Source organism: Mesorhizobium sp. ORM8.1 (genome assembly GCF_053005525.2).
In genome coordinates this window covers 3,609,331-3,665,772 of the sequence record NZ_CM132600.1, presented here as the reverse complement: position 1 = coordinate 3,665,772, position 56,442 = coordinate 3,609,331, and the positions used below count along the sequence as shown (strand labels likewise).

Here is a 56,442-nt window from a genome sequence, read left to right as displayed (position 1 = left end):
AGTCGACATCTTCCGCATTGAGCCCGGCATCGGCCAGGCAGAAGCGCATCGCCGCTTCCGGCCCCTCGACAGTTGGCGCGACGATGTCCGAGGCGTCGGCTGAGAGCCCAGCGCCGGCGATCTCGGCAAGGATGGTGGCGCCGCGCGCCACGGCGTGGTCGTAGCTTTCCAGCACCGCCATGCCGGCGCCTTCGCCCAATACCAGGCCCTGGCGATCGGCCGAAAACGGCCGGCAGGTGTCGGGCGCCAGCACCCGCAGCGCCTCCCAGCCCTTGAGCACGCCCCAAACCAGCGGCGCATCGGTGCCGCCGGCGACCATGACGTCGGCGCGGCCAAGCCTGATCTGATCGACCGCCGATGCGATGGCATGGTTGGACGAGGAGCAGGCCGAGGTGACGCCAAACACCGGGCCACGCAGTCCGAGCGCCATGCTGACCTGACCGGCTGCGGCCCCCGGCATCACCTTGGGCACGGTAAAGATGCCGGCGCGGTTGCGCCCTTCGAGCAGGATCGCGCGATAGTTCTCCTCGATCGTTTCGAAGCCGGCGACGCCGACACCGACAACGGCGCCCATCCGATAGGTATTGTCGGCGTGCGCCGTCAATCCGGACTGCCGCATGGCTTCCCGCGCCGCGATCACCGCCAGCAGGCTGTAACGGTCCATCGACACCACCTGCTTGCGGTCGATGCCGTGCTCGGGCAAGGTTTTGATTTCGCAGCCGACTTTGACCTTCAGGTCGTGCAGCGGCGAATTGCTGATCACGCCGATCGCGGAGCGGCCGGCTCGCATCGCATCCCAGATCGCGGCCGCATCGTTGCCAAGCCCGCAAATCCCGCCAATGCCGGTGATAACGACGCGCTTTTGCATACAATCAGGCTTTTTTCACGATCAGCGCGCGAACCGCCTCGACCATGTCGCCGACGTTCTTGAGGTTGCTCCAGGCGTCGACGGTATTCATTTCGATCTCGATGCCATACTTTTCCTCGAGGTCGAAGATGATCTCCGTCAGCTCCAGCGAATGGATGCCAAGCGTGCTGAGATCGGTACCGGTGGTGATTTCCTCACCGCCAGTCTCGGCGTGGGCTTTGATCTTTTCAATGATCTCGGTCGTCAGCTGGTCAGCCATTCGGTTCCTTCCCTGTCGTTTCCCGACGCCAACTGATGAGCGCCCCTCTTTGATCCCCGGATTGAACGAAAGCGTCTGCCTCTTACCACGCAAGGCACCGCGCGACGCTCCAGGGTGGTTTCCCTCTATAGAAACCGAAACGATGTCAAGCAACAAGCTATATCGACAAAGCCGCCCGGGTGCTTAACCTTGGCGCCCGTGGACAAGATCGACAATGCCCTGGTATCCCGGCCCGCCGCCGCCGCGCAACGCGTTGCCGGGCAAGGCAGGCTTTTCTGCGGCCGGAGCGGTGGCCGGACTCGGCTGCAACGTCTTTACCAGGATGGTTCGGCCAAGATCCGCATGCCTTTGGTGCAGGGCGATCCGCTCGAGGCCGTCCTGATCAACACCGCCGGCGGCCTGACCGGCGGCGACCGGCTCGGCTGGGCGATCGAGGTCGGCGAAGGCGCTTGCGTCTCCATCACCACGCAGGCCTGCGAGAAGATCTATCGCGCCGCCGCCGATCACGCCGAGGCGAAGGTGAGCCTGCGCGTCGGCGCCGGCGGCCGCATCGCCTGGCTGCCGCAGGAAACTATCGTCTTCAACCAGGCTGCCTTCGCCCGCAGGCTGGATGTCGAGCTTGCCGAGGGCGCCGAGGCGCTGATTCTCGAAGCCACGCTGTTCGGCCGGCTGGCGATGGGTGAGCGGACCATCAGCGGCAGTTTCCATGACCGCTGGCGGGTCCGCCAGGGCGGCGCACTGATTCACGCCGAGGATTTCCGCATCGGGCAGGACATCGCCGCCAGGCTGGAGCGCGCGGCAGTCACTGGCGGGGCGACGGCTGTTGCAACGCTGCTGCTCGTTGCGCCGAACGCGGAGCGCCTGCTGGAGCCTGCACGCGACATTATCGGCGATCAAGGCGGCGCCAGCTTCTGGAGCGTCGGCCGATCTGGCAAGCTTCTTGCGAGGCTTTACGCCGGGGATGGCTACCAGCTCCGCAAACGGCTGGTTCCACTCGTTGAATTGCTCAACGGGCGGGCGGGCCTGCCCAAATTGTGGTCACTGTGACCTCGAACGCCGGGAAGACTTGAATGAACCTGACGCCGCGCGAAAAAGACAAGCTGCTCATCGCCATGGCGGCGATGGTGGCGCGCAAGCGGCTGGAGCGTGGCGTCAAGCTCAACCACCCGGAGGCGATCGCCTTGATCACCGACTTCGTCGTCGAAGGCGCGCGTGACGGCCGCCCGGTCGCCGAACTGATGGAAGCCGGCGCGCATGTCATCACCCGCGCCCAGGTCATGGACGGCATCGCCGAGATGATCCACGATGTCCAGGTCGAGGCGACTTTTCCGGACGGCACCAAGCTGGTGACCGTGCATGAGCCAATCAGGTGAGGAGAGACCGGATGCTGGACCTCAGGCCCAATTGTGAATGCTGCGACAAGGATTTGCCGCCGGAAGCGACCGACGCGTTGATCTGTACCTTTGAATGCACTTTTTGCGCCGACTGCGTCGAGCATGTGCTCGGCGGCGTTTGCCCCAACTGTGGCGGTAATTTCTCGCCGCGTCCGATCCGGCCGGCGTCTAAGCTGGCAAAATACCCACCATCGACCAAGCGTGTGCTCAAGGCCGAAGGCTGCGGCCCACGCAAGGCCGCTTGAGCAAGCAATGAGAGGTAGCCAGGGATGATCTCCGCTTCGACGAAACGCACCACGCTCGCCGCTATTCTGCTGTTGGCCGCGGCGATGCCGGCTTATGCCCATGTCGGCGTCGGCACGACCTCGTCCTTCGCCGCCGGTTTCGCGCATCCGCTGTCCGGCCTCGACCATATGACGGTGATGATTGCTGTCGGCCTGTGGGCGGCGCTGAAGGGCGGCAAGGCGATCTGGGCATGGCCGCTCGCCTTCGTCGGCGTCATGCTGGTCGGCGGCGCGCTCGGCATGCTGCATGTGCCGGTGCCTTTCGTCGAGCCTGGCATCCTCGCATCGGTCGTCGCGCTTGGCCTCCTGGTGGCGCTGGCGATTGACCTGCCGGTCTCTGCGGGTGTGGCGATCATCGGTTTGTTCGCGCTGTTCCACGGCCATGCGCACGGCATGGAAGTGCCCGAGAATGCCGGTGGCTTGGACTATATGGCGGGTTTTGCCGTCGCCACGGCCCTGCTTCACGGCGTCGGCATCGCCGCCGCTCTCGGCCTGGGCCTGCGCTTCCGCGGCTTGGTGCGCGCCGCCGGCGCCGCCTGCGCGGCGGTCGGCGTCGGCCTCGCCTTCGGCGTTTTGTGAGGGCTGAGATGATTCCGGGCGAAATCATCCCCGCCAAGGGCGACATCGAGCTCAACAAGGGTCTGCCGACGGTGACGCTCAAGGTTGCCAACAGCGGCGACCGGCCGATCCAGGTCGGCAGCCACTATCCTTTTTCGAGACCAATGAGGGCTTGAGATTCGACCGCGAGAGCGCACGCGGCATGCGGCTCGACATCGCCGCCGGCACCGCCATGCGTTTCGAGCCGGGACAGGAGCGTGACGTCACGCTGGTGCCGCTCGGCGGCAAACGCGAAGTCTACGGGTTCCAGCAGAAGGTGATGGGCAAGCTATGAGGGCGACCGCCGCGCTCAGATCACTTCGGCGGCTTGGCGGCGGCGTAGATGACGATCTTGCCGGGATTGGCGAAGTCGACGGCCAGCACGTCCTCGGCCAGCACGCGCCGCGAATCGATCGCGTTGAACAGCAGCGCGTTCGCCTCGATCTCCTGGCGCAGTTCCGCGACCTCGTCCTTGTGCTGCTTCACCTTGTTCTCGATCGCCGGCGGCGGCCCGCCTTCGCTGCGCGCCGCATCGGTCAGGAAGATGATGTCGACCGTATCGAGCTTGGTGGTCTTGCGCACCGTGCCGATGTTGTCGCGCGTGCGGTCGATGGCGCGGATGACTTTACCGGCTTCCGCCTTGGACAGGGTTTCCTCCTGGCGAATGTCGGAACCCACGATCGCCGCTGCAGGATCGTTGCTGTCCAAGGGTTGCGCCGCGAACGCGGCGTTCGACGCGGCCGCGACCAGCAGCGCGGTCGCAATCGGCAACATTTTGGTCTGACGCGAAAATCCCATCGTCGCTCGCTCCTGACTGGACTTCGGGCGGGGCGAAAAAGACCAAACGACTCGTCTCAGGCAGAGGTTCCCTTGCAATTGATGCTGGCGGACCCGCATCGGGCCCGCCAGCGCGCGCAATCAGCTCGCCTTCTTGGTGATCAGCGTCAGCGCTCCGCTGGGCTGCAGGCTGGCGGCGATCACCTGCGCCGAACTCATTCCCTTGGCCTGCAGCGCGGACTTCACCTTGGGCGTCGCCTCGATCGATTTACGCAGCGTCTGCAGGCCGGCATCGCCGCGCTGCGCCACGATCTTGTTGACCTGAGTCTGCGTATCCTTGGGCAATTCGGTGATGTCGACGATGCTGACGCTCTGGATCGCTGGCACGGCTTGAGCCTTCGGCGCGGCGGGTGCGGCCGGAGAAGGGCTCGGCGCCGGCGTGGATTGCTGGGCGCTCGCGGCGCCCGCCAGCATCAGGGTGGCGGCTGCGGCGAAAATTATCGTTTTGCGCATGGATATTCCTTCCATCAGTTTGGCCATCAGTTTGGCAAATCGTCGTCTTGGAATGGCCCCGCCCGCGTGAACCGCCTGAAGGGAACGTCCAAATGGGAACGCAAAGTGTCGCCGGGCGGGTCATTGCGTGACCATTGGATGGCGATAATGTGCGCCTCACACTCAACCGATCTCACTTTAGGGAGCAATCGCTGATGGCCAGAATAACCCGCGCCGCCTATGCGCAGATGTATGGCCCGACCGTCGGCGACAAGGTGCGGCTGGCCGACACGGAGCTGTTCATCGAGGTCGAGAAGGATTTCACCGTTCACGGCGAGGAAGTGAAATTCGGCGGCGGCAAGGTCATCCGCGACGGCATGGGCCAGAGCCAGGTGGCGCGGGCGGGCGGCGCGGTCGATACCGTCATCACCAACGCGCTGGTGGTCGATGCGCTGGCCGGCATCATCAAGGCCGATATCGGCCTCAAGGACGGCCGCATCGCCGCAATCGGCAAGGCCGGCAATCCGGACACGCAAAGCGGCGTCACCATCATCATCGGCCCGGGCACTGAAATCATTGCCGGTGAAGGCAAGATCCTCACCGCCGGCGGCTTTGACGCGCATATCCATTTCATCTGCCCGCAGCAGATCGAGGAGGCGCTGATGAGCGGCGTCACCACCATGCTTGGCGGCGGCACCGGCCCGGCGCACGGCACCTTGGCCACCACCTGCACGCCCGGTCCCTGGCATATCGCGCGCATGATCCAGTCCTTCGACGCTTTTCCGATGAACATCGGCCTGTCGGGCAAGGGCAATGCCTCGCAGCCGGCGGCGCTCGAGGAAATGGTCTTGGCCGGCGCCTGCTCACTGAAGCTGCATGAGGACTGGGGCACGACGCCTGCCGCCATCGACTGCTGCCTGTCGGTCGCCGACACCTATGACGTCCAGGTGATGATCCACACCGACACGCTGAACGAATCCGGCTTTGTCGAAAACACCGTCGAGGCCATCAAGGGCCGCACCATTCATGCCTTCCACACCGAAGGCGCCGGTGGCGGCCATGCGCCCGACATCATCAAGGTCTGCGGCCTGCCCAACGTCATCCCGTCTTCGACCAACCCGACCAGGCCCTACACTGTCAACACTTTGGCCGAGCATCTCGACATGCTGATGGTCTGCCACCATCTGTCGCCGTCTATTCCCGAGGACATAGCCTTCGCCGAAAGCCGCATCCGCAAGGAAACGATCGCGGCCGAGGATATCCTGCATGATCTCGGCGCCTTCTCGATCATTTCGTCGGACAGCCAGGCCATGGGCCGCGTCGGCGAAGTGGCGATCCGCACCTGGCAGACCGCCGACAAGATGAAGCGCCAGCGCGGGTCGTTGCCGCAGGAGACCGGCGACAACGACAATTTTCGTGTCCGCCGCTACATCGCCAAATACACCATCAACCCGGCCATCGCGCACGGCCTGTCGAAGGAGATCGGCTCCATCACGGTCGGCAAGCGCGCCGATCTGGTGCTGTGGTATCCGGCGTTCTTCGGCGTGAAACCCGAAATGGTGTTGCTCGGCGGCATGATCGCGGCAGCGCCCATGGGCGATCCCAACGCTTCGATCCCGACGCCGCAGCCGATGCACTACCGGCCGATGTTCGGCGCCTACGGCAAAGCCATGACCAATTCTTCGGTGACCTTCGTCTCCAGGGCCGCCTTCGATGCCGGCCTGCAAGCGAGGCTTGGCGTCGACAAGGCGATGGTCGCGGTTGAAAACACCCGCGGCGGCATTGGCAAGCATTCGATGGTGCTCAACGACGCCACGCCGCATGTCGAGGTCGATCCCGAGACTTATGAGGTGCGTGCCGACGGCGAGCTCTTGACCTGCGAGCCGGCCACCGTGCTGCCGATGGCGCAGCGGTATTTTCTGTTCTGATCGCGGCGTCTAGACGCGCAGACCGGGGGCGTTCTTTGCGAATTTCGCAAATTGGGGCATGATGCGCCCATGAACAGGATTGATCGCCTCCGGGCGCTGACGCCTTACGAAGCGGATTTTGTCGAGTGGTGTGCCGAGCAAGGCGCGCTGCTGCGCGAGGGGCGTCTTTCCGAGCTTGATCGCGAGAATTTGGCCGAGGAGATCGAGAGCTTGGGAAGGAGGGACAAGCGCGAGATCCGTAGCCGGATGGAAGTGCTGATAACACACCTGCTGAAGTGGGAATTCCAACCCGGCCACCGGTCTCACAGCTGGCAGGCGTCGATCTCCGAGCAGCGCACCTGGATCGAGGGCATCATCGAGGATAGCCCGAGCCTTCGCCGATATCCCGCTCAAATCTTCGAAGAGGCGTATAAAGGCGCTTTGCCCGTTGCTGTCAGGGAAACAGGGTTCAGGAAGGCATATTTCCCGAGCGAGCCTCCCTTTACATCCAAGCAGGCGCTCGACGGTCGATTCTGGCCGGGCGGGCCGCTTTCGATGGACGATTTCCTGCGAGATTGAACCGCCCGCTTTTTTCCGCATTCCTTGTTTAGGTCGATGGCCACCGAAATCGCCTCTCCCCACGACATCTTCCCGCATATCCGCATCGTCATGGGCATGGTGATAGGGCTTGGCGTCGCCCGTTTGCTGTCAGGGGTGGCGCGCATCGTCCAGCATCCCGGGCAATATCGGCTCTATTCCGTGCATCTGGCCTGGGTCGCGTCCGTCCTGCTGATGTTGGTGCATTTCTGGTGGTGGGAGTTCGGCCTCTACGCCATCGAGACATGGACCTTCGGCAAATACCTGTTCATTATCTTCTACGCGATCACGCTGTTCCTGCTGTGCGCGCTGCTGTTTCCGGATCTCGATGCTGGACTACACCAGCTACGAGGACTTCTTCTATTCGCGCCGCGCCTGGTTCTTCGGCCTGCTGGCGGCAAGCTATCTGCTCGATGTCATCGATACGCTGCTCAAAGGTCCCGAGCATTTCGCCCGCTTCGGCAATGAGTATCTGTTCCGCACCCCGGTTTTCGTCGCCCTTTGCATCGCCGCGATCCTGGTGCGCGACCGTCGCTTCCACATCGCCTTCGTCGCGGCGGCGCTGATCTACCAGGTCTCGTTCATCCTGCGGCTCTTCGACACCATCGTCTGAGCGGATGCAATCGTCTAGGGTTCCGGGGAAAGAGGGTTCAACCATGTACAAGGCCATCGGATCGCGCGGATCCCGGGTCAGCCGTGTGCTGTGGATGCTCGAGGAACTCGGGCAGCCCTATGAATTCGTCGAGGTCAAATTGCGCTCGCCGGAAGCCTATGCGCTGAACCCTTCCGGCAAGGTGCCGATCCTGATCGACGGTGACCTCACCATTACCGATTCCGCGGCGATCTGCGTCTATCTGGCCGATAGGCACGCCGACAAAGGCATGGGCGCCAATCCAGGCCTCGCCGGCCGCGCCGAGATGGATTCCTGGATGCATTTCGCCCAGAGCGAGCTGGAAGCGCCGCTGTGGAACAAGCTGCGCCATCGCTTCCTGCTGCCCAAGGACGTGCGGGTCGATGTCGGGCCGGCCACAGCTTATGATTTCGCATCCGAAATGAAGGCGCTGGACAGGCGCCTTGGAGACAAACCCTTTGCGCTGGGCGATCGGTTCTCGGCGGTCGACGTGCTGCTCGGCGACATGGGCGGCTGGGCGCGCGCCGGCCGGTTTGTAATCGACTCCGAGCGCATCAACGCCTATTTCGAGCGCGTGCTGTCACGACCCGCTCGGGCCCGGGCACAGGCTAATGGCGGAGCCATGAAATGAAACTCAACATCACCACCGATTTCACCAAATTCCCACGCGCCGTCTCGGTGCTTTCCGCCGGCCAGGCGGCAACGCCCTACGACAAGGCGGTGCTCGCCCATGACGAGCGGCATCTGCGCCGCCGCGCCATCGAAACCGCCGGTGGCGACAAAGTGCTGGTCGATTTGCCCGAGCCGGTGGCCCTGAACAATGGCGACCGGCTGGTGCTGGAAGATGGCCGCCAGCTCGAAATCGTTGCGGCACCCGAAGAGGCCTATGACATCCGCGCTCGCGATGCCGTGCATTTGACGGAGCTTGCCTGGCACATCGGCAACCGTCATCTCGCCGCAAGCATCGAGCCGAACCGCATCCTCATCCTGCGCGACCATGTCATCAAGGCGATGCTCGAAGGTCTGGGCGCCACGGTGACTGAGGTGTCCGAGCCCTTCAGCCCGGTGCGCGGCGCCTATTCCGGGCGTGGCCACGATCATGCGCATGATCACCATGACCACGATCATCATGGCCACGACCATCACGATCATGACCACCACGACCACGGTCACCACCATCACCATGACTGATCAGCCCTCACATATCGCGCTGTTGCGGCTGATGGTCTGGCTGTCGCCGGCTTTTCCGGTCGGCGGCTTCTCCTACAGCCATGGCATCGAGCGCGCCGTGCATGATGGGCTGATCGGCAATCGCCGGGATCTCGCCAAGTGGCTGGAAACGCTGGTCGAGATGGGCTCAGGCTGGAACGATGCGGTGCTGTTTGCCGAAAGCTGGCGCCGCGCGCGGGACGGCGGTGATCTCACGGAGGTCGCCACTTTGGCCGAAGCGCTGGCCGGCTCGCGGGAGCGCCATATGGAGACGATGCTGCAGGGTGCTGCCTTCCTCAAGGCGGCATCCGCCTGGCCGTGCCCGACACTCGATCGATTGGTCGCCGATTGCCCCTATTGTGTCGCCGTCGGCGCTGTGGCGGGCGGCCATGGCATTGCACTTCAGGACGCGCTGTCCGCCTTCCTGCAGGCTTTCTTCTCCAACCTGGCGCAGGCGGCGATCCGGCTCGGCATCATTGGGCAGGTCGATGCCACGGCATTGTTAGCCGGTTTCGAACCGCTTGCGTTGTCGACGGCCGCTCGGGCTGCCACCTCCAGCCTTGACGATCTCGGCGGCTCGGCTTTCATGTCCGACATAATGGCGATGAAGCACGAAACCCAATATTCACGCCTGTTCCGGTCATGACCTTGCTTGCTTACGCCCTCTCTTTCGTCCTGCTCATAATCACTTCGCTGCATGTCTATTGGGGCCTTGGCGGCATCTGGCCGGGCACGGATCAGGCTTCCTGCGCGCGTGCCGTCGTCGGCTTTCGCGGCGTCGACGAGATGCCCTCGGCCGTTGCGAGTTTCGCCGTCGCCGCTTGCCTGGCGCTGGCGACGCTCTGGCCGCTGGCGCTTGCAGGCGTCTTCGCCTCGCCTTTTCCAAGGGAAGGGTTGGCCGCCACGGCGTTGATGATCGGTCTCGTCTTTCTCGGGCGCGGCATTGCCGGCTTCACGCCCTGGTGGCGCAGGCTTGCGCCCGAACAGCCTTTCGCGCGGCTCGACCAGCGCCTTTATTCGCCGCTCTGCCTGCTGATCGGGGCGGGCTTCGCAATCCTCGCCATCACGGAGTTTCCGGCATGACCCAGCCCAACGGTCCCCTTCGCATCGGCATCGGCGGCCCAGTCGGTTCCGGCAAGACGACGCTCACCGAAAAGCTCTGCAAGGCACTGCGTGACGACTTCTCGATCGCCGTCGTCACCAACGACATCTACACCAAGGAAGACGCCATGATGCTCGCGCGGCTACAAGCATTGCCCGAAGAGCGCATCGTCGGCGTCGAGACCGGCGGTTGCCCGCACACGGCCATTCGCGAGGACGCTTCGATCAATCTGCGGGCGATTGCCGAGCTGAACAAAAAATTCCCCGATCTCGACATCATCTTCATCGAATCCGGCGGCGACAATCTCGCCGCCACCTTCTCACCCGACCTTGCCGACCTGACGCTCTATGTCATCTCGGTCTGCCAGGGCGAGGAGATCCCGCGCAAGGGCGGCCCGGCCATCACCCGCTCGGATTTCCTCATCATCAACAAGAGCGACCTGGCGCCTTATGTGAATGTCAATCTCGACGTCATGGAATCGGATGCCGGCCGCATGCGCGGCAAACGGCCCTTCGGCTTCACCGATCTGTCGCGCGGCAAGGGCCTGCAGGACGTCATCGATTTCATCGTCGAGCATGGTGGGCTGCAGGCGGCGCGGCCCGCGGCGTGAGCCTCAGCGTGGCCTGACATACCAGTTTGCGGTTGCTGGCCACGCCCATGCACGGCATTCTTGGTGCAAACGGAGAGATTTCGATGAGCCTTGCCCGCCTGCAGAAAGAACCGCTGACCAACCTGCCTTATTATGAGGAGCGGGTCGACCTCGCCGCCGCCTTCCGCTGGACGGCGCGGCTCAACATGCATGAAGCGGTCGCCAACCATTTCTCGCTGTCGGTCAATGAAGACGGCACGAAATTCCTGATGAACCCGAACCAGGTGCATTTCTCGCGCATCAAGGCGAGCGATCTGCTGTTGATCGACGCCAACGATCCCGAAACGCTCACCGGTCCCAACGCGCCCGATCCGACCGCCTGGGGCCTGCATGGCGCCATCCACCGCAATGTGCCGCATGCGCGCTGCGCCATGCATGTGCATTCGATCCACGCCACCGTGCTTGCCTCGCTGGCCGACTCGACGCTGCCGCCGGTCGACCAGAACTCGGCCATGTTCTTCAACCGCCATGTCGTCGACGCGCATTATGGCGGTCTGGCCTTCGAGGAAGAGGGCGAGCGCTGTTCGCAGTTGCTCACCGACCCCAAAGTCAAGGTGATGGTGATGGGCAATCACGGCGTGATGGTCATCGGCGACACCGTCGCCGACGCCTTCAACCGCATGTTCTATTTCGAGCGCGCCGCCGAAACCTACATCAAGGCGCTGTGGACCGGACGTCCGCTGCGCACGCTTTCCGACGAGATCGCGGAAAAGACGGCGCGCGAGATGGACGACTATCCAGGCCAGGCCGACCGTCATCTGGCCGAACTCAAGGCGATCCTCGACGAAGAAGAGCCGGTGTACCGGAATTGATGCCGGAGTCTTCCTTCTCGCTTCTGTGAATGGCGTGACTGATCGGCCCGAGGCTTGAATGCCAGGTGGTTTCCTCAATCCGTCGCTGCTTCGCAGCGCCACCTTCCCCTCCGGAGGGAAAGGAAGGGAGCTTTGCTGGACGAGCATTGACGGCAAAAAGCTTGGCGCCTTTCCTCTACCCCGTCGATCGGGGAGAGTTGGCTCGGCGAAGCCGAGACGGAGTGGGGTCGACCAGCGCAGCATTAGACAAAGCATGCGCCAAGCTGAAGGGCGGATGAGGGGCAGCGCCGACGTCCGCAGAACCAGCTCAGAGTCCCAACTGCGCCCGCAACTCTTCAGCGCTGTTGATCACAATAGCGCCCGACGGCCCGGCCATCGGCGCCTCCGGCCAGAAGATCGTCTTCATGCCCGCCGCCAGGCCGGAGGTGGCGCCGGTCACGCTGTCATCGACGGCGAATGCATCCTTCGGATCGACGCCGGCAAGATAGGCGGCGCGCAGGAAGGGTTCCGGATGCGGCTTGCCTTCGATCACGTCGTTGCGGCTGATCGTGCGCATGCCGGGATAGATCAGGCCGACAGCGCTCAGATTGGCGTCGACGATCACGCGGTCGGAGTTGGACACCACCGCTTGCTCGACGCCAAGCGCGCGCAATTCGTTGAACACCTCGATCGCGCCCGGGCGCGGCTTCAGCGTCTCGGCCATCGGCAAATAATGGTCATATTTGCGCACGATCCAGTCGTCGAAGGGTAGCGAAAGGCCGAACTCGTCGCGCAGCATCTCGTAGACCGGCCATGCGGCGATGCCGAGCACGCGCTGGTGCAGGTCGGTCGGCGGTGTGACGCCGACGCTGCGCAGCGCCGCGGCCAGGGCCGCCTCGTGCAGCGGCTCGCTGTCGACCAGCGTTCCGTCCATGTCCCAGAAAACCGCTTTCGGCGTCATGCGAGGGCTCCTTTTGCCGACCCCTTAACGGGTTTCCCCATCGAGATAAACCGCCGCCGCTGCGAATGGTTGAGGGAGCGGGGCGATTGGTCCTTTAGCAGCGGGTGAAACCAGCAAGCAATTGCCCTCTCGATAAACAATTGCGCACGGCAGCATTCGCTGTAATCTATAGCGCCCGTTTCATCGACGTTCGGGCTGGGAGGCAGGACGTGAATTCGCGACAGGAAACCGGCAGCACCAGGTTGGACGACGCCGCGCGCGCCGGCTGGCTCTATTACGTTGCCGGCAACACGCAGGACCAGATTGCGGCCCAACTAGGTATCTCCAGGCAGACGGCGCAGCGGTTGGTCTCGCTGGCGATGTCGGAAGGCCTCATCAAGGTGCGCGTCGATCATCCGATCGCCAATTGCCTCGACCTTGCGGCGCGGCTCAGATCGCGCTTCGCGCTCGACCTGGTCGAGGTCGTGCCGAGCGATCCCACCTCGTCTTCGACGACGATCGGCATTGCTGAGGCGGCCGCGGCTGAGATCGAGCGCCGGCTGCGCTCGGAAGCGCCCATCGTCATGGCGATCGGCACCGGGCGTACGCTGAAAGCGGCTATCGAGCAACTGCCGCCGATGGACTGCCCGCAACACAAGGTGGTGTCCTTGACCGGCAACATCTCGCCGGACGGCTCGGCCGCCTTCTACAACGTCATCTTCACCATGGCCGATCGCGTCAAGGCGCGTTCCTTCCCGATGCCGTTGCCGGTCATAGCCTCCTCCCCGGACGAGCGCGAGATGCTGCTCAACCAGCCGATGATCCAGCCGACGCTGGCGCTGGCCGCGGAAGCAGACGTCACTTTCGTCGGCATCGGCGACCTCGGCCCCAAGGCGCCGCTTTATGAGGATGGCTTCATTTCGGAAAGCGAGTTGAAGGCGCTGCAGAAGGCCGGCGGCATCGCCGAGATCGTCGGCTGGGTCTTCGATCGCGAAGGCCGCATGATCGAAGGCATCACCAACGACCGGGTCTCCTCCGCCGCCTTGCCATCGCGCGAAAGATCGCTGGTCATTGCGCTGGCCATGGGCGAGCGCAAGCTGCCGGGCATCCTGGCGGCGGTCAACCGCCGGCTGGTCAACGGCCTCATCACCGACGAGCGGACGGCGGAAGCCTTGCTTGCAGGCGCATGACTTCGAGCCTCGGACTCAAGCCTGGCTGTCCGCCGAACGCCGACGACCGATAAAACAGCAACCGCCTATCGGCGGGGCCCGCGCGGATCGTTGCCGTCGAGAAAACCCATGTCGCGCTGGAGATATTCCGACAGGTGGCGGACGTCGACATAGGTGCGTCTGCGACCGGTAAGTCGCGAAAATTCACGCACCAGCAGGGAAAACCAGCTGGGCGTCGCGTTGGAAACGAGCTTTTCCTGTACTGTGGTCATGATCGTCAACCTTTGCCCTGCTTGAATTGGATTGATCGTCGACCCCAAATATCGGGTTGGCTGGTTCATGCTTCCAATCAAACCTCGATCATGACCCATAAGGAGGCCTTATGCCCGATCTGAGCTCTCCGCAGCTTGCGCCGCTGCCGCCGCTGCAGGCGATCCGGGTGTTTGAGGCCGTGGCCAGGCACCTCTCCTTCACCAAAGCGGCGCAGGAACTCGGCATGACGCAGGCCGCAGCGAGTTACCAGATCAAGCTGCTCGAGGAGCGCATCGGCGCGCCGTTGTTCCTGCGCCGTCCACGGCAGATCGAATTGACCGAGCCCGGACAGCGTCTGGCGCCGGCCGTCAGCGAGGCCTTCGCCATTCTGGGCCAGGCCTATGCCGCGGCGCGTGGCGGCGCCGACGGCCTGCTATGTGTCACCACCGTGCTGACCTTTGCCTCGAACTGGCTGGCGCAGCATCTGGGTTCGTTCCAGCTTGCCCACCCGGCCCTTGCCGTGCGGCTCGATACGTCGAGCCGCCTGACCGACTTCGCCCGCGAGGATGTCGATCTCGCCATCCGCTCCGGCGGCGGCAAGTGGCCGGGGCTGGAGGCGCACAAATTGCTCGACGCCGATTTCACGCCGATGCTGAGCCCGAAGCTCGCGGCAAGCATCGGCGGCGTCAAGGAACCGGCGGATCTCCTGCGTCTGCCGATCCTCGATCCCGGCGACATCTGGTGGAGGCAGTGGTTCGAGGCCGCCGGCGTGGACGCGCACGATCTTGCCAAGCGGCCGGGCTCAAGCATGGGCGCGCAGGCCTATGAGGCGAATGCCGCGATGGCCGGCCACGGCGTGGCGATCCTCACCAGGGCGCTGTTCAAGAACGAACTCGCCGATGGCCGCCTCATCCAGCCCTTCGACTTCGTCGGCGATGATGGCCATGCCTATTGGCTGGTCTATCCGACGGCGCGCCGCAATGTGCCCAAGATCCGCGCTTTTCGCGACTGGATCCTGGCCGAGATCGCCTGTTGATAGGCGGCACGCGCGCGACAGTACTCGCGCGGACTCCAGCGGTCGCCTTTCATGGACGAACCAGCGGCCGCGCCCGGACGCCGATCGTCCCTCCACAGCCCCGCATCGGATTTCCGCCGGCCAATGCCTCCATCGTTCCATCGTGCTGCACCGCAGCATCGATTCCACCTTGACATAATTCACGTCAGGTGAGTAATTGCCCATAGCCAAGGCAAATGCTCACTTTGGTTTATGGGAGGAATTCATGAAACTGCGCACGCTCACCCTGGGCTTGTTGTCGGCCAGCGCTCTCGCTTTCGCCGCACATGCCGAATCCATCACCATCGCCACCGTCAACAATGGCGACATGGTCCGCATGCAGAAGCTGACGGACGACTTCACCAAGGCCAATCCCGATATCCAGCTCAACTGGGTCACGCTCGAGGAGAACGTGCTGCGCGAGCGCGTCACCACCGACATCGCCACCAAGGGCGGCCAGTACGACGTCATGACCATCGGCACCTATGAGGTTCCGATCTGGGCCAAGCAGAGCTGGCTCCTGCCGCTCGACAAGCTCGGCGACGACTACGACGCCAAGGACATCATCCCGGCCATCGCCGGCGGCCTCTCGGTCGACGGCAAGCTCTATGCCGCGCCCTTCTACGGCGAGAGCTCCTTCGTCATGTACCGAAAGGACCTGATGGACAAGGCCGGCCTCAAGATGCCCGATGCCCCGACCTGGGACTTCATCAAGCAGGCCGCCGACAAGATGACCGACCGCGCCAATGGCGTGAACGGCGTGTGCCTGCGCGGCAAGGCCGGCTGGGGCGAGAACATGGCCTTCCTGACCGCCATGTCGAACTCCTTCGGCGCCCGCTGGTTCGACGAGAACTGGAAGCCGCAGTTCGACCAGCCCGAATGGAAGAAGACGCTGCAGTTCTATGTCGACCTGATGAAGGCCGACGGCCCGGAGGGCGCGTCCTCCAACGGCTTCAACGAGAACCTGGCGCTGTTCCAGCAGGGCAAATGCGGCATGTGGATCGACGCCACTGTCGCCGCGTCCTTCGTCTCCGATCCGAAGAACTCGACCGTCGCCGACAAGGTCGGCTATGCGCTGGCGCCCGACAACGGCCTCGGCAAGCGCGGCAACTGGCTGTGGGCCTGGTCGCTGGCTATCCCCGCCGGCACGCAGAAGGCTGATGCCGCCGAGAAGTTCGTCGCCTGGGCGACCTCGAAGCACTACGCCGAGCTCGTAGCCTCGAAGGAAGGCTGGGCCAATGCTCCTCCCGGAACGCGCTCCTCGCTCTATGCGAATGCCGACTACCAGAAGGCGGCGCCCTTCGCCAAGATGACGCTGGATTCCATCAATGCCGCCGACCCGACGCATCCGACCGTCAAGCCGGTGCCGTATGTCGGCGTCCAGTTCGTCGCCATTCCTGAATTCCAGGGCCTCGGCACCACCGTCGGCCAGCTCTTCTCCGCCGCCCTTGCCGGTCAGTCGAGCGTCGACGATGCGCTGAAGCAGGCCCAGGACGCAGCCACCGCGGCAATGACCGAAGGCGGCTACATCAAGTAAGGCTCCTCCCGGTGCCGAAAGCCGGTCGCTTATCATGACCGGCAAGGGGCCGCCCGAAACCCAGTTCGGGCGGCCACTTTTCAAAATCGGGAAAATTCTGGCACAATTCTGCAAAACCTGGCTGATTTTGGGAGGGTGACCGTCATGGCTACTCAGCAAACCCGTTCGCTTGCCCGTTTCATGATGGCCCCATCCGTGGTGTTGCTGTTTGTCTGGATGATCGTGCCGCTGGCCTTCACGCTGTGGTTCTCGTTCCTTCAGTACAATCCGCTGAACCCGATCCGCGATGGCTTCGTCGGCTTCTCCAACTATGCGCTGTTCTATTCCAATCCGGCCTTTCTGCAGTCGATCCTCAACACGCTCACCATCGTCGTCAGCGTGCTGGTCATCACCGTGGTCGGCGGCATCCTTCTGGCGATGCTCATCGATCAGCCGATGTGGGGCCAGGGCATCGTGCGCATCCTGGTGATCTCGCCCTTCTTCGTTATGCCGCCGGTCGCCGCGCTGGTCTGGAAGAACATGATCATGCACCCGCAATATGGCGTCTTCGCCGATATTGCGCGCTTCTTCGGCCTGCAACCGATCGACTGGTTCGGGCAATACCCGCTCACCGCCATCATCATCATCGTCGCCTGGCAGTGGCTGCCCTTCGCAACGCTGATCTTGCTGACCTCGCTGCAGTCGCTCGACGGCGAGCAGAAGGAGGCGGCCGAGATGGACGGCGCCGGCTTCCTCAGCCGCTTCTGGTATTTGACGCTGCCGCACATGTCGCGCGCCATCACCGTCGTCATCCTGATCCAGACCATCTTCCTGCTCTCGGTCTATGCCGAGATCCTGGTCACCACCAATGGCGGCCCGGGCTATGCCTCCACCAACCTGCCCTTCCTCGTCTACCAGAAGGCGCTGCTGGAGTTCAAAATCGGCCAGGCATCCGCTGGCGGTGTCATCGCCGTCATTCTCGCCAACATCGTTGCCTTCTTCGCCATGCGCGCCGTCGGCAAGAACCTGGACAAGTAAGGGAGGATAAGATGGCACGCGCAGTCACCACCCAGCACAAGACCATAGCCACGGCCGCGGCCTGGATCGTCGCCCTGCTGATCTTCTTTCCGATCCTTTACACGATCATCACCTCGTTCAAGTCGGAGCAGGAGGCGATCCAGGGCTTCAACCTGATTCCGTCGGGAACCTTCGAGAGCTATTCGGAGGTCCAGGCGCAGAGCGGCTATTTCAAGTTCTTCCTGAACTCGGTGCTGCTCTCCGTCGGCTCGACCATCCTGGCCTTGCTGGTCGCTATTCCCGCGGCATGGTCGATGGCCTTCTCGCCGACCAAGCGGACCAAGGACATCTTGATGTGGATGCTGTCCACCAAGATGATGCCGGCGGTCGCGGTGCTGTTCCCGATCTACCTGATCTTCCGCGACACCGGCCTGCTCGACAGCCGCATCGGCCTGATGGTCATGCTGATGCTGATCAACCTGCCGATCGTGGTCTGGATGCTCTACACCTACTTCCGCGAAATCCCGGGCGAGATCCTGGAAGCGGCACGCATGGACGGTGCGTCGCTGTGGAACGAGATCATCTATGTGCTCACACCCATGGCGGTGCCGGGCATCGCCTCGACCATGCTGTTGAACATCATCCTGGCTTGGAACGAAGCGTTCTGGACGATCCGGCTCACCACCACCAACGCCGCGCCGCTCACCGCCTTCATCAGTTCCTTCTCCAGCCCGCAAGGCCTGTTCTGGGCCAAGCTTTCGGCGGCCTCGACGCTGGCTATCGCGCCGATCCTGATCATGGGCTGGTTCAGCCAGAAGCAGCTGGTGCGCGGCCTGACCTTCGGCGCCGTGAAGTAGAAGACCGCAAACGGCGGACGAAATCCCCGGGAGGAAACCATGGGAAATATCACGCTCAAGAACGTCTCCAAGTCCTTCGGATCGACGTCGATCATCCCCGGTCTCGATCTGGTGATCGAGAATGGCGAGTTCGTCGTCTTCGTCGGCCCCTCGGGTTGCGGCAAGTCCACGCTGTTGCGCCTGATCGCCGGGCTGGAGGACACCAGCGGCGGCACCATCAACATCGATGGCCGCGACGTCACCGGCGAGGCGCCGGCCAAGCGCAAGCTCGCCATGGTGTTCCAGTCCTATGCGCTCTACCCGCATATGACGGTGGCCAAGAACATCGGCTTCCCGCTGAAGATGGCTGGCGAAGACAAGGCGACCATCGACAAGAAAGTGGCGGACGCGGCGCGGGTGCTCAACCTCACCAACTATCTCGAGCGCCGTCCCGGCCAGCTTTCCGGCGGCCAGCGTCAGCGCGTCGCCATCGGCCGTGCCATTGTGCGCCAGCCGACCGCTTTCCTGTTCGACGAGCCGCTGTCCAACCTCGATGCCGCTCTTCGCGGCACCATGCGACTCGAGATCAGCGAGCTTCACCATCAGCTGAAGACGACGATGATTTACGTCACCCACGACCAGGTCGAGGCCATGACCATGGCCGACAAGATCGTCGTTCTCAATGCCGGCAACATCGAGCAAGTCGGCTCGCCGATGGAGCTCTACAAGACGCCGAAGAACCTGTTCGTCGCCGGCTTCATCGGTTCACCCAAGATGAACCTCATCGAAGGCGCGCCGGCCGACAAATACGGCGCCAAGACCATCGGCATCCGGCCCGAGCACATCAACATCTCGACCACGTCCGGCGATTGGAAGGCGACGGTCGGTGTTGCCGAGCATCTCGGCTCCGACACCTTCCTGCACGCCCAGGCCGACGGCATCGGCACGATCAACGTCCGTGCCGACGGTGAGGTTGCCGTGAAGCACGGCGACGTCGTCTATCTGACCCCCGACAAGACCAAGCTGCATCGCTTCAGCGCCGACGGCAAGGCGCTGGCGCAGTGAGGTTGAAAGGCAAGTCGGCGCTGATCACCGGATCGGCGCGCGGCATCGAGATGAGCTGAAGACGATCAGTTGAGGGGGAAGGCGCTTCTCTCTTTCCTCCGGAGAAGACGCCGCGGGGCAGGTGAGGGACAGCATGCTGGAACACCGGCTGCCGTCCCTCATCCTCGCTCACCCAAGGAGGCAAAACAGTCGGGCTGCGGGTCGGCCAAAGGGTAAAGCAGATGACCGTGAAACTCTCTTCCTCGAACCTCGCCAGGCTTCCTTCGAAGGTCTCCGGTCCAAAGTATGACCGCGCCGCGCTCAAGGCGGGCATCGTCCATTTCGGTGTCGGCAATTTCCATCGTTCGCACCAGGCCGTCTATCTGGATGACCTGTTCGGCACCGGCGAAGGCCATGATTGGGCACTGATCGGCGCCGGTGTCTTCGAAGGCGAAAAGATCGGCCGCGCCAAGTTGCAGGAACAAGATTGGCTGACCACCGTCGTCGAGCAGGACCAGGGCCATATGAGCGCCCGCGTCACCGGCGCCATGATCGATTTCCTGACCCCCGGCGACGCCCAGGCAACCATCGAACAACTTGCCGATCCGGCGATCAGGATCGTGTCGCTGACCATCACCGAAGGCGGCTATTTCATCGACCCGGCCTCGGGCAAGTTCAACCCCGCCCACCCGGATATCGTCGCCGATGCGCAACCGGGCGCGGTGCCGAAGACCGTCTTCGGCATCATCCTTGCTGGCCTGTTGCGCCGTCGCGCCGACGGCATCGTGCCGTTCACGGTCATGTCCTGCGACAACATCCCCCACAACGGCCATGTCACGTCCGACGGCGTCATCGGCCTCGCCCGGCTGATCGACGAGGATCTCGCCAACTGGGTCAGCGACAAGGTCGCGTTCCCGAACGGCATGGTCGACCGCATCACGCCGGCCACCACCGACCGCGAGCGCAAGATCCTGGCCGACGATTTCGGCCTGGAGGACGCTTGGCCGGTGTTTTGCGAGCCGTTCAAGCAATGGGTGCTGGAGGATCACTTCACCGCCGGCCGCCCGGCGCTGGAAAAGGTCGGCGTGCAGTTCGTCGAGGATGTCTCGCCCTACGAGCTGATGAAGATCCGCATCCTCAACGGCGGCCACGCCACCATCGCCTATCCGGCCGGCTTGATGGACATCCATTTCGTCCATGAGGCGATGCAGGAGCCGCTGGTGCGCGATTTCCTCGCCAAGCTCGAGCATGACGAGATCATCCCGACGGTGCCGCCGGTGCCGAACACGGACCTCGAGGACTACTACCAGCTCATCGAGCGCCGCTTCTCCAATCCCAAGATTGGCGACACCATCCGCCGGCTTTGCCTCGACGGCTCCAACCGTCAGCCGAAATTCATCATCCCGACCATTGCCGACCGGCTGAAGGCGGGCAAGGGCGTCGCCGGCCTGGCGTTGGAATCGGCGCTCTGGTGCCGTTACTGCTTCGGCACCACCGACAGCGGCGCCGTCATCGAGCCGAACGATCCGGGCTGGGACCGTTTGCAGGCGACCGCGAAGGCCGCGAAGGATAATTCCGGCGCTTGGCTTGCCATGGAAGACATCTATGGCGATCTCGGCCGTTCAGGTGTTTTCGCGGAAGCTTTCGGCCATGCGCTGAAGGTTCTGTGGGCAAACGGTGCCCGCGAAACCTTGACGCGCTATCTCGCCGGCAAGCTCTGAAAGCACCGGAAGCAACAGCGATGACGCCGCAACTGGTCATATTCGACTGCGACGGCGTTCTGGTCGACAGCGAGGCCCTTTCGGTCTCGGCGCTGCTCGGCATGATCGAGCTCGCCGGCGGCACCGTCAGCGAGGATGCCGCCTACGAGCATTTCCTCGGCAAGAGCATGAAAAGCGTGCGCGAGATCCTCGGCCGCGATTTCGGGATCGAGATCAGCGATCAGCATCTGACCGCCATGCGCGTCGATTTGATGCGCAAATTCCGTGAGGAACTGAAACCCATCCCGGGTATCAGGGAAATGTTGCCGACGCTGGGCCTGCCCGCCTGTGTCGCGTCGTCCGGCACGCTGGAGCGCATCCGCTACGCTCTCGACGTCACCGGCCTGCTCCCTTTTTTGGAACCGAATCTGTTTAGCGCCACCATGGTTCAGCGTGGCAAGCCGGCGCCCGATCTTTTCCTGCATGCCGCCGCCGCTATGCATGCCCATCCGCACGATTGCCTGGTCATCGAGGACAGTCCCGCTGGCGTTGCCGCCGCGGTGCCGCGGGCATGCGCGTCTTTGCCTTCACCGGCGGTTCGCACGCCGGCAATCCCGGTTTGAAAGCGCGGCTTGCGTCGACCGAACCGGACTTTATATTCGCTGACATGCTGCAATTGCCCGATCTGATTGCAGGCCTGGGAGCGAGAGAAAAAGCATCTTGACGAAGAGTTTCGTTTGCGCGGTCGATGTCGGCACCGGGAGCGCTCGCGCGGGCATTCTCGACTCTGCCGGCAATTTGCTCGGCCGGGTCGATCATCCGATTGCCATGCATCAGCCCAGGCCCGATCACGCCGAGCATGATTCGCAAGATATCTGGTCGGCCGTGTGCAAGGCCGTGCGCGGCGCCCTGCAAAAATCCGGCATCGCCGCTGACGGCATCGCCGGCATCTCCTTCGACGCCACCTGTTCGCTCGTCGTGCGCGACCGGAACGGCGACCAGCTAAGCGCCTCCGTCACCGGCCAGAAGCGCTGGGACACCGTTGTCTGGCTGGACCACCGCGCCATCGCCGAGGCCGATGAATGCACGGCAAGCGGCCACGCCGTGCTCGATTATATCGGCGGCGTGATGTCGCCGGAAATGGCGACGCCGAAGCTGATGTGGCTGAAGCGGAACCTGCCGAAGACATGGAACGAAGCCGGCTATCTATTCGACCTCGCCGATTTCCTGACCTGGAAGGCATCGGGCTCGCTCGCCCGCTCGCAATGCACGTTGACGGCGAAATGGACCTATCTCGCGCATGAGGAAACGAGCTGGCGCCACGATTTCTTCGATCTCGTCGGCCTTCGCGACATCTTCGAGCACGGCAACCTGCCGCAAAAGGCAAGCGCGGTCGGCGCCGATATCGGTCAACTGACGGCGGATGCCGCGGCCGATCTCGGGCTGACGACTGCATGCAGGGTCGGCGCCGGCGTGATCGACGCCTATGCCGGCGCGCTCGGCGTTCTCGGCGGTTTTGCCGGCGACCAGCAAAACATCGGCCGGCACCTGGCATTGATCGCCGGCACGTCGAGCTGTGTCATGGCGATGTCGCCCGACCCGCAGCCCTTCGCCGGCGTCTGGGGTCCCTATTACGGCGCGGCGCTGCCGAAGCTATGGCTGTCGGAAGGCGGCCAGTCGGCCACCGGCGCCTTGCTCGACCACATCATCCGCTGGCATGGCGCCGGCGGCGAGCCGGATGCCGCCATGCACATGAAGATCGCCGGGCGCGTCGCCGAATTGCGCGCCGAGGATGGCGACGCGCTGGCGGCTCGGCTGCATGTGTTGCCGGATTTCCACGGCAACCGCTCGCCGCTCGCCGACCCGCATGCCGTCGGCGTCATCAGCGGCCTGACGCTGGACGCCTCGTTCGACAGCCTGTGCAAGCTTTATTGGCGCACTGCGGTCGGCATTGCGCTCGGCGTGCGCCATGTGCTCGATGCGCTGAACGAGAACGGCTATTTGATCGATACGCTGCATGTCACCGGCGGTCACACCAAGAACCCGCTGCTGATGGAGCTTTACGCCGACGCCACCGGCTGCACGGTGGTCGAGCCGCTGGCCGACGAAGCGGTGCTGCTCGGCACCGGCATGGTGGCGGCGACAGCTGCCGGGCTTTATCCCGATCTCAACGCGGCTTGCGTCGCCATGCAGCAAGGCGGCAAGACCCGCGCGCCCAACAAGGCCGCCGGCGCCCGCTTCGACCGTGATTATCGCGTTTTCCTCGAAATGCATCGCCAGCGGCGGATGCTCGACGCGATCAGCTAAGCTCGATCTCTTTGTTTTGACGCAATTCCGGGCGGAGGGTTACGGCGAAGTCGCGGAACGAAACTGCGTCACACTTTCCTGGAATTGCTTTATTGCTTGCGCAGTGACAGGCCGGTCGTTGCGTCGAAGAGGTGGACGCTTTCCTCATCGAAGCTGTAGCGGACAGGCGCGCGCAGCGCTGGACACTCACGGGCCGGTACCAGGGCGCTGATCTCCCTGCCACCGGAGCCAAACGTCACCAGCGCGTCATTGCCGTGGAATTCGATAAGGTCGGCGGTGCCTTGCAGTATGTTGCTGGCGCTGGCGTCGGCCGTCCTCAGGTCGGGGGCCGGATGCCGAGCACGGCGCGATCGCCATGCTGGAGATGGAAATCCGAGCCGCTTATCGAAAGCACGGTGCCGGCGCCGGTCAGCGTCCAATTGTTGTCAGCGCGGGCGACCGTCACCTCGATAAAATTCATGTTGGGCGTGCCGATGAAGCCGGCCACGAACAGATTTCCCGGCCGGCGATAGATTTCCGCCGGCGAGCCGATCTGCGCGATGACGCCATCCTTCAGGAGAACAATGCGGTCTGCCAGCGTCATCGCCTCGAGCTGGTCATGGGTGACATAAACGGTCGTCGTCTTCAGCGACTGGTGCAGCCTGGCGATCTCGATCCGCATGTGGTTGCGCAGCTTGGCGTCGAGGTTGGAGAGCGGCTCGTCGAACAGGAACACTTTCGGCGTCTTGATCATGGCTCGCGCGATCGCCACGCGCTGCTGCTGGCCGCCGGAAAGCTCCGTCGGCTTGCGGCCGAGATAGGGGTCGAGGCCAAGCGTCTGGGCGACCGCGTCGACGCGGTTCTTGATCTCGGCCGCCGGCACCTTCTGCCGCTTCAACCCGAACGCGATGTTGTCGAAGATCGTCATATGCGGATAGAGCGCATAGTTCTGGAACACCATGGCGATGCCGCGGTCGCCGGGTTCGAGATCGTTGACGACTTTGCCGCCGATCGACACCTCGCCTCCGCTGATCTCCTCCAGCCCGGCCAGCATTCGCAGCAAAGTCGACTTGCCGCAGCCGGACGGGCCGAGGAAGACGACGAACTCATGCTCCTCGATCGAGAGGTTGAGGTCGCGGATGACGGTAGTGGCGCCATAGGCCTTGTCAACATGGGAGCAGACGATCGCGGACATGGATCAGCCCTTCTCGCCAGAAAGCAGGATCTGCAGCTTGACGTCCTGCGGGTTGCCGGCGGCCGCCCGCTCGAACGCCTTGATGCTGTCGGAAAAGTCAAAAGTGCCGGTGATCAGCGGTTTGAGATCGACCTTGCCGGAAGCGATCAGTTGCAGCGCCCGGTCGAAGATGTTGGCGTAGCGGAACACGGTTTCGATGCGCGCTTCCTTGGCGATCGCCGCCGGCACGTCGAGGCTGACCGGCTCGACCGGCAACCCGACCAGCACCACCGCGCCGCCCGGCCGCACCACCTCGAACAGATCGGCAAAAGCCTTCGGGCTGCCGCTTGCCTCGAAAACGATATCGGCGCCCCAACTGTCGGTCGCGGCGGCGACAGCATCGACCAGCGTTTGCTCGCCGATATTGACCGGCACGATGCCTGGATACCGCGCGGCGATCTTGAGCTTGGGCGCGGAAAAATCCGAGATCAGCACTTTCGAACAACCGCCGGCTAAAGCGGCGAGCGCGATCATGATGCCGATCGGGCCGCAACCGACGACGACCGCGACATCGCCCGGAACGATCCGGGCGCGCGTCGCTGCCTGCATGCCGATGGCGAAGGGCTCCACCATCGCGCCCTCGGCGAAGGACACATTGTCCGGCAGTTTGTAGGTGAAGGCGGCCGGGTGCACGGCATAGGGCGCAAGCACGCCGTGCACCGGCGGCGTCGCCCAGAAGCGGACATCCGGGTCGACATTGTAGATGCCGAGCTTGGCCGCGCGCGACGCAAGGTTCGGCACGCCGGGCTCCATGCAGACGCGGTCGCCGACTTTGAACGCCTCGACATTGGCGCCGACCTCGACGACAATTCCCGCGGCTTCGTGGCCGAGCACCATCGGTGCCCGCACGACATAGCTGCCGATGGCGCCATGCGTGTAATAGTGCACGTCGCTGCCGCAAACGCCGACCGTGTGGATGGCGATTTTGACATCGTCCGGCCCGACATCCAGTGGCAGCGCGATCTCGCGCAGCGACAGTTTGCCTTTTTCTTCAAGCACCAGTGCCCGCATCGGGGTATTCCTCACATCAAGTCTTCTTTTGCCGGAAAACGGAATTCAGGAAGCCGCTCAAGACCCCGAGGAAAAGCAGCGGCGGCAGCGACAAGAGCACCACCGAGGCATTGAGGATGCCCCAGGGCACGTTCATGCCTTGCTGGGAGAGTTCGGAGGCGACGATCGGCAAGGTCTTGGCGTTGGAGCTCGACAGCATCAGCGCGATCAGAAACTCGTTCCAGACCAGCACGAAGCTGAAGGCGACGGCGCCGATCAGCGAGCGCGCCGCGACGGGAAGCGCAATCCGCCAGAACACCGCATAGGCGCCGTAACCGTCGACGAAGGCGGCTTCCTCGATCTCCTTCGGCACCGCCTGGAAGGCGGGGATTGCGAGCCACATGATCACCGAGATGGTGAGCAACGAGTAGGTGACGATCAGCGCCGGCAAAGTGTCGTAAAGGCCGATCTGCAGCCAGATCACCATCAGCGGAATGGCGACCGCCACCGGCGGCAGGAAGCGCAGCGACAGGACGAAGAACTGAATGTCGCCGGCAAAGCGGTTGGGATAGCGCGCCACCGCATAGGCCGCCGGCAGGCCGAGCGCCACGCCGATCAGGACGGCGGCGCCGCAGGCGACGATCGAATTGTAGAGGCCGGTCAGCACGCTGTCGCGGCCGATTATGTAGGTGATGTTGGCAAGCGTCGGCGAAAACACCAGGCGCGGCACGCGCGTGATGATGTCGACATTGTTCTTCAGCGCGTTCAATGCCGTCCAGACAAGCGGGAACACGGCCAGGAATCCGGCCAGCGCCAATATGGCCTTGGCGATCAGGCGGCCCGGTTTCATGCGATTGGGTCTCATGCCTGCACCCGCTTCCACAGCATGGTGAAGGTGATGACGGTGGCGACCATCATCAGCACGGCCATGGCCGAAGCGTAGGAGACCTTGCCGGATTCGATGAAGCCCTGCGAGAAGGCATACATGTCGAGCGTTTCGGTCGCCACGCCGGGGCCGCCGCGCGTCATCACATAGATCAGGTCGAAGGAGCGCAGCGATTCGATCATCTTGACGAACATCAGGCTGATCAGCGGCGCCTTGAGCATCGGCAGCGTCACATAGGCATGGATCTGCCAGCGCTTGGCGTGGTCGAGCCGCGCGGCTTCGATTGGCTGCGGCGGTAGGGTTTCGAGCAGTTTCAGCACGATGACGGCGAAGAACAGGCCCCACTGCCAGACATCGACCGAGGCGACGGCAAACAGCGCCGTCGCTGGCTTCGACAGTGGGTCGAAGATCAACCCGCCGGTAACAAGCCGGTAAGGGTAGGTGGCGATGCCGTAGAGCGGATGGTAGGCGAACTTCCACACGAAGGCGGCCGACACGCGCGGCAGCAGCACCGGGATGATGAACAGCAGGCAGTAGATGTTGCGCAGGCGTGGCGAGGCAACCTCGAACATCAGCACGCCAAGCCCGATTGCTACCGCCATGGTCGCGACAACGGTGACGATCTCCCATTTCACCGACACCCAGACGGCGTTGAGAAAGCGGCGATCGGAGAACAGATCGGCGAAGTTCGAGAACCAGACCCAGGAATAGTTTGCCGAGCTCAGCTCGCGGTTCTGCAGGGCGATGACGATGGCGTAGAGCGTCGGCACCATCGACAGCACCAGGAGAATCGCGAGCGTCGGAACGAGAAACGTCACGGGCAGGGAAGAGCGTCGGCGCATTGCCTATCCTCGGGTTATGCCTTTCAAGAGCGGGAGGGAACCCGTGACGCGCAGGTTCGGCATCCAGTCGAATGCCGCGGACCGCGCGCCACGGGCGGGAGGATTACTTCTTCTTCACCAGCTCGTTGGCATAAGCCTCAAGCTCGTTGAGGCTGCCCTTGACGTCGGTGCGCGTGCCGGAGATCAGCTCCTCGAGGATGATGCCCCAGCGGTCGCCAAGGTCCGGCCAGCGCGGATCCTGCCAGAAGTTCACCGCGGTGACCTTGCCGGTCTCCGCCAACGCCTGGCCGAGGTCGGCGCCATAGATGTCGGCGAATTCCTTGCTGGAGAGCACGCTTGTGCGATTCAGCTCGCCGAACTGATGCGCGTCGAGCCGGCGCTTCTCGTTCTCCTTCGAGGTTGCCCAGGCGATGAACAGCCCGGCGCATTTCTTCGAAGCGTCGTCGGCATTGGCTTTTGCCGCGATGGCAAGGCCATGGCCGTAGCCGCCGCCGGGCAGCGGCGAGGGCGGCGGCAGGAAGCCGATCTTGCCGACCACCTGCGAGGTCTTGGGATCGACCGCCATGCCCGACAGCGGCGTCGATTCGACCAGGATCGCGACCTGGCCGGACAGGAAAGCGCCAGTCGATTCATCCCAGCTGCCGGTCTGCGTGCCGGGCGCTGAATCCTTGAACAGCTTGAGATAGGTTTCGGTCGCCTTCACCGCCGCGTCCGAATTGAAAGCCGGCTTGTCGCCGTCGAACCATTTGCCGCCATAGGCCTTGAAGAACGGCATCCAGCGCCAGACATTGGCGCCCGAGCCGCGTGCGCCGCGCAGCGCGATGCCGTACATACCCTTGTCCGCATCGGTCAGCTTCGGCACATCGGCAAGGAGCTCGTCGAGCGTCTTCGGCGGCTGGATGCCGGCGGCCTCCAGCACATCCTTGCGGTAGACCATCAGGTCGCCGCCGCCGGTCAGCGGCGCGAACCACACCTTGCCGTCATAGGTGGCGACCTTCTGGCGGCCGGGATCGAAATCGGCGTAGTCGTAGTCAGCCGGATAATAATCGGTCAGCGGCACGATCCACCCTGAGGACGCGAACAGCGCGACATTGGCCTCGTCGACATAGTAGACGTTGTAATTGCCGACGGTGGAGGCATCGGCGCGCGACTTGGCGCGGCGATCGTTCTCGTTGAGATAGTCGATCTTGAAGCCGGCGCCGGCAAGCTTCTGGAACTCGTCCTTGAGTCCTCCAGCAGCGTCAGGCCGTCGCGCGGCTGCGCCAGCACCTTGACCGGCGCCGAACAGACCGGCGCCGCCAGCGCCATGGTTGAAACGCTGGAGACAAGCATGAAAGCTGCGCTCAAGCTCGCAGCGAGCCGAATTGGTTGCATTGATTTTCTCCTCCATGAACATTCGCGGGAAGCGGCTGTTCTCGGGCTAAGCGACCCTCACCGTCGCCCGGCGACCTGCCACCCATCGCCAAAATGAGGAGTTGCTAAAGGCCGCGCTAGAAGCCCCTTTGCGGCAAACCTGTACTTTTATGCATTGTGCGGTGCAAAATACGCGACCGGAAGAGTCTGTCCGTCACATGAATATCAGTGCCGATGGACGGACGTCGTTTCGGCCTTTGATCAGGCCCGCAGCGTCAGCCGCTGCCGCGACAGCTTGCGGTAGGATGACGGCGTCATCCTGTGCTTGCGCAGGAAGGCCCGGTTGAAGTTGGAGATGTTCATGTAGCCGACCTGGAAGCAGATGTCGGTGATCGGGATATCGGTATCGGCAAGCAGCTTGCAGGCCTGCCACAGCCTGAGCTTGGCGACATGGTCGCTGAACGAGTTGCCGGTGTTCTTCTGGAAGAAGCGCGAGAAGCTGCTTTCGCTCATGCCGGCGCGTTCGGCCACCTCCGGCAGCTTCAGGTCCTCGGCGAAATGCTGGAACAGATAGGTCAGCGTGCGCTGGATGATGTCGAGCGACGCGGCGTCGAGCATCGGCGAGAAGTCCGGCGACGACAAAAGCGCGTATTCCTCGGTCTTGGCCAGGAGGTCCACCAGTTCGAGGAACAGGCAGAACCGGCTGAGGCCGGTCACCGTGCCCATCCGCTCCATCAACGCGGCGCCGGCGATCGCGGTCTGGCCATGGAAGACCATGCCGCGCAGCGACCGCTCCAGGAACGGCTCCAGCTCGCGCAGTTCAGGCAAAAGGCCGGCAGAGCCGCGCAGCCGTTCCGGATCGAATTGCAGCACGATATCGCGGCCCTCGATCAGTTCGCCAGGCTGCACCGCCGTCACCCAGTCATGCGGCAACCCTCCGCCGACGATGGTCAGATAGCCCGGCCCGAACTCGCCGATATGGTCGCCGACCAGCACGACGCCCGAAGATTTCCGCAAGAGGTGGATCTCGTATTCCGGATGGAAATTCCAGACGTTGCGTTCCCAGGGATAGTCGTCCAGCCGCCACAGGAAACTGTCGCTGGCTTCGGTCACGATGTGCTCGAAAGCGGGCGCTGTGCGCGGGATCGCGGACGTGTTCTTCCTTCGCCTGAACGGCATTCGGTCCTCCCGGCATGGTTCGCCGGCTGTTCCATGTGCGCAACCCGTAGCAGGCTAGCCGGGACAAGTGAACGGCGCATCGGCGTCTAGCCCGGGCCGCTGGCTCAATCGCTGGCGGTGCCTCCTCCCTTGCCAACATGTCGCGTTTCGTTCACAAGGCGACGCAAACGGCGCCATTTCGCGCTGTTGTTGTGCGGCTTCCGGCTCCTTGCCGACGCGCCGTGTTCTGAAAGACGGAACAATGTCTGCGATCGAAACCGGCGTCCGTGCGCCGGAAAACCTTTGGCGTCAGGAAATAAGGGCGACGGTCGCGCTCGCCTGGCCGATGGTGCTCACCAATCTCGGCCAGACCGCGATGACGGCGACCGACGTCATGATGATGGGCCGCCTGGGAGCCGATACGCTGGCCAGCGGTGCGCTTGGCGCCAACCTCTATTTCATGCCGCTGATCTTCGGCCTTGGCCTGATGCTGGCCACCTCGCCGATGATGGCGACCGAGCTCGGCCGCCGTCGCCATTCGGTGCGCGACCTGCGCCGTACCGTGCGCCAGGGCCTGTGGCTGGCGATCCTCATCGCGATCCCGATCTGGATATTCCTCTGGCACGGCGAAAGCGTGCTTCTGGCCATGGGTCAGGAGCCGGCGCTGGCGCATCGGGCCGGCACCTATCTGCGCTGGCTGGAATGGGCGGTGCTGCCTTTCTACGGCTACATCGTGCTGCGCTCCTTCATCTCGGCGCTGGAGCGTCCGGGCTGGGCGCTGGTTATCGTTTTCGTCGCTGTCGCCTGCAACGTCTTCTTCAACTGGGTGTTCATGTTCGGCAATCTCGGTATCCGCCCGATGGGCATCGCCGGTTCCGGCCTCGCCACCACTTTGTCCAGCATGCTGATGTTCATCGGCCTGGCGGCCGTGGTGATGCTGGAGAAGAGGTTCCGCCGCTACCATCTGTTCGGCCGTTTCTGGCGCGCCGACTGGCCGCGCTTCCGTGGCCTCTTGCGGCTCGGCCTGCCGATCGCCGGTATCCTTGCCTTCGAGGTGACGATCTTCAATGCGGCAGCATTGCTGATGGGGCTGATCGACGCGGATTCGCTGGCAGCGCATGCCATCGCCATCCAGATCGCCTCGATCTCCTTCATGGTGCCGCTCGGCCTCAACCAGGCGGTCACCGTGCGTGTCGGCCTGGCGCATGGCGCCGGCAATCCGGAGGGCGTCTCGCGCGCCGGCTGGACGGCCTTTGTCATAGGTGTGTCGTTCATGGCGCTGATGGGCTTGGTGATGATCCTGTTGCCGCATCTTTTGATCAGCGCCTTCATCGATCTCGCCGATCCGGCCAATGCCAGGGTGATCACGCTGGCCGTGTCGTTCCTGGTGTTCGCGGCGCTGTTCCAGGTCTTCGACGGCGCCCAGGCGGTTGCGGCCGGCATGCTGCGCGGCCTGCACGACACCAAGGTGCCGATGATCTATGCCGCGATCGGCTATTGGGGCGTCGGCCTGCCGCTCGGCGTGCTTCTCGCCTTCCATTTCGGCCTGCATGGTGTCGGCATCTGGATCGGCCTGGCGTCGGGCCTGGCCGTGGTGGCGGCATTGCTCTTGGCGCGCTGGCTGCGGCGCGACCAAATCGCGCCGCCGCTTGTCTTTGGGCATTGAACCAGACGGCCGCCGTTAGCCCGGTGGCCGTCTTTGTGCCTGGCCAGCCGGTGACCCGAACTTTCGGTCGTGATTCAGCGTTGACGCTGGACTACGCCGCCTGAACGATCTCGACCAGTTCAACGTCGAACACCAGGTCCTTTCCGGCCAACGGATGATTGCCATCGAGCTTGACGCTGGCGTCGTCCACGCCGACGACTGTTACCGGCATGGGGCGCCCGTCGCGGGTTTTGGCCTGCAATCGAGTGCCGATGTCAACGTTGATGTTTTCCGGCACGCTGGCGCGGTCGATGGTTACGACCGCTTCGGGGCGATGGGGGCCGTAGGCGTCGTCGGCGGAAACGGTGACGGTGCTTTTCGTGCCGACCTCCATGCCCTCGACATAGGTTTCAAGGCCGGGGATCAGCTGTCCCTCACCCAGTGTGAATTGCAGCGGTTCACTGCCGGAAGAATCGAATTGAGTGCCGTCGGCCAAACGTCCAGTATAGTTGATGCGCACGGTGTCGCCATTCTTGGCCTGTGTCATAACAGCCATCCTTTCGGGAGTTTTTGGAGGACCGGTCCAGAGTTCACGGTCCTGTTCTCGATCATCCACGCACAAACCTGCGCGGCGCGAAAACCTAAAACTAGGTTCTCGACTGGAGATGTAAAGCGCTGGAGCTACCGACTGGCTTCCCCACGTGTCGCCTTCATTCGAGTGCTGCCTGCGCGATGATGCCCGCCGCCAGCCTTCAGCGGCCGGCCAAGTCGATGCCGAAATCACTCCGTGTCGTCGCCGTCGATGCCGGTCGACACAACATGCTCGGCGGCTCAGTGCGCGGAGGCGCGTTCCAGCCGGCGGGCATATTGCGTCAGCGGAAAACACAGGACGAAGAAGATCAGCGCCACCAAACCGTAGACCTTGAATGGCTCGAAGGTGGCGTTGTTGATGGCGTTGGAAGTCCTGACCAGTTCCTCGAAGCCGATGATCGAGGTCAGCGCCGTCGACTTGATGAGCTGCACCAGGAACCCGACGGTCGGCGCCCGCGTGATCGAGAAAGCCTGCGGCAGGATGATCAGCCTGAGTTCCTGCAGATAATGCAGCCCGAGGCTGGCGCCGGCGTCCCATTGTCCGCGCGGCAGCGCATCGACGCCGCTGCGCCAGATCTCGGCCAGATAGGCGCTGGCAAAGAAGGTGAGGCCGAGCACGGCGGCCGTCCACGGCTCGATGCGCAGGCCCAGCATCGGCAGGCCGAAGAACATCAGGAACAGCTGCATCAAAAGCGGCGTGCCCTGGAACAGCGCGATGTAACCCGAGGCGATGCGCCGGCTCCACTTGGCCTTGGCGATGCGGAAGAACAGCACGATCAGCCCGACCAGCGCGCCGCCGACGAAAGCCGCCAGCGACAACAGCACCGTCCAGCGCGCCGCAAGCAGGAGGTTGCGGACGATGTCCCAGAAGGTGAACTCGATCATGACACGCCTGCCCCCAACACGCGGCGTCCACCTGTGACCAGCAGCCGGCGCAGCGCCATCGACAGGCCGAGATAGACCAGCGTCACGACAAAATAGGTCTCGAAGGAACGGAAGGTGCGCGCCTGCAGCATGTCGGCCTCGTAGGTCAGCTCGCGCACCGCGATCTGCGACACGACGGCCGATTCCAGCATCATGATGACGATCTGGCTGGTCAGCGCTGGATAAATCACCTTCAGCGCCTGCGGCAGCACGATTTTGATGAACACCTGCCGGGGCCGAAGCCCGAGTGCGAGCGCGGCCTCCGTCTGGCCGCGCGGCACGGCATCGAGCCCGGCGCCGACGATCTCGATCGTGTAGGCCGCCATGTTGAGCGTCATCGCCAGCATGGCGGCCAGGATCGGGTCGAGCCGGATGCCGAGGCTGGGCAGGCCGAAGAAGATGAAGAACAACTGCACCAGGAACGGCGTGTTGCGCATCACCTCGACATAGACCGCGATGGCTCGCTTCAGGAGTACCGGGCCGTTGCGCCGGCCGGCGGCACCGAGGATGCTGAGCAGCGTGCCCAAAAGCGTGGTCACGACGATCAACAGGACCGTCGTGGCCGCTCCTCTCGCGATGTCACCCAGCGCGCCTGCAAGCCAGCCAAAGGCCACGGGAACTCAATCCTTGAGGTTGTCGGGATTGAGCGGGGTCTTCAGCCAGGCCTTGGAGCTTTCGTCCAGCTTGCCGTCGGCCAGCATCTTGGCGACCGCATCGTTCACCGCCTTCTTCAGCCGGTCCTCGTTCTTGTTGAGGCCGATATGCGAGGGCGAGGTGAGCAGCTGGAATTTCTGCTCCGGCTGCAGCGCGTCCTGCTTGGCCAGCACCTGCGCGCCGACATCGTTGCCGACCACCATCAGCTGCGTCTGGCCCGAGATGAAGGCCTGGATCACCGAATTGTAGTTATCGAAGCGCTTGATATCGGCCGATGCCGGCGCCGCCGCGGTCAGCGAGGTGTCCTCCAGCGTGCCGCGATTGACGGCGATCGACTTGTCGGCGAGGTCTTCCTTGCCTTTCACGGCCATTGCTTTCGGCCCGATAACCGCGATGTAGTAGGGCGCGTAGGCGGCGGCAAAGTCGATGACCTGCTCGCGTTCCTTGGAATAGCCGACGCTCATCAGGATATCGACGCGCTTGTCGGTGAGATACGGGATGCGGTTCTGGCCGGTAACGCTGACCAGGTTGAGCTTCACCTTGAGTGAATCGGCGATCGCCTGCGCCACGTCGACGTCATAGCCCTTGATGCTCATATCGGCGCTGGCCGAGGAGAAAGGCGGGAAGTCCGAGAAGATGCCGACGTTGATAGCGCCGGCCTTGGTGATGTCGTCGACGGCGTCGGCTTTCGCCTGCGTGGCAAGGCCGGCGGCGCCGAGTATCATGGCTGCCGCGACTGCGGATTTCAGTGCGTTGCTAAGAGTCATTGTGGTTCCCCTGCTGGAAGCTTGTTGTTGCATCCGGCCGCCGGCTCCAGCGCGCGGCGGCCGTATAGGTTTGAGCAATTCCAGGAAAAGTGTGACGCGGTTAAGTTCGGCGACTTCGCCGTAATCCTCCGTCCGGAATTGCGTGAAAACAAGTCGTCAGCCCCTCTTGATTGCGGGGCTGAACACCATCAGGCTCAGGATCTCGAACAGGACCTGGGCGCCGACATGGGCGGTGTTGGTGGTGGCGTCATATTGCGGCGCCACTTCGACGACGTCGCCGCCGACGATGTTGAGCCCTTGAGCCCGCGCAGCAGTTCGAGCACTTCGCGCGTCGTCAGCCCTCCGACTTCCGGCGTGCCGGTGCCCGGCGCGAAGGCCGGATCGATGCTGTCGACGTCGAAGGAGATGTAGGTCGGTCCGTCGCCGACAATCTTGCGCGCCTTCTCGATGATCGCCGGCATGCCGAGCCCGGTCACTTCCTCGGCATGCACCACCGTCATGCCGGATTCGTAGGTGAACTCCCACAGATATTCGGCCGCGCCGCGGATGCCGATCTGGATCGTGCGCGTCGGGTCGAGCACGCCGTCCAGCACCGCGTTGCGGAACGGTCCGCCGTGATGGAACTTGGTCATGTCGAACAGGCCGCTGGTGTCGCAATGCGCGTCGATATGGATCATGCCGACCGGCGCTTTTTTGCCGACCGCCTTCAGGATCGGATGGCTGATCGAATGGTCGCCGCCGACCGAAAGCGGCAGCACGCCGGCATCGACGATCTGGTTTGTACGGCGTTCGATGTCCTCATGGCTGATCTCCAGCCGGTAGCGGCTGCGGAACGGCACATCGCCGATGTCGGCGACGCGAAGCTCATGCGTCGGCGCGCATTCCAGCACATGATTGTAAGGGCCGATGCGCTCGATGGTGCGCAGCGCGCGGGGGCCGAAGCGCGAGCCGGGGCGATTGGTGACGCCGAGGTCCATCGGCACGCCGATCATCGCCACCTGCAGATCGCCGAAATCGGGATTCTCGGCCGCGATTTCACGATAGGGCGCGGCGAGGAAGGTTGGGATCCCGGAATAGGGCGCCAGCCTTGTGCCCGATTTGTTGAAGATCTTGTCGGCGACCTTGCGGAATTTCGGGTCGAACATCTCGCCGCCATGGCTCTCGCCATATTTGCGGCGCAACGCTTCGAGCTTGCCGCGATCGTAACCCATGTTCGGTCCTCCTCTGCTTGCTGCCCGCATGGATCGTTGCCACGCCAACCGCCTCTGGCTGGATCGTTGCCCGCTGCCCCAGCGGATTTCACGTCTCTTGAAAGCTGTTCCGGACAAAAGTGTCGGGCAGCGGCTTTGAAAAATCAATTGATATTGTTAGGGTCCTTCCTGTGAGGAAATCTCACAAAGTAGCGAGCTGTCCATGGCCAAGCGCCTACCACCCCTGAACCCGCTGCGCGCCTTTGAGGCCACGGCGCGCCATGCCTCGCTGACCAAGGCGGCAGGCGAGCTCAATGTCACGCATGGCGCCATCAGTCATCAGATCAAGGCGTTGGAACAATCGCTCGGAGTCAGGCTGTTTGAGCGAACCGGGCAGCGCGTCAAGCTCACGCCGCACGGCGCCGAGCTGCTGCCGGCGGTGTCGACGGCCTTCGACGGCATCGCCGCCGCCACCCAGCGCATGACCCGGCCGGCGAGCGCCGGCGCGTTGTCGGTGTCCTGCGTGCCGGCGCTGTTGCTGCTTTGGATGACGCCGCGGCTCGGCAGCTTCATGGCGCAATATCCCGACATCAGGCTGACGCTGATCCCGTCGAACGAGGCCCGCGACATCCGTTCGCCGCAGGTCGATGTCTGCGTGCTCTATGGCGATGGCAGCTGGAGCGATTGCTGGATGCGCAAATGGTCCGGCCTCGAGCTGTTCCCGGTCGTCAGCCCGACACTAATCAACAACCGGCCGATCCGCGGCATCCGCGACCTCGCCGACCATGTCTTCCTGCATGGCGATGACGGGCGCGAGTGGCACACCTGGCTGGCCGCCGCCGACGGGCTGGACCTCGAGCGCGGCCGCCGTCACCATCTTGGCGATGCGCGCACGGCGATCGAGGCCGCCGTGCATGGCCATGGCGTGGCGCTTGGCGATTCCGTCACCGCCAGCACGCTGCTTGCCAGGGGTTTGCTGGTGGCGCCGTTCAGCCTGTCGGTGCCGGCGGTCGACGATTTTTATGTCGTCTGCCGCAACGAAATGCGCTCGGCGCCGATCGTGCAGCTGTTCATCGACTGGCTGTTTGCCGAGAAGGAAGAGGCGGACAGCCGCGCCAACGCGCCGGTGGCCGGCCGCGTGCCGAGCCGCAGGAAACGCCCGTCGCTCAAGGTGATTGGCGCCAGGATCGCGTAATGAAGGCTGGACTGGGGCAGCCTTTTTTGTCGGGCCAGCTTGTAAAGCGGGCAGCGCATTCAAAAATTCGATGCTAAGAGCGATTGGCTAAATTCAACACCCGAAGCGTGCTCCTGTGCGACACGCTTTGAGGGCGAGCAGCGAAGGCGGCAGCAGGCATGGCAAGAACCGATATAGCGCGGCGCGTCTACAATCACACCTGGAAGCTCGACCCGATCGTCCGCAGCCTGCTCGACACCGACTTCTACAAGCTTCTGATGCTGCAGATGATCTGGGGCATGTACCCCAAGGTCGACGCCACCTTTTCGCTGATCAACCGCACGACCTCGGTGCGCCTTGCCGACCAGATCGACGAGGGCGAATTGCGCGAGCAGCTCGACCATGCCCGCACGCTGCGTTTCTCCAAGAAGGAAATGATCTGGCTGGGCGGCAACAATTTCTACGGCCGCAAGCAGATCTTCGAGCCGGAGTTCCTCGCCTGGCTGGAAGGTTTCAGGCTGCCGCCATACGAGCTTTCCAAGCGCGATGGCCAGTACGAGCTCTCCTTTCCCGGCCCTTGGATGTACACCACGCTGTGGGAGATCCCGGCGCTTGCCATCATCAATGAGCTCCGCTCGCGCGCGGCGATGCGCTCCTATGGGCCGTTCGCGCTCGACGTGCTCTATGCCCGTGCCAAGGCCAAGATGTGGGCCAAGACCGAACGGCTGAAGGCGCTGCCCGGCATCCGCATCTCCGATTTCGGCACACGCCGGCGCCACTCCTTCCTGTGGCAGCGCTGGTGCGTGGAGGCGTTGAAGGAAGGCATCGGCGAGGCCTTCACCGGCACCTCCAACGTGCTCCTGGCCATGGACAACGATCTCGAGGCCCTGGGCACCAACGCGCATGAATTGCCGATGGTGTTCGCTGCCCTTGCCAATTCCGAGGAGGAGCTGCGCGAGGCGCCCTACAAGGTGCTGCAGGACTGGCAGCGCTACTATGGCGGCAATCTCTTGATCGTGCTGCCAGACACTTTTGGCACCGCCGCGTTCCTGCGCGATGCGCCGGACTGGATCGCCGACTGGACCGGCTTCCGCCCCGACAGCGCGCCGCCGATCGAGGGCGGCGAAAAAATCATCGACTGGTGGCGCAAGAAGGGCAAGGACCCGAAGCAGAAGCTGCTGATCTTCTCCGACGGTCTCGAGGTCGAGACCATCGAGGAGACCTACAGGCATTTCCGTGGCAAAGTGCGCATGTCCTTCGGCTGGGGCACCAACCTCACCAACGATTTCGAAGGCTGCGCCCCGACCGAGACCGACAGCCTCGACGCCATATCGCTGGTCTGCAAGGTGACGGAAGCCAACGGCAGGCCGGCGGTGAAGCTGTCGGACAATCCCGCCAAGGCGACCGGGGATGCGAAAGAGATCAAGCGGTATCTGAGGATTTTCGGCGAGAAGGGACGGGTGGAGCAATTGGTGAAGGTGTGAGGCGCCACCAAGCCTGACATCGCCAAGCGGGACAGCAAAGTTGGATAGGCTGAGTTCCTTCGCCCCCCTCTCTGTCCTGCCGGACATCTCCCCCTCAAGGGGGAGATTGGCAGCTTCACTGCCGGCGCTTCCCTTGCAGCCCTGAAGATTGGCGAAGGCGGAGATGACAAGATAATCTCCCCCTTGAGGGGGAGATGTCCGGCAGGACAGAGAGGGGGGCCGTAGAGCGCCAGCTTTCCTGGTTGGCTTACATCTTTGTCGCCTTCCTCCTTCCCACCCCCGCCTTCGCCCACGCCTCCGATCGCGGCCACGTCCTTCTCCTGCCGACCGGCTACTACATCGCTGGTGGCGCACTCGCTGTAGCCATCAGCTTCCTCGTGCTGGCGCTGCTGCCGCCCGCGGCCTTCGACCGTTTCTGGCGCAAGCGCCTTCCGCTTTTCTCATTCGACGACCGCCTCCGCACCGTCATCAGCCTGATTTCTTTCGCCGGCTTTGCAATCCTCATCACCGCTGGCCTCTTCGGCAGTCGCGATCCGCTCTCCAATCCGCTGCCGCTGGCGATCTGGACGCTGCTTTGGGCCGGTTTCACCCTCCTTCAGGGCGTCCTCGGCAACCTTTGGGCATGGCTCAATCCGTGGTACGGGCCGTACCGCGTCGCGGCCCGGGTCCTCGGCCTCCGTGAAGCGCAGCCCCCGCGTCTACCCGCATGGCTCGGCTTCTGGCCGGCCTTCGCCCTGTTCTTCGCCTTCGCCTGGTTCGAGCTGGTCGACCCGGCGCCCGACGATCCAGCACGCCTGGCATACGCCGCCGGCCTCTACTGGCTGGCGAGCTTCATCGCCATGCTGGCATTCGGCTACGCGAACTGGAGCCGGCGTGGCGAATTCCTGAGCATCTTCTTCGCCATGGTCGCCCGCTTTGCGCCTTTCCAGCGCGAACAAGGCCGCCTCTCGCTGGCATGGCCGGGCGCCGGACTGCTTGCCGCCGAACCATTGCCATTGAGCGGCATGGCCTTTCTTCTATTGGCGCTGTCGTCGGTATCCTTCGACGGTCTGTCGAAGACCTTCTTCTGGCTTGGCTTGTTCGGCGTCAACCCGCTGGAGTTTCCCGGTCGCACCGCGCTCATCGGCATCGGCAGTTTCGGCCTCGTGCTGACCTTCGTCCTGCTGGCAGTGGTGTTCGCGCTGGCCGTCCTTCTTGGCCAACGTCTTGCCGGTGATATCAGTTCATTCAAGGACGCCGCCGGCCTGCTGGTATGGTCGATCGTGCCGATCGCGCTTGCTTATCACATCGCGCACTACGTCACCGCGCTGATGGTCGATGGCCAGTACGCGCTGGTCGCGCTCTCCGATCCGCTGTCGCGGGGTTGGAACCTGTTCGGCACCGCAGATATGATGGTCGAAGCAGGCGTCGTCGCCGGCGCCCGGTCGGCCTGGTGGCTGTGGAACCTGCAGGCCGGTGTCATCATAGCCGGCCATGTGCTGGCCGTGCTTGTCGCGCACGGTCTTGCCTGGCGGCTGTACGGCCAGCCTTCTCGCGCCGCGCGCAGCCAACTGCCGCTTACTCTTTTGATGATCGCCTACACGATCTTCGGCCTGTGGTTGCTTGCCACGCCGACCGCCGGATGAGACAAGGGCGCGCCTCCAATGCCGTCGGGTAAAGCTCGCTTGCCAGGCCAAGGCTTTGGTGATTTAGTTTGTACACATGCAATTTTCCCGTCCTCCTCAAGGGGATGGTTTAGCCGCCTTATCGCTGGTCAAGACTGAAAAAAACAGGGGAACGGACATGGCCGACAAGAACGGATTTTTCGATCTTTCCAAGACGACGCTTTCGCGCCGCACCGCGCTGAAGGGCATCGCCGCCGGCGCCGGCTTGGCACTCGCGCCAGGCTTCGTCCGCTACAGCCAGGCGCAAGCTCGGCGCCGATCAAGATCGGCTTCCAGTCGCACCGCACCGGCATCGGCGCCGCCTATGGCCGCTGGTACGAAAAGACGAGCGCCGCCGCCGTCAAGGCCATCAACGATGCCGGCGGCATCGGCGGCCGCCAGGTCGAGCTGGTCATCGAGGACGACGGCACTGATCCGGCGCGCGGCGCCGAGGTGGTCGCCAAATTCGCCAAGCAGCACAAGACCGACATCGTCTTCGGCACTTTGTTCTCGCATGTCGTGATCGGCTCGGCGCCGGCCGCCGGTGAAAACAAGATCCCCTATTTCGTCGTCAGCGAAGGCCACCACGTCGCCTCGACCAAGCTCAACCGCTACGTCTTCCAGCCCGGCATCACCGATGTGAAGAGCCAGATCCAGTCGATGGCGCCGTGGATCGCCGCCAACGCCGGCAAGAAGGTGACGCAGATCTTCCCCGACTTCGCTTTCGGCTACGACCATCGCGATTACCTGCCGCCGGCGCTGAAGGCGCAAGGCGCCGAGGTCATCGCGCAGATCGCCATCCCGCCGACGGAGAGCTCCTTCACCAAATACTTTCCGCAGATTCCGGCTGAGACCGAAGTGATCTATCACGTCATGGTCGGCCCGGCGGTGCTCACCTTCGTCAAGGAACTCGGCGAGTTCTACGGCTCGCAGCGGCCGCAGCTGTTCGGCTTCATCGATCCGCTCGAGGCAACCGACATCAACAGCCCTGGTCTCGAATTCCTCGACGGCAGCCATTTCTGGGAAGGCTCGCCGCGTTACGCCCAGCCTGACGATACCGCCGCGCAGAAGGCCTACCGCGCCGCCGTCGGCATCGACGACAATGGCGCCGCCGTCGGCGACCCCAAGGACGTCTCCACCGCCGCGCACATGTTCGGCTGCTGGGAAACGCTCTACGTCGTCAAGAAGGCGATGGAAGACGCCGGCTACAAGGGCCCGGAAGACCGCGCCAAGCTGGTCGAGGCGACAGAGGCGCTGAAAGAGTTCGCCGAAGGGCCGGAGCATCCGCAGGGAGCGAAAACCTTCAACGGCAAGATCCACCAGTGTTTCGGCATCCAGAACATCTCCAAGGTCGAAGGTGGCAAGCTGAAGGTCGTGCACAAGACCAAGATCGAGGACGGGCTCTACGAGGCTGAGGGGGATTACACGACGCAGGCGCTGTAGGATTAGCCAGCTAGCAAGCGTGAGCGCCAAGCCACCCCCTCTGTCCTGCCGGACATCTCCCCCTCAAGGGGGAGATTGGCAGCTTTTGCGACGGCACTTATCCACCTGCTTTGGCCATTGGCGAAAGCCTTGGTGACATCCAATCTCCCCCTTGAGGGGGAGATGCCCGGCAGGGCAGAGGGGGTGCGCTTGGCACTGGCCTGCGTGTAGCCCATGCATTTCGGTCCCCACCTCCTCCTCGCCGCCCTCGAAGGCCTCGTCACTTCCGCCGTACTCGCGCTGACGGCGCTCGGGCTGTCGCTGGTGTTCGGCGTCATGCGTGTCGTCAATGTCGCGCATGGCGAGTTTTTCATGCTGGGCGCCGTGCTGGCCTGGGCGATCTCGACCGCGATACCGGGCCATCCGACGCTCGGCTTCCTGGCGGCGCTGGTGCTGGCGCCGCTGATCGTCGGCGCGATTGCGCTGGTCGCCGAGCGCCTGGTGCTGCGCCGGCTGAACTACAATCCGGAAGCCACCATCGTCGCCACCATCGGCATGCTCTACATCATCCAGCAGCTGGCGCTGACCTTCTACGGCCCCGAGGCGCGCCCCGTCGAGCCGCCGTTCAGCTACCGCATCCTTTTGCCGTGGTTCGGCTATTCCGGCTACAAGCTCTCGATCGTTGCGGCCTCAGCCGTTCTGCTTGTCATCACCTGGCTGGTGCTGACCCGCACGAAAATCGGCTTGATCATGCGCGCCACCCAGTACGACCGCGAGACGGCGCAAGCCTTCGGCATTCCGGTCGAGCGCGTCTATGCCGGCGTCTTCGCCGTCGGCGCCATGCTGGCGGCGATCGCCGCCGTGCTGATTGTGCCGATCAGCCAGGCGCATTATCTGATGGGGCAGGATCCGCTGCTGCTGTCCTTCATCGTCGTCATCATCGGCGGCCTCGGCTCGCTGCGCGGCACCGTGGTTGCCGGCATCCTGATCGGCCTGTCCGACGGCATCGTCTCGATGTTCTTCTCGCCGACGCTGGCCAAGATCATCGCCACGCTGGTCGTCGCCATGGTGCTGGTGTTCCGGCCGCAAGGGCTGTTCGGGACCCAGCAGCGATGAAGGATGCTGCGCCGGCAAAAATCTATGCCCTGCATATCGGCGTCATCGCGCTTCTGTTCGCGCTGAACTTCGTCCTGCCGGATTATCACCAGGGTCTCTTTGCCCGCATCATGGCGCTGGCCGTCTTCGCCATGGGCTACAATCTTCTGTTCGGCTATGTCGGCCTGCTCAGCCTCGGTCACGCGATGTTCTTTTCCGCCGGCCTCTATGGTGCGGGCTTGACCGTCTACCATCTCGGCTGGGGCGTGCCGGAAGCCTTTGTCGCGGGCACCGCATGCGGCGCGCTGCTGGCTTTGGTCATTGGCCTGCTGGCGCTGCGCACCTCCGGCGTGGCGTTCATGATCGTCACCATGATGTTCGCGCAGGTTTTTTCCTGCTCATCCTCTATTTCGCCGCCTGGACCGGCGGCGATCAGGGCCTGGTCATCCAGCAGGCATCGCGGGTGATTGCGATCGGCGGCGCTTCCTTCGACCTTACCAATCCGACTGTGCGCTACATGAGCGCGCTGGCGCTGTTTTCGGTCGTGCTGCTCGTCACTTTGGCGATCGTCCGCTCCCGCTTCGGCCGCGTTCTGGTCGCTATCCGCGAGAACGAGGAACGTACCAAAATGCTCGGCTACGACACGGTCGCCAACAAGCTTGTCGCGGTCGTCGCCTCGGGCGCCATCTGCGCGGCTTCGGGGGCGGCTTATGCGTTGCTGTTCGGCTATGTCGGCTCGAGCTTCGCCGGCGTGCAATACTCGATCCTGCCCTTGCTGTGGGTGCTGCTCGGCGGCGCCGCGACAGCGCTCGGGCCGCTCGTCGGCACGCTGTTCATGTACTATGTCACAGACATCACCAGCGGCTTCACCTCCGCCTACCTGCTGATCGTCGGCATGGCTCTCATCCTTCTGGTGCTGTTTTTCCCAAAGGTATTCTTGGCAGCATCCGCCAGCGCTGGCTCGGGTGGCTGCCATGACGCCGCTTTTGACGACCAAGGGCCTGTCGCGCAATTTCGGCGGGCTGCGTGCGGTCGACAACGTCGACTTCGCGCTGATGCCGGGCGAAATCCGCGCGGTCATCGGCCCCAACGGAGCGGGGAAGACCACCTTCGTCAGCCTGATCAGCGGCCGCATCCAGCCGTCTGCCGGCATGATCGTCTTCGACGGCGCCGATATCACGGGCCTGCCGGCCTATGCCCGCGTCCGCATGGGCATCGCCTACACGTTCCAGATCACCAGCATCTATGCCAACCTGTCCGTCTACGCCAACGTCGCGCTGCCCGTGCAACTGACACTGCGGCATGGCTATTCCAAGAGCGCGATCCAGGCCGCTGTCATGGCGGCGCTCGAATGCACCGGCCTGGCCGACCGCGCCCACATGCCGGCAGGGCAGTTGTCCTACGGCCACCAGCGTTTGCTGGAGGTGGCGATGGGTCTGGCACTGAAGCCACGCCTGCTGATCCTCGACGAGCCGACGCAGGGGCTGGCCGACAGCGAGATCGACAATTTCATCACCCTGGTGCGCGAGATCGCCAAGGACGCCACGGTGCTGTTGATCGAACACAACATGCCTGTCGTCATGCAATTGGCCGACCGCATCACCGTCTTCAATGCCGGCAGGATCCTGGCCGAAGGCACGCCGGAAGAGATCCGTGAAAACGCGGCGGTGCAGGAAGCCTATCTGGGGACCGCCCCATGATTGAAACCAACATGACGGAGACGAGCAAGACGGAAGCATTGCGGATCGCCGGGCTGGACTGCTTCTATGGCGAGGTCCAGGTGCTTTACGGCCTCGATCTCGTGTTGAACAAGGGCGAGGTGCTGTGTCTCTTCGGCCGCAACGGCGCCGGCAAGACGACGACACTCAAGGCCATCATGGGGCTGGTGCCGGCGGCAGCCGGATCGATCAAACTGGGCGGCAAGGAGCTGACCGGGCTTGCCGCGCATGATGTGCCGAAGGCCGGCGTCGCCTATGTACCGCAGGGCCGGCGATTGTTCGCCGAGATGACGGTTGCCGAAAACATCGAGATCGGCCTCATGGCGCGCGGCAAGGGCAGGGCGACACGTGAAAGCGTGCTGGACCTCTTCCCATTGCTGCGTGAGCGCCTCAGGCAGCGCTCCGGCACGCTGTCCGGCGGCGAGCAGCAGATGCTGGCCATGGCGCGCGCGCTCTGCCTCGAACCACAGGTGCTGTTGCTCGACGAACCGACCGAAGGATTGATGCCGACGATGATCGCCAAGATCCGCGAGACGGTGGCGAAACTGCGCGATCTCGGCGTCTCGACCATCCTGGTCGAGCAGCGCGTCGATGCTGTGCTCTCGGTCGCCGATCGGGTTTGCTTCATCGAAAATGGCCGGAACCGCGAGACGGTCGATGTCGAGGCATTGCGCGCCGATCCGTCGGCCGTCCGGCGCTATGTCGGCGTCGGCTAAAAGAACAAAAAACCCGCGATCAGAAAAATCGGGACCAGCACGAGGCCCGACCACGCCATGTAGCCGAAGAAGCCGGGCATCTTCACCCCGCCGTGGCGGGCGATCGCATAGACCATGAAGTTCGGCGCGTTGCCGATATAGGTGTTGGCGCCCATGAAAACGGCGCCGGCCGAAATCGCGGCGAGCGTCGAGGCGGCCTCGGTCATCAGGTGTCTCGCATCGCCGCCGGCAAGCTCGAAGAACACCAGATAGGTCGGCGCGTTGTCGAGGAAGGACGACAGCGCCCCGGTCAGCCAGAAATAGGCGACGTCGTTGGGCTGGCCATTGGCCGAGGTCACCAGCGACACCAGCGGCGCCAGCGCACCGCCAGGCCCGGCGCGCAGGATGGCGACCACCGGCACGATGCAGATGAAGATGCCGGCAAAGAGTTTTGCCACTTCGGCGATCGGTCCCCAGTTGAAGCCGTTGGCGGCGCGGTACTCCTTGCGGGATACGGCGAGCGAGACGAAGGCAAGGATCAGGATGATCGCGTCGCGCACGAGGTTCTGCAATTCCAGCTCGACGCCGAAGACCGGGATGCTGATGCCGGGTTTCCAGCTTGCTGAAAGCAGGATGGCGCCGATCACGCCGGCGAGCAGCGGCAAATTGGGCAGGCCGCGGAGGCGCACTTTCGAATCCGGCGTCGGGTCCTTGATCTTCGGCGCGCCGGCTTCGCGGCGGTGCAGGACGATGTCGATCGCCAGGAAGACCGCCAGCACCAGGCCGCCGACGAACAGCGTGTCGGGCAGGATGTGCACCGTCGTCCAGAAGAAATCGACACCGCGCAGGAAGCCGACGAACAGCGGCGGATCGCCGAGCGGCGTCAGCGAGCCGCCGATGTTGGAGACCAGGAAGATGAAGAAGATCACCACATGCGCGTTGAACGGCCGGTTGTCATTGGCGCGCAGGATCGGCCGGATCAGGATCATCGAGGCGCCTGTGGTGCCGATGACCGAGGCCAGCATCGCGCCGATCAACAGCAGCCCGGCATTGACCAGCGGCGTGCCGTGGATGTTGCCGGCAAGCAGGATGCCGCCGGAAATCGTGTAGAGCGCGAAGAGCAGGATGATGAAGGAAAGATATTCCGTCAGCAGCGTATGCAGCACCGCCTCGCCGGCTATCGGACCCCCGAAGGCGACCGCCAGTGGAACCACCACCAGCGTCGCCCATCCGGCGGCGATCTTGCCATAGTGATGTTCCCAGAGATGGGGAAACAGCAGCGGCCCGGACGCAATCGACAAAAGCAGGCCGGCAAAGGGCAGCGTCCACCAGAGCGACATGGCAGCGCCCGGCAGTTCGTGATTTTCAGCAGCGAAAGCCGGATACACCGGCATGACGAAGGCAGCGGTGGCCAAGCCGGCCACCAGTTTCTTGGTCAATGTGGTGAAGCTCCCCCTTTGCCTCACAGTCAGTTCATTCCGAGGAATGATCTTCGAGCGTCACGCCGGCTTCGCGCATGCGCTCCAGCATCGCATCGACCGAGCCGTTGAGGTCGATGCCGCGGCAGGCGTCGAGCCGCACCGTGGTCTTGAAACCCTGCTTCACGGCGTCGAGCGCCGAGAAGGCGACGCAGAAATCGGTGGCAAGCCCGACCAGCGTGATCGTGTCGATGCCGCGTTCCTTGAGATAGCCGCCGAGGCCGGTCGGCGTCGCATGGTCGTTCTCGAAGAAGGCCGAATAGCTATCGATCGCGGTGCGGAACCCCTTGCGGATCACCAGTTCCGCCTTGGTCCAGGCAAGCCCCGAATGAAAATCGGAGCCAAGGCTGCCCTGGATGCAATGATCCGGCCACAGCGTCTGCGGCCCATAGGGCATTTCGATGGTTTCGAAAGGCTGCTTGCCGGGATGGCTGGAAGCGAAGCTCGAATGTCCGGCTGGATGCCAGTCCTGGGTCAGGACCACATGTTCGCTATGGCGGATCAGGTCGTTGACCAACGGCACGATCTCGTCGCCGCCGGCGACCGCAAGCGCGCCGCCGGGACAAAAATCGTTCTGCAGGTCGATGACGATGAGCGCTTCTTCAGCCATGCGGCCTCCCTCTGGTTTCGGCTCGGGCTCCAGTCAAGAAAGCCGCTCGCGCGACCGGAGGCAGAACCTTGACCAGATGGCCGGCGGCGTCAACCTCCGACGGGATAACAAATGCGTTCAGCGCGACTTGGCCAGGCGCGGGCGCGAACTCTTGCTTTGACAATTCCAGTCGGCCTGATATCATTTGCATACGAATGAATTTGACAGGTCTCGATGCCGGCGGAAGGCCCACGGCAAGGCGCTTTGGGCGGGCCAATTCGGGGAAGGCCCAGATTGGGAAGGCAAAGCGTGATCCGTTACGCGAAACCCACCACGGTCGACGAGGCGCTCGCCTTGCTTGGCGAGGACCGCTGGCGCATTCTTGCCGGCGGCACGGATTTCTATCCCGCGCAGGGCGTAAAACCTTTCCGTGACAACATCCTCGATATCAATGGTCTGGCAGCTTTGCGCGGCATCGCCGAGACGGACGAGCACTGGCGCATCGGCGCCCGCACCACCTGGACCGACATTGTCCGCCAGCCGCTGCCGGCGGCATTCGATGCGTTGAAGGCGGCCGCGCGTGAGGTTGGCTCAGTCCAGATCCAGAATGTCGCCTCGGTTGCCGGCAATCTTTGCAACGCCTCGCCGGCAGCGGATGGCGTGCCGGCGCTGCTGGTGCTCGACGCCGATGTCGAGCTGAGGTCCGCGCAGGCGACCCGCCAACTGCCGCTTGGCGAATTCATCCTCGGCAATCGCCGCACCGGGCTGCAACCGGGTGAGATGGTTACGGCGATCCGTGTGCCGAAGCGCTCCGCCACAGGGGTGTCGTCCTTCGTCAAGCTCGGCGCGCGGCGCTACCTGGTCATTTCCATAGCCATGGCAGCAGTGCGACTGGTAATCGAGGGTGGCGTGGTCGCCGATGCGGCAATCGCCGTCGGCGCCTGTTCCGCCGTCGCCCGCCGTCTTGCCGGCGTCGAGGCGGCGTTGCGTGGGCTACCTGCCACGGCCGCGCTCGCCGATGCGGTACTGTGCGCGCCGATCGAGGAACTGGCACCGATCGCCGATGTGCGCGGCAGCGCCGAATACCGGCTGGACGCTGCGCGCGAGATCGTCGCCCGCGCAGTGCGCGCCGCTATCGGCCCGAGCGAAGGCAAGGTGGCCGCATGAGTATGGCCCAATCAGGCATGGAACGCGCCGACATCGCTTTTGAGGTCAATGGCGCCGGCGTTAGCGTCTCGGTGGCGCCGGTCAGGCGGCTGTCCCAGGTTTTGCGTGACGAGTTGCGGCTCACCGGCACCAAGGTCGGTTGCGATGCCGGCGATTGCGGCGCCTGCACGGTGCTGGTCGATGGCAATCCCGTCTGCGCCTGCCTGGTCCCGGCCGCTTCCGTGTCGGGCGCTTCGGTCACCACGGTCGAGGGTCTCGCCAATGGCAGGCTTTCGGCGTTGCAAGCCTCCTTCCTGGAGCACGGCGCTGCACAATGCGGCATCTGCACGCCGGGCCTGCTGGTGGCGGCCACGGCGCTGCTGGAGCACAACCCCACCCCCAGCGAGGCCGAGACGCAGGACGCGCTGGGCGGCGTGCTCTGCCGCTGCACGGGTTATCGGAAAATCGTCGCGGCGGTGATGCAGGCCTCGAAACATATGAACGGCGTCGATCTTCGCCTGCCTGAAGTTGGCCACGCCGTCGGCGCCTCGCCGATCCGGCTCGATGGCGTGCCAAAGGTTACCGGCGACGAGAAATTCGGCGGCGATAGCTTCCCGACCGATGCGTTGTCGGTGCTGGTGGTCCGCTCGCCGCACTATCATGCCGGCTTCAGCTTCGGCGACCTCGGCGCCTGGACGAAGGCGCATCCCGGCATTGCCGGTATCTTTACCGCCGCCGATATCCCCGGCAAGAACTGCTTTGGCGTCATCGGCCCCTTTGCCGACCAGCCGGCGCTGGCCGAAGGTTTTGCCCGCCTGCGTGGCGAGGCCGTGGCGCTGGTGGCCGGCGAGCGCGAGGCGATCCTCGATCTTGATCTCACCGATTTTCCGATCGTCTGGACCGAACGGCCGCATCTGCTGCAGCCGCGCGAGGCGACAGCCGAAGGTGCTGCTCTGATCCACCAGCATCGCCCGGCGAACCTGCTCACCTCCGGCTATGTCGAACGTGGCGATCCCGATGGCGCGCTCGCCAGCGCCGCCGTCACGGCGTCGGGCGCCATCGAGACCTCCTTTGTCGAGCATGCCTATATCGAACCGGAAGCCGGCTACGCTTATATGGATGGCGACACGCTCGTCGTCGTCGCCTGCACCCAGGCGCCCTACATGGACCGCGATGACACGGCCAAGGTGCTCGGCCTTCCCGTCGAAAAAGTCCGCATCGTGCCGACCGCCACCGGCGGCGGCTTTGGCTCCAAGCTCGACGTTTCGTTGCAGCCGCTCATCGGCCTCGTGGCGATGAAGACGGGCCGGCCGGCGGCCCTTGCCTACACGCGCAACGAATCGATGATGTCGACCACCAAGCGCCATCCGGCCGAGATGAAGGCGACCATCGGCACCGATACCGACGGCCGCGTCACCGGCATGGTCTTTGAAGGTGATTTCAACACCGGCGCCTATGCGAGCTGGGGTCCGACCGTCGCCAACCGCGTGCCGGTGCATGCATCCGGCCCCTATGCCACGCCGAACTACCGGGCGACGGGCTACGCCATCCACACCAATGGCCCGATCGCTGGCGCCTTTCGTGGCTTCGGCGTGCCGCAGGCCACCATCATGCAGGAGACGCTTTATGACGAGCTCGCCGGCAAGCTCGGCATCGACCGGCTCGATTTCCGCTTGAAGAACTGCCTGCGCGATGGCTGCGAGACGGTGACCGGGCAGCGCCTGGAGTCAGGCGTCGGCATTGGCGCGTGCCTGGAGCAGCTTCAGCCGCATTGGGCGCGCGCTTGCGCCGAAACCGAAGCCTTCAACGCGACCAGCACGGCCAGCAAACGCGGCGTTGGCGTCGCTTCCTGCTGGTATGGCTGCGGCAACACCTCGCTGCCCAATCCGTCGACCATCAAGGTCGGCATCTCGACCTCAGGCGAGGTCATATTGCATCAGGGCGCGGTCGATATCGGCCAGGGCTCGAACACGGTCATCACCCAGATCTGCGCCGACGCGCTCGGCCTGCCGCTCGAACGGTTCCGGCTGAAGAGCGCCGACACCGCCATCACCCCCGACGCCGGCAAAACATCGGCATCGCGCCAGACCTTCGTGACCGGCAAGGCGGCTGAAAAAGCCGGCCGCGCCTTGCGTGAAAAGATCCTGCGCTTCGCCAACGTCTCGGGCGAAGCGACGATCGCGCTCGATGGCTCCAGCCTTTCCATCCGCGAGGGCGATGCGGCGCGGCGCATCGATCTGTCGGCGTTGAAGGCCGATGCCGACGGTCTGGTCTTCATTGCCGAGGAAACCTACGACCCGCCGACGCTGCCGCTCGACGCCAAGGGCCAGGGCAAGCCTTACGCCGTCTACGGCTATGGCGCGCAGATTGCCGAGCTCGAGGTCGATCTCAAGCTCGGCACGGTGAGGCTTATCAGGATCACCGCCGCGCATGATGTCGGCAAGGCGATCAACCCGATGCTGGTCGAGGGTCAGATCGAGGGCGGCATCGCGCAAGGCATCGGCATGGCGCTGATGGAGGAATACATCCCCGGCCGCACCGAGAACCTGCACGATTATCTCATCCCGACCATCGGCGACGTGCCGCCGATCGAGCACATACTGGTCGAGGTTCCGGACCCGGAAGGTCCGTTCGGCGCCAAGGGCCTGGGCGAGCATGTGCTGATCCCGACCGCGCCGGCGATTCTCAACGCAATCCGCCACGCCACCGGCGTGCTGGTGACTAAGGTGCCGGCAACGCCGAGCCGTATCCTGGCGGCAATCCACGACAAGGAGGCGCGCCGATGAGCGAGCTCGCCGAACGTTTCGAAACCCATGATCCCGGCGAAAAGCAGGTGGCGGAGAAGATCCGCTGTGATGCCTGCCCGGTCATGTGCTACGTCGCCGACGGCCGCACCGGCGCCTGCGATCGCTACGGCAATGTTGGCGGCCGTATCGTGCGCATGGACCCACTGACCATCCTCGACCACGCGGCCGAGACTGGCGGCGCGGTGGTGCCGTTCGTCGCGGAGGGCGAGGAATGGGACGGCGAACTGGTCAACTCCGGCCGCCGCTTCGTCACCGCCATCGGCGCCGGCACCACCTATCCGGATTATAAGCCGGCGCCCTTCATCGTCAGCCAGGAGGTCGAGGGCGTCGATCTCGTCACCGTCGTCACCGAAGGCATCTTCTCCTACTGCGGCGTCAAGGTGAAGATCGATACCGACCGTCACATCGGCGACGAGACGGCGATCGTGCGCGCCGCAGGCGAGGCGATCGGCCACGTCACCACCGGGGAATACGGCTCGCAGATGCTGTCGCTCGGCGGCGTCCATCACCTCACCGGCGGCTCGAAAGCCGAGGGACGCGCGACTTGCGATGCGCTGCTCAACCTATGCAACCGCAAGCCGGTGGAGCTCACCATCGACGGCGGCGCGACGGTCATCGTCGAGGCCGGCAAGGCGCCGGTTATCGACGGCAAGATCGAGCACCGCATGCGCGTCGGCTGCGGTTCGGCCACCATCGGCATGTTCGCCACCCAATGGCGCGGGCTGGTCGACGAGGTGGTGGTGGTCGACGACCACATCACCGGCGTCGTCTCCGAGCATCAGGCCGGCAAGGTGCTGGGCTGGGAGAACACGGGCATCAAGATCGTCGGCCGCCGCTCGACGCCGGGCCGTTATTTCAAGGTGTCGGAGCCTGGCCTCGGTTGGGGTGGCACTTCGATTTCCGACCCGCTGTCGATCCTCGGCGACTGGAACGCCAAGAAGGGCGCGCGCCCCGGCCTGTCGCTGCTGATGGTTTCGACCACCGGCGAGCAATTCGCCTATTACGAACTCGATGACGATCTGAAGCCGGTCGAAAAGCCGTTCCCGGAGCGGCTGCAGAAATCCGTCGGCCTGATCGAGGACAATTGCGAGCCGGCGTTGTGCACCGTGCTGTTCATCGGCGGCGCCGGCGGTTCGCTGCGCGCCGGCGTTACCGAGAACCCGGTCAACCTGACGCGTTCGGTGCAAGGCTTGAAGACCTATGTCACGGTCGGCGGCGCGCCAGTCTATGTCTGGCCAGGCGGCGGCATCACGCTGATGGTCGATGTCACCCGCGTGCCGGAAGGCGCTTTCGGCTATGTGCCGACCCCGGCTTTGGTCGCGCCGATCGAATTCACCATGCGCCGCGACGACTATGTCCGGCTGGGCGGCTATGAGAGCGAAATCCGCAGCGTCGAGGATATCCTTGCCAGGGGCGGTGAATACCTCAATCCGCGCAGCAACACCGGCGCGCCGGTCAACAATCCCTGGCCGCCATTGGCGCAACTGCGGCGCGCCGCGGCGAACGGTGCCGGCTGATGCAGGGCCCGCAAGCGCACTGGCTGCAGGACGGCAAGCGGCTCCATCTCAACCATGGGCCGATCGACCTGATCGTCGAAGCTTTCGGCGAGGCGGATGAGTGTCGCGCCGCCTACACCCAGGCCATCGAGCGCTTCCAGACGATCCTGATCGAACTGGTCAAGGAGCTTCCTGAATTGCGGCTGCCGGCATTTTTCCTGGCGCCGCGCACCTTTGACGGTCCGACGGCGCGCCGCATGGAAGCAGCCGTCACGCCGCTGGCGGAATGCTTCATAACACCGATGGCCGCCGTGGCAGGATCGGTAGCCGACGAAATGCTCGCCGCACTGCTTGCCGGTCGCAAGCTCGATCGCGCCTATGTCAACAATGGCGGCGACAGCGCTCTCCATATCGGCAAGGACCAGTCCATGAACCTGGCGATCGCCGGTACCGGCAACGGTATGGCCGACCGCATCACCATTCGCTCAGCAGACGGCGTGCGCGGCGTTGCCACCAGCGGCTGGCGCGGCCGCTCCTTCTCGCTTGGCATTGCCGACGCCGTCACCGTGCTGGCGCGCACCGGCGCCGAGGCCGACGCGGCGGCAACGCTCATTGCCAACGCCGTCGACCTGCCCGGTAATGCCGCCATCAAGCGCATTCCTGCGCAAGAATTGGCGCCCGACAGCGATCTCGGCACACGGCTGGTGACACAAGCCGTCGGCGCGCTTGCACTTGGCGAGGTGGCGCGGGCGCTGGACAATGGCTTCGCTGTCGCCGAAGATTTTCGCCGGCGCGGCTTGATTGCCGCCTCGGCGCTGTTTCTTGGCGGGGAAGCCCGCATCAGTGGTTCCATGGCGCTTGCCGCGCCCAACAAAAATCCAGGGAAGGAAGTTGCGCATGCCTGAGTTTCCGATCCGCAAGATCGCGGTTTTGACCGAGGAGATCTTTCACGATGGCGGGCCGCTCGCAGCGGCCCCACGCCAACGCGCCGCGGCCGTGGCGTTGGTCAAGAACCCGTACGCCGGCCGTTACGTGGAAGAGCTGCAGAGCGCCATGGACGATCTGAAGCCGCTTGGCCTGCTGCTCACCGACAAGCTCATTGCCGCACTGGGCGGCGACGTGAAGCAGATCGACGGCTACGGCAAGGGCACCATCATCGGTACGTCCGGTGAACTCGAGCACGGTGCGCTGTGGCATGTCCCGGGCGGCTACGCCATGCGCGAGCGGCTTGGCGACGCCAAGGCGATCGTGCCGTCGGCGACCAAGGTCGGCGCCTTCGGTTCAAAGCTCGACGTGCCGCTCGGCCACACCAACGCCGCCTATGTGCGCAGCCATTTCGACGCCATGGAGGTCGGCCTCAGCGACGGTCCGCGTCCCGACGAAATCCTGTTCTGCCTCGCCATGGCCTGTGGCCCGCGTGTTCACGACCGCATGGGCGGCCTGGCGGCCAAGGACATCAAGGCGTGGGATGGCTTACGATGAGCGGCGAGGACAATCTGCTCAAGCTCGTCGAGGCCGAAGAACCTGACGATCTTGATTACCGCTTGCAGAACCAGGTCGGCTTCATCCTGCGCAAGGCGCATCAGCGCCATGTCTCGATCTTCGCCGCGCACATCGCCGATCTGACACCGCCGCAATTCGCCGCCTTGGCCAAGCTCTACGACATCGGCGAAACCTCGCAGAACCAGCTCGGCACGCTGATCGCCATGGATGCGGCCACGGTCAAGGGTGTCATCGATCGTCTGAAGGCACGCGGCCTGGTCGACCTTACCAAGCACGAACACGACAAAAGGCGGCTGCTGGTCGCTTTGACGCCGGAGGGCCGCCAGGCCATCGAGCGGCTGATCCCGCTGGCCCGCGCCATCACCGAGGAAACGCTGGCGCCGCTGACCGCCAAGGAAGCCGCGACTTTTCTGCGGCTGCTGGCAAAGCTGGCGTGATTAGTTAGCCGGGTCGGACCCGAACATCTCCCTGGCCTGCTCGGCTGTATAATAGCCAAGCCGGACATCCTCGGCGACCTGCTTCGGGTCACGTTCGCGCGGATCGCCATAGCCGCCGCCGCCCGGCGTGCCGACGCGCACGCGGTCGCCGGCCTTGAGCGCAATGTCCTGTTCCTTGAAAGATGCGGCGGCACATGCGCCTCGCCGCCACGGAACACCGTCACGGTGTTCGGCGCGCCGTCCTTGCCGCCAAGCGCACCCTGCGGCCCGAAGCGGCCGTGATCCATGACGAAGGACGCGCGGGCGTCCCCTCGCAATATCTCCACCTCATAGGCGAGCCCGAAGCCGCCGCGATGCTTGCCGGCGCCACCCGAGCCTTCGCGCAGCGCGTAATGCCGATAGAGCACCGGAAACGCCTGCTCCATGATCTCGACCGGCGGCGATTTCGAAATGCCGATGGTCGAGCAGCCATTGCTCAAGCCGTCATGGCCGGCATTGCCGCCATAGCCGCCGCCCGAGATCTGGTACATGACATAATCGCGGCCGCGCGCCGGGTCGTTGCCGCCGAGCGCGAAATTGCCGCTCGAGCCGGCGGGCGACGCCGTCACCTTCTCAGGCAATGCCTGCACCATGGCGGCGAACACGGCTTCCGCGATACGCTGCGAGACTTCCGCCGCGCAGCCCGAGACGGGCCGCGGATATTTGGCGTCGAGGAACGTGCCTTCCGGCCGTTTGACGTTGAGCGGTTCGAAGGCGCCGGCGCTGATCGGCACGTCCGGAAAAATATGCCGCATGGCGAGGTAGACCGAAGACAAGGTCGTCGCCAGCACGCTGTTCATCGGCCCGGCGCAAGGTTTTGACGAGCCGGTGAAATCGAAGGTCAGCGTGTCGCCGTTCTTCTCGACCGCCAGATTGATGGTCAACGGCTCGTTCACCACGCCGTCGGAATCGACGAAGGCCTGCGAGCGGTAGGTGCCGTCCGGTATCGCCGCGATCGAGGCGCGCATCTGGTGGGCGGCGCGGCGGCGCAATTCGGCGATCGCCTCGACGACGGTTTCGTCACCGTAACGATCCAGGATTTGATTGAGCCTGTCCTGGCCGATCAGCAAGGCGGCCGCCTGCGCGCGGATGTCACCGATGCGCTGGTCGGCGACGCGGATGTTCGAGCAGATGATGGCATAGATCTCCGGATCGAGCACGCCCTTCTTGAACAGTTTGACCGGCGGCAGCCGCAGGCCTTCCTGCTCGACGGCGGTGGCCGAGGCGGAAAAGCCGCCCGGCACCGAGCCGCCGATATCTGGCCAATGTCCGGTGTTGGACAGCCAGCAGAAGATATTGCCGCCGCGGTAGACCGGCATGGCGAAGCGCACATCCATCAGATGCGTGCCGCCAAGATAGGGGTCGTTGACGATGTAGATGTCGCCTGGTTCCGGAGCGAGGCAACGGCCGTCGGCGATCATCTCGATCACCGTTCTGGTCGAATATTGCATGACGCCGACGAACACCGGCAGACCCTGGCTGCCTTGCGCGATCAGCGAGCCGTCGACGGCCGAATAGATGCCATCCGAGCGGTCATTGGCTTCCGCGATCACCGGCGAGAAGGCCGCGCGGGAGAAGGTGAGGTCCATCTCGTCGCAGACCTGCTGCAAAGCCGCCTGGAGGACTGAAAGCGTAATGGCGTCGAGCTTTTGCATCTCAGGCCTCGCCGATGTCGATGATGATGTTGCCGTCGGCATCCGAACGCGCGTGGTCGCCGGGTTCGAGCACGGTGGTGGCGTCCATCTGCTCCAGGATCGCCGGCCCTTCGATGACCGAGTCGAGCGGCAGTTTTTCACGAACATAGACCGGCGTGTCGTGCCAGCGGCCGGCATACCAGACCGGTCGGATCTCGCGCCGCGCTTCATCAAGTGTGGCCGCGCGCCCGGCCGGATCGATCAGCCGCGACAGGTCGATCTGCGGCCGCACCCCGGTGACCGAGGTGTTGAGGTTGACGAGGTTGGCGCGGATCTCCGGCAGCTCGACCTTGAAGCGCGCGAAGTAAGCTTTTTCGAACAGCTGCTGCAGCGTTTCTCGTGAAACCGATGACGACGGCAGCGGCACGTTGATGATGTGCGTCTGGCCGACAAACTGCATGTCGGCGGAGTGGGTGA

General features: G+C 64.0%; 50 protein-coding genes and 9 pseudogenes (2 of these 59 cut by a window edge). 38 read left to right on the top strand and 21 right to left on the bottom strand.

The features are described 5' to 3' along the window. Together ACVDG8_RS18310 and ACVDG8_RS18305 are read right to left on the bottom strand one after the other, a co-directional pair. A protein-coding gene (locus ACVDG8_RS18310; RefSeq protein ID WP_447255929.1) for a beta-ketoacyl-[acyl-carrier-protein] synthase family protein crosses the window boundary here: on the bottom strand, nt 1–868 show its 5' portion. Its footprint begins 341 nt before the window's first position; the window shows 868 of its 1,209 coding nt (coding positions 1–868); its start codon is at nt 866–868; the stop codon falls past the left edge of the window. 4 nt (nt 869–872) lie between these two features. Continuing rightward, on the bottom strand, nt 873–1,127 hold the full coding sequence (locus ACVDG8_RS18305) for an acyl carrier protein (RefSeq protein WP_447255928.1): 255 nt from the start codon (nt 1,125–1,127) through the stop codon (nt 873–875). Nucleotides 1,128–1,325: 198 nt separating this feature from the next. Here ACVDG8_RS18305 and ACVDG8_RS18300 point away from each other — a divergent pair, with 198 nt between their 5' ends. From ACVDG8_RS18300 to ACVDG8_RS18280, 5 genes and pseudogenes are all read left to right on the top strand, one after another. Continuing rightward, nucleotides 1,326–2,174, top strand: coding sequence for an urease accessory protein UreD (locus ACVDG8_RS18300; RefSeq protein ID WP_447257381.1), 849 nt, complete (start codon nt 1,326–1,328; stop codon nt 2,172–2,174). Between the two features lie 23 nt (nt 2,175–2,197). Continuing rightward, nucleotides 2,198–2,500: an urease subunit gamma gene (locus ACVDG8_RS18295; RefSeq protein ID WP_112097128.1), complete on the top strand. Its 303-nt coding sequence runs from the start codon at nt 2,198–2,200 to the stop codon at nt 2,498–2,500. 11 nt (nt 2,501–2,511) lie between these two features. Then, nucleotides 2,512–2,766 carry a DUF1272 domain-containing protein gene (locus ACVDG8_RS18290; protein WP_447255927.1) on the top strand — a complete coding sequence of 85 codons (255 nt, stop codon included), beginning with the start codon at nt 2,512–2,514 and terminating at the stop codon, nt 2,764–2,766. Between the two features lie 24 nt (nt 2,767–2,790). Then, complete coding sequence (locus ACVDG8_RS18285; RefSeq protein WP_447255926.1) at nt 2,791–3,384, top strand: HupE/UreJ family protein; 594 nt, start codon at nt 2,791–2,793, stop codon at nt 3,382–3,384. A gap of 8 nt (nt 3,385–3,392) precedes the next feature. Beyond that, a pseudogene (locus tag ACVDG8_RS18280) lies at nt 3,393–3,697 on the top strand (urease subunit beta). Nucleotides 3,698–3,717: 20 nt separating this feature from the next. Here the strand turns inward: ACVDG8_RS18280 and ACVDG8_RS18275 are convergent. Both ACVDG8_RS18275 and ACVDG8_RS18270 read right to left on the bottom strand, forming a co-directional pair. Next, a complete protein-coding gene (locus ACVDG8_RS18275; RefSeq protein ID WP_447257380.1) occupies nt 3,718–4,200 on the bottom strand; it encodes a hypothetical protein in 483 nt (160 codons plus the stop codon). A 120-nt stretch (nt 4,201–4,320) separates the two neighbouring features. Further along, a complete protein-coding gene (locus ACVDG8_RS18270) occupies nt 4,321–4,692 on the bottom strand; it encodes a hypothetical protein (protein WP_447257379.1) in 372 nt (123 codons plus the stop codon). Between the two features lie 194 nt (nt 4,693–4,886). Between ACVDG8_RS18270 and ureC the strand changes: the two genes are divergently transcribed. The 9 genes and pseudogenes from ureC to ACVDG8_RS18225 all read left to right on the top strand — a co-directional run bounded on the left by ureC (nt 4,887) and on the right by ACVDG8_RS18225 (nt 11,578). Continuing rightward, on the top strand, nt 4,887–6,599 hold the full coding sequence (gene ureC, locus ACVDG8_RS18265) for an urease subunit alpha (protein WP_447255925.1): 1,713 nt from the start codon (nt 4,887–4,889) through the stop codon (nt 6,597–6,599). Between the two features lie 69 nt (nt 6,600–6,668). Next, nucleotides 6,669–7,157 carry a DUF29 domain-containing protein gene (locus tag ACVDG8_RS18260; protein WP_447255924.1) on the top strand — a complete coding sequence of 163 codons (489 nt, stop codon included), beginning with the start codon at nt 6,669–6,671 and terminating at the stop codon, nt 7,155–7,157. 36 nt (nt 7,158–7,193) lie between these two features. Continuing rightward, nucleotides 7,194–7,788: pseudogene (locus ACVDG8_RS18255) on the top strand (hypothetical protein). Between the two features lie 43 nt (nt 7,789–7,831). After that, on the top strand, nt 7,832–8,437 hold the full coding sequence (locus ACVDG8_RS18250) for a glutathione S-transferase family protein (protein ID WP_447255922.1): 606 nt from the start codon (nt 7,832–7,834) through the stop codon (nt 8,435–8,437). Beyond that, on the top strand, nt 8,434–8,997 hold the full coding sequence (locus ACVDG8_RS18245; RefSeq protein ID WP_447255921.1) for an urease accessory protein UreE: 564 nt from the start codon (nt 8,434–8,436) through the stop codon (nt 8,995–8,997). Before ACVDG8_RS18250 ends, ACVDG8_RS18245 begins: the two co-directional genes overlap by 4 nt. After that, the gene (locus ACVDG8_RS18240) at nt 8,990–9,661 is read left to right on the top strand and encodes an urease accessory protein UreF (RefSeq protein WP_447257378.1); all 672 of its coding nucleotides are present in this window, start codon (nt 8,990–8,992) and stop codon (nt 9,659–9,661) included. The genes ACVDG8_RS18245 and ACVDG8_RS18240 overlap by 8 nt, the downstream gene beginning before the upstream one ends. Further along, the gene (locus ACVDG8_RS18235; RefSeq protein WP_447255920.1) at nt 9,658–10,098 is read left to right on the top strand and encodes a DUF3995 domain-containing protein; all 441 of its coding nucleotides are present in this window, start codon (nt 9,658–9,660) and stop codon (nt 10,096–10,098) included. The genes ACVDG8_RS18240 and ACVDG8_RS18235 overlap by 4 nt, the downstream gene beginning before the upstream one ends. Beyond that, a complete protein-coding gene (ureG, locus tag ACVDG8_RS18230) occupies nt 10,095–10,727 on the top strand; it encodes an urease accessory protein UreG (protein WP_447255919.1) in 633 nt (210 codons plus the stop codon). Before ACVDG8_RS18235 ends, ureG begins: the two co-directional genes overlap by 4 nt. An 83-nt stretch (nt 10,728–10,810) precedes the next feature. After that, the gene (locus tag ACVDG8_RS18225; protein WP_447255918.1) at nt 10,811–11,578 is read left to right on the top strand and encodes a class II aldolase and adducin N-terminal domain-containing protein; all 768 of its coding nucleotides are present in this window, start codon (nt 10,811–10,813) and stop codon (nt 11,576–11,578) included. Between the two features lie 307 nt (nt 11,579–11,885). Here the strand turns inward: ACVDG8_RS18225 and ACVDG8_RS18220 are convergent, their stop codons facing one another. Beyond that, a complete protein-coding gene (locus ACVDG8_RS18220) occupies nt 11,886–12,518 on the bottom strand; it encodes an HAD family hydrolase (protein ID WP_447255917.1) in 633 nt (210 codons plus the stop codon). 209 nt (nt 12,519–12,727) lie between these two features. On the opposite strand from ACVDG8_RS18220, the gene ACVDG8_RS18215 reads away from it, so the two are divergent. Beyond that, nucleotides 12,728–13,687 carry a sugar-binding transcriptional regulator gene (locus tag ACVDG8_RS18215; RefSeq protein ID WP_447255916.1) on the top strand — a complete coding sequence of 320 codons (960 nt, stop codon included), beginning with the start codon at nt 12,728–12,730 and terminating at the stop codon, nt 13,685–13,687. 65 nt (nt 13,688–13,752) lie between these two features. Here the strand turns inward: ACVDG8_RS18215 and ACVDG8_RS18210 are convergent, their stop codons facing one another. Continuing rightward, the gene (locus tag ACVDG8_RS18210) at nt 13,753–13,938 is read right to left on the bottom strand and encodes a hypothetical protein (RefSeq protein WP_447255915.1); all 186 of its coding nucleotides are present in this window, start codon (nt 13,936–13,938) and stop codon (nt 13,753–13,755) included. Nucleotides 13,939–14,048: 110 nt separating this feature from the next. Between ACVDG8_RS18210 and gcvA (ACVDG8_RS18205) the strand changes: the two genes are divergently transcribed. The 8 genes and pseudogenes from gcvA (ACVDG8_RS18205) to ACVDG8_RS18170 all read left to right on the top strand — a co-directional run bounded on the left by gcvA (ACVDG8_RS18205) (nt 14,049) and on the right by ACVDG8_RS18170 (nt 23,392). Beyond that, nucleotides 14,049–14,954, top strand: a complete 906-nt coding sequence (gene gcvA / locus ACVDG8_RS18205) for a transcriptional regulator GcvA (protein WP_447255914.1) — start codon at nt 14,049–14,051, stop codon at nt 14,952–14,954. A 244-nt stretch (nt 14,955–15,198) separates the two neighbouring features. Then, entirely contained in the window at nt 15,199–16,509 is a 1,311-nt protein-coding gene (locus ACVDG8_RS18200; RefSeq protein WP_447255913.1) for an ABC transporter substrate-binding protein, read from the top strand. A gap of 144 nt (nt 16,510–16,653) precedes the next feature. Then, the gene (locus ACVDG8_RS18195; protein ID WP_447255912.1) at nt 16,654–17,526 is read left to right on the top strand and encodes a carbohydrate ABC transporter permease; all 873 of its coding nucleotides are present in this window, start codon (nt 16,654–16,656) and stop codon (nt 17,524–17,526) included. 11 nt (nt 17,527–17,537) lie between these two features. After that, a complete protein-coding gene (locus ACVDG8_RS18190; protein WP_447255911.1) occupies nt 17,538–18,362 on the top strand; it encodes a carbohydrate ABC transporter permease in 825 nt (274 codons plus the stop codon). 39 nt (nt 18,363–18,401) lie between these two features. Further along, complete coding sequence (locus ACVDG8_RS18185) at nt 18,402–19,406, top strand: ABC transporter ATP-binding protein (protein ID WP_447255910.1); 1,005 nt, start codon at nt 18,402–18,404, stop codon at nt 19,404–19,406. A 221-nt stretch (nt 19,407–19,627) separates the two neighbouring features. Continuing rightward, entirely contained in the window at nt 19,628–21,106 is a 1,479-nt protein-coding gene (locus tag ACVDG8_RS18180; RefSeq protein WP_447255909.1) for a mannitol dehydrogenase family protein, read from the top strand. A 20-nt stretch (nt 21,107–21,126) separates the two neighbouring features. Then, a pseudogene (locus tag ACVDG8_RS18175) lies at nt 21,127–21,809 on the top strand (HAD-IA family hydrolase). Next, entirely contained in the window at nt 21,806–23,392 is a 1,587-nt protein-coding gene (locus ACVDG8_RS18170; RefSeq protein ID WP_447255907.1) for an FGGY-family carbohydrate kinase, read from the top strand. Before ACVDG8_RS18175 ends, ACVDG8_RS18170 begins: the two are co-directional and overlap by 4 nt. Nucleotides 23,393–23,481: 89 nt before the next feature. Here ACVDG8_RS18170 and ACVDG8_RS18165 read toward each other — a convergent pair. From ACVDG8_RS18165 to ACVDG8_RS18140, 6 genes and pseudogenes are all read right to left on the bottom strand, one after another. Next, a pseudogene (locus ACVDG8_RS18165) lies at nt 23,482–24,566 on the bottom strand (ABC transporter ATP-binding protein). A gap of 3 nt (nt 24,567–24,569) precedes the next feature. Continuing rightward, nucleotides 24,570–25,616 carry an NAD(P)-dependent alcohol dehydrogenase gene (locus tag ACVDG8_RS18160; protein WP_447255905.1) on the bottom strand — a complete coding sequence of 349 codons (1,047 nt, stop codon included), beginning with the start codon at nt 25,614–25,616 and terminating at the stop codon, nt 24,570–24,572. Between the two features lie 16 nt (nt 25,617–25,632). Then, the gene (locus ACVDG8_RS18155; RefSeq protein ID WP_447255904.1) at nt 25,633–26,445 is read right to left on the bottom strand and encodes a carbohydrate ABC transporter permease; all 813 of its coding nucleotides are present in this window, start codon (nt 26,443–26,445) and stop codon (nt 25,633–25,635) included. 11 nt (nt 26,446–26,456) lie between these two features. Beyond that, complete coding sequence (locus tag ACVDG8_RS18150) at nt 26,457–27,323, bottom strand: carbohydrate ABC transporter permease (protein WP_447255903.1); 867 nt, start codon at nt 27,321–27,323, stop codon at nt 26,457–26,459. A gap of 103 nt (nt 27,324–27,426) precedes the next feature. After that, a pseudogene (locus ACVDG8_RS18145) lies at nt 27,427–28,697 on the bottom strand (ABC transporter substrate-binding protein). A 240-nt stretch (nt 28,698–28,937) separates the two neighbouring features. Then, nucleotides 28,938–29,855, bottom strand: a complete 918-nt coding sequence (locus ACVDG8_RS18140) for a helix-turn-helix domain-containing protein (RefSeq protein ID WP_455707809.1) — start codon at nt 29,853–29,855, stop codon at nt 28,938–28,940. A gap of 241 nt (nt 29,856–30,096) precedes the next feature. Here ACVDG8_RS18140 and ACVDG8_RS18135 point away from each other — a divergent pair, with 241 nt between their 5' ends. Continuing rightward, complete coding sequence (locus ACVDG8_RS18135) at nt 30,097–31,500, top strand: MATE family efflux transporter (RefSeq protein WP_447255901.1); 1,404 nt, start codon at nt 30,097–30,099, stop codon at nt 31,498–31,500. Between the two features lie 91 nt (nt 31,501–31,591). Here the strand turns inward: ACVDG8_RS18135 and ACVDG8_RS18130 are convergent, their stop codons facing one another. The 5 genes and pseudogenes from ACVDG8_RS18130 to speB form a co-directional block, all read right to left on the bottom strand. Beyond that, complete coding sequence (locus tag ACVDG8_RS18130) at nt 31,592–32,026, bottom strand: FKBP-type peptidyl-prolyl cis-trans isomerase (protein ID WP_447255900.1); 435 nt, start codon at nt 32,024–32,026, stop codon at nt 31,592–31,594. A 284-nt stretch (nt 32,027–32,310) separates the two neighbouring features. Continuing rightward, nucleotides 32,311–32,955 carry an amino acid ABC transporter permease gene (locus ACVDG8_RS18125; RefSeq protein ID WP_447255899.1) on the bottom strand — a complete coding sequence of 215 codons (645 nt, stop codon included), beginning with the start codon at nt 32,953–32,955 and terminating at the stop codon, nt 32,311–32,313. Next, the gene (locus ACVDG8_RS18120; protein ID WP_447255898.1) at nt 32,952–33,608 is read right to left on the bottom strand and encodes an amino acid ABC transporter permease; all 657 of its coding nucleotides are present in this window, start codon (nt 33,606–33,608) and stop codon (nt 32,952–32,954) included. Before ACVDG8_RS18120 ends, ACVDG8_RS18125 begins: the two co-directional genes overlap by 4 nt. A 6-nt stretch (nt 33,609–33,614) precedes the next feature. Beyond that, nucleotides 33,615–34,415: a transporter substrate-binding domain-containing protein gene (locus ACVDG8_RS18115; RefSeq protein ID WP_447255897.1), complete on the bottom strand. Its 801-nt coding sequence runs from the start codon at nt 34,413–34,415 to the stop codon at nt 33,615–33,617. 156 nt (nt 34,416–34,571) lie between these two features. Then, a pseudogene (gene speB / locus ACVDG8_RS18110) lies at nt 34,572–35,626 on the bottom strand (agmatinase). A gap of 202 nt (nt 35,627–35,828) precedes the next feature. Between speB and gcvA (ACVDG8_RS18105) the strand changes: the two are divergent. From gcvA (ACVDG8_RS18105) to ACVDG8_RS18070, 8 genes and pseudogenes are all read left to right on the top strand, one after another. Further along, complete coding sequence (gcvA, locus tag ACVDG8_RS18105) at nt 35,829–36,800, top strand: transcriptional regulator GcvA (RefSeq protein WP_447255895.1); 972 nt, start codon at nt 35,829–35,831, stop codon at nt 36,798–36,800. A gap of 158 nt (nt 36,801–36,958) precedes the next feature. Continuing rightward, entirely contained in the window at nt 36,959–38,263 is a 1,305-nt protein-coding gene (gene pncB, locus ACVDG8_RS18100) for a nicotinate phosphoribosyltransferase (protein WP_447255894.1), read from the top strand. Nucleotides 38,264–38,457: 194 nt separating this feature from the next. Next, nucleotides 38,458–39,888, top strand: coding sequence for a hypothetical protein (locus ACVDG8_RS18095; protein ID WP_447255893.1), 1,431 nt, complete (start codon nt 38,458–38,460; stop codon nt 39,886–39,888). Nucleotides 39,889–40,045: 157 nt separating this feature from the next. Beyond that, nucleotides 40,046–41,349: pseudogene (locus ACVDG8_RS18090) on the top strand (ABC transporter substrate-binding protein). 213 nt (nt 41,350–41,562) lie between these two features. Next, nucleotides 41,563–42,444, top strand: coding sequence for a branched-chain amino acid ABC transporter permease (locus ACVDG8_RS18085; protein WP_447255891.1), 882 nt, complete (start codon nt 41,563–41,565; stop codon nt 42,442–42,444). Beyond that, nucleotides 42,441–43,401: pseudogene (locus ACVDG8_RS18080) on the top strand (branched-chain amino acid ABC transporter permease). Before ACVDG8_RS18085 ends, ACVDG8_RS18080 begins: the two are co-directional and overlap by 4 nt. After that, nucleotides 43,398–44,123: an ABC transporter ATP-binding protein gene (locus tag ACVDG8_RS18075; RefSeq protein ID WP_447255890.1), complete on the top strand. Its 726-nt coding sequence runs from the start codon at nt 43,398–43,400 to the stop codon at nt 44,121–44,123. The pseudogene ACVDG8_RS18080 and the gene ACVDG8_RS18075 overlap by 4 nt, the downstream one beginning before the upstream one ends. An 11-nt stretch (nt 44,124–44,134) precedes the next feature. Further along, on the top strand, nt 44,135–44,857 hold the full coding sequence (locus ACVDG8_RS18070; protein WP_447257377.1) for an ABC transporter ATP-binding protein: 723 nt from the start codon (nt 44,135–44,137) through the stop codon (nt 44,855–44,857). On the opposite strand, the gene ACVDG8_RS18065 is transcribed toward ACVDG8_RS18070, so the two are convergent. Further along, entirely contained in the window at nt 44,854–46,230 is a 1,377-nt protein-coding gene (locus tag ACVDG8_RS18065; protein WP_447257376.1) for a sodium:proton antiporter, read from the bottom strand. The genes ACVDG8_RS18070 and ACVDG8_RS18065 overlap by 4 nt on opposite strands. A gap of 79 nt (nt 46,231–46,309) precedes the next feature. After that, entirely contained in the window at nt 46,310–46,924 is a 615-nt protein-coding gene (pncA, locus tag ACVDG8_RS18060; RefSeq protein ID WP_447255889.1) for a bifunctional nicotinamidase/pyrazinamidase, read from the bottom strand. Nucleotides 46,925–47,212: 288 nt separating this feature from the next. On the opposite strand from pncA, the gene ACVDG8_RS18055 reads away from it, so the two are divergent. From ACVDG8_RS18055 to ACVDG8_RS18030, 6 genes are read left to right on the top strand one after another with little or no spacing between them, the layout of a single operon-like run. Continuing rightward, nucleotides 47,213–48,070 (top strand): FAD binding domain-containing protein, encoded by an 858-nt coding sequence (locus tag ACVDG8_RS18055; RefSeq protein ID WP_447255888.1) that lies wholly within the window; start codon nt 47,213–47,215, stop codon nt 48,068–48,070. After that, nucleotides 48,067–50,835 (top strand): molybdopterin-dependent oxidoreductase, encoded by a 2,769-nt coding sequence (locus ACVDG8_RS18050; RefSeq protein WP_447255887.1) that lies wholly within the window; start codon nt 48,067–48,069, stop codon nt 50,833–50,835. Before ACVDG8_RS18055 ends, ACVDG8_RS18050 begins: the two co-directional genes overlap by 4 nt. Then, nucleotides 50,832–52,373 (top strand): 6-hydroxynicotinate reductase, encoded by a 1,542-nt coding sequence (locus ACVDG8_RS18045; RefSeq protein ID WP_447255886.1) that lies wholly within the window; start codon nt 50,832–50,834, stop codon nt 52,371–52,373. Before ACVDG8_RS18050 ends, ACVDG8_RS18045 begins: the two co-directional genes overlap by 4 nt. Beyond that, nucleotides 52,373–53,257, top strand: a complete 885-nt coding sequence (locus tag ACVDG8_RS18040) for a UPF0280 family protein (protein WP_447255885.1) — start codon at nt 52,373–52,375, stop codon at nt 53,255–53,257. The genes ACVDG8_RS18045 and ACVDG8_RS18040 overlap by 1 nt, the downstream gene beginning before the upstream one ends. Next, nucleotides 53,250–53,834 carry an amino acid synthesis family protein gene (locus ACVDG8_RS18035; protein ID WP_447255884.1) on the top strand — a complete coding sequence of 195 codons (585 nt, stop codon included), beginning with the start codon at nt 53,250–53,252 and terminating at the stop codon, nt 53,832–53,834. Before ACVDG8_RS18040 ends, ACVDG8_RS18035 begins: the two co-directional genes overlap by 8 nt. Further along, nucleotides 53,831–54,292, top strand: coding sequence for a MarR family winged helix-turn-helix transcriptional regulator (locus tag ACVDG8_RS18030; protein WP_447255883.1), 462 nt, complete (start codon nt 53,831–53,833; stop codon nt 54,290–54,292). The genes ACVDG8_RS18035 and ACVDG8_RS18030 overlap by 4 nt, the downstream gene beginning before the upstream one ends. Here the strand turns inward: ACVDG8_RS18030 and ACVDG8_RS18025 are convergent. Both ACVDG8_RS18025 and ACVDG8_RS18020 read right to left on the bottom strand, forming a co-directional pair. Further along, nucleotides 54,293–55,986, bottom strand: a pseudogene (locus ACVDG8_RS18025) (hydantoinase B/oxoprolinase family protein). Nucleotide 55,987: 1 nt separating this feature from the next. After that, a protein-coding gene (locus tag ACVDG8_RS18020) for a hydantoinase/oxoprolinase family protein (protein WP_447255881.1) crosses the window boundary here: on the bottom strand, nt 55,988–56,442 show its 3' end. Its footprint extends 1,618 nt past the window's final position; only the last 455 of its 2,073 coding nucleotides appear in the window; its start codon lies beyond the right edge, outside the window; the stop codon is at nt 55,988–55,990.

Coding starts and splice junctions, on each gene's coding strand:
- ACVDG8_RS18135 (WP_447255901.1), top strand. CDS start 30,097: ATGTCTGCGATCGAAACCGGCGTCCGTGCGCCGGAAAACCTTTGGCGT.
- ACVDG8_RS18190 (WP_447255911.1), top strand. CDS start 17,538: ATGGCACGCGCAGTCACCACCCAGCACAAGACCATAGCCACGGCCGCG.
- ACVDG8_RS18220 (WP_447255917.1), bottom strand. CDS start 12,518: ATGACGCCGAAAGCGGTTTTCTGGGACATGGACGGAACGCTGGTCGAC.
- ACVDG8_RS18270 (WP_447257379.1), bottom strand. CDS start 4,692: ATGCGCAAAACGATAATTTTCGCCGCAGCCGCCACCCTGATGCTGGCG.
- ACVDG8_RS18195 (WP_447255912.1), top strand. CDS start 16,654: ATGGCTACTCAGCAAACCCGTTCGCTTGCCCGTTTCATGATGGCCCCA.
- ACVDG8_RS18155 (WP_447255904.1), bottom strand. CDS start 26,445: ATGAAACCGGGCCGCCTGATCGCCAAGGCCATATTGGCGCTGGCCGGA.
- ACVDG8_RS18115 (WP_447255897.1), bottom strand. CDS start 34,415: ATGACTCTTAGCAACGCACTGAAATCCGCAGTCGCGGCAGCCATGATA.
- ureC (WP_447255925.1), top strand. CDS start 4,887: ATGGCCAGAATAACCCGCGCCGCCTATGCGCAGATGTATGGCCCGACC.
- ACVDG8_RS18065 (WP_447257376.1), bottom strand. CDS start 46,230: ATGCCGGTGTATCCGGCTTTCGCTGCTGAAAATCACGAACTGCCGGGC.
- ACVDG8_RS18050 (WP_447255887.1), top strand. CDS start 48,067: ATGAGTATGGCCCAATCAGGCATGGAACGCGCCGACATCGCTTTTGAG.
- ACVDG8_RS18075 (WP_447255890.1), top strand. CDS start 43,398: ATGACGCCGCTTTTGACGACCAAGGGCCTGTCGCGCAATTTCGGCGGG.
- ACVDG8_RS18285 (WP_447255926.1), top strand. CDS start 2,791: ATGATCTCCGCTTCGACGAAACGCACCACGCTCGCCGCTATTCTGCTG.
- pncB (WP_447255894.1), top strand. CDS start 36,959: ATGGCAAGAACCGATATAGCGCGGCGCGTCTACAATCACACCTGGAAG.
- ACVDG8_RS18040 (WP_447255885.1), top strand. CDS start 52,373: ATGCAGGGCCCGCAAGCGCACTGGCTGCAGGACGGCAAGCGGCTCCAT.
- ACVDG8_RS18235 (WP_447255920.1), top strand. CDS start 9,658: ATGACCTTGCTTGCTTACGCCCTCTCTTTCGTCCTGCTCATAATCACT.
- ACVDG8_RS18185 (WP_447255910.1), top strand. CDS start 18,402: ATGGGAAATATCACGCTCAAGAACGTCTCCAAGTCCTTCGGATCGACG.
- ACVDG8_RS18180 (WP_447255909.1), top strand. CDS start 19,628: ATGACCGTGAAACTCTCTTCCTCGAACCTCGCCAGGCTTCCTTCGAAG.
- ACVDG8_RS18070 (WP_447257377.1), top strand. CDS start 44,135: ATGACGGAGACGAGCAAGACGGAAGCATTGCGGATCGCCGGGCTGGAC.
- pncA (WP_447255889.1), bottom strand. CDS start 46,924: ATGGCTGAAGAAGCGCTCATCGTCATCGACCTGCAGAACGATTTTTGT.
- ACVDG8_RS18210 (WP_447255915.1), bottom strand. CDS start 13,938: ATGACCACAGTACAGGAAAAGCTCGTTTCCAACGCGACGCCCAGCTGG.
- gcvA (WP_447255895.1), top strand. CDS start 35,829: ATGGCCAAGCGCCTACCACCCCTGAACCCGCTGCGCGCCTTTGAGGCC.
- ACVDG8_RS18295 (WP_112097128.1), top strand. CDS start 2,198: ATGAACCTGACGCCGCGCGAAAAAGACAAGCTGCTCATCGCCATGGCG.
- gcvA (WP_447255914.1), top strand. CDS start 14,049: ATGCCCGATCTGAGCTCTCCGCAGCTTGCGCCGCTGCCGCCGCTGCAG.
- ACVDG8_RS18275 (WP_447257380.1), bottom strand. CDS start 4,200: ATGGGATTTTCGCGTCAGACCAAAATGTTGCCGATTGCGACCGCGCTG.
- ACVDG8_RS18035 (WP_447255884.1), top strand. CDS start 53,250: ATGCCTGAGTTTCCGATCCGCAAGATCGCGGTTTTGACCGAGGAGATC.
- ACVDG8_RS18150 (WP_447255903.1), bottom strand. CDS start 27,323: ATGCGCCGACGCTCTTCCCTGCCCGTGACGTTTCTCGTTCCGACGCTC.
- ACVDG8_RS18240 (WP_447257378.1), top strand. CDS start 8,990: ATGACTGATCAGCCCTCACATATCGCGCTGTTGCGGCTGATGGTCTGG.
- ACVDG8_RS18225 (WP_447255918.1), top strand. CDS start 10,811: ATGAGCCTTGCCCGCCTGCAGAAAGAACCGCTGACCAACCTGCCTTAT.
- ACVDG8_RS18160 (WP_447255905.1), bottom strand. CDS start 25,616: ATGCGGGCACTGGTGCTTGAAGAAAAAGGCAAACTGTCGCTGCGCGAG.
- ACVDG8_RS18250 (WP_447255922.1), top strand. CDS start 7,832: ATGTACAAGGCCATCGGATCGCGCGGATCCCGGGTCAGCCGTGTGCTG.
- ureG (WP_447255919.1), top strand. CDS start 10,095: ATGACCCAGCCCAACGGTCCCCTTCGCATCGGCATCGGCGGCCCAGTC.
- ACVDG8_RS18095 (WP_447255893.1), top strand. CDS start 38,458: ATGTCCGGCAGGACAGAGAGGGGGGCCGTAGAGCGCCAGCTTTCCTGG.
- ACVDG8_RS18305 (WP_447255928.1), bottom strand. CDS start 1,127: ATGGCTGACCAGCTGACGACCGAGATCATTGAAAAGATCAAAGCCCAC.
- ACVDG8_RS18260 (WP_447255924.1), top strand. CDS start 6,669: ATGAACAGGATTGATCGCCTCCGGGCGCTGACGCCTTACGAAGCGGAT.
- ACVDG8_RS18245 (WP_447255921.1), top strand. CDS start 8,434: ATGAAACTCAACATCACCACCGATTTCACCAAATTCCCACGCGCCGTC.
- ACVDG8_RS18045 (WP_447255886.1), top strand. CDS start 50,832: ATGAGCGAGCTCGCCGAACGTTTCGAAACCCATGATCCCGGCGAAAAG.
- ACVDG8_RS18130 (WP_447255900.1), bottom strand. CDS start 32,026: ATGACACAGGCCAAGAATGGCGACACCGTGCGCATCAACTATACTGGA.
- ACVDG8_RS18085 (WP_447255891.1), top strand. CDS start 41,563: ATGCATTTCGGTCCCCACCTCCTCCTCGCCGCCCTCGAAGGCCTCGTC.
- ACVDG8_RS18290 (WP_447255927.1), top strand. CDS start 2,512: ATGCTGGACCTCAGGCCCAATTGTGAATGCTGCGACAAGGATTTGCCG.
- ACVDG8_RS18200 (WP_447255913.1), top strand. CDS start 15,199: ATGAAACTGCGCACGCTCACCCTGGGCTTGTTGTCGGCCAGCGCTCTC.
- ACVDG8_RS18140 (WP_455707809.1), bottom strand. CDS start 29,855: ATGCCGTTCAGGCGAAGGAAGAACACGTCCGCGATCCCGCGCACAGCG.
- ACVDG8_RS18030 (WP_447255883.1), top strand. CDS start 53,831: ATGAGCGGCGAGGACAATCTGCTCAAGCTCGTCGAGGCCGAAGAACCT.
- ACVDG8_RS18125 (WP_447255899.1), bottom strand. CDS start 32,955: ATGATCGAGTTCACCTTCTGGGACATCGTCCGCAACCTCCTGCTTGCG.